Raw genomic sequence first — 57,671 nt, forward strand, 5'->3', positions numbered from 1 at the left:
AAGAACGACGGATCGTCATGTGCGTGGTTGCGCAAAACGAATTCACGAAATTGACACAACTCGTAAAAAGGATTGATCCTCATGCGTTTGTCGTGGCCATGAATGCCACCGAAGTGCTTGGCGAGGGTTTTAAAACCCACTAGTTTGCTTATAATAGTAGATGACAACGTAGTAAATGGGGGAATAAATCTTGAAAAGAATTTTGTTTCTCTTTCTGCTCGCGGCAGCCTTCGTCATGAACGGATGTGGCGCGGGTGATCAAGCAGAGGAAGGTGGACAATCTCCGTCGGAAGATAAGCAAACGGAAGAAAACTCAGGTGACTCAGCAGGAACCGTCGATACTGCGGCAGCGGAAGAAGAGTACAAGAAAAGCTGTCAGTCGTGTCACGGTGCTGACTTGAGTGGAAACATCGGACCGGACCTCCGGGAAATAGGCAGCAAATATTCTCAAGAAGAAATACTGGAGATCATTGAAAAAGGCAAAGGTGGCATGCCGCCCGGACAAGCGACAGGAAAGGATGCAGAATTAATTTCCGCCTGGCTTGCTGAAAAAAAGTAAATTAACCGGTGACAGAAAAAAGATGTCCTCAAGCAGAGGGCATCTTTTTTTGTGGCTGGGTTCAACCTCTTGTTGACGAAAAAAAACTCCGGGTCATGGAAGCACTTTTGTCTTTTGGTTAAACAAAACAAGAAAGATGCCGATAAAAGGGAGGAAGTTGAATTTTTCTGGCAATCTTCATAGTCTATTCTTATAAACTGTCATTATTCCTGGCGGTTTACTATGTTATTGGCGTAATTTGTTGTGATATTGCTAACTTTGAAATATAAATGTAATAATTTTAGGGCTAAAAAAATCAATAAGAGATGTTATAATGTAAAAGAATTGCTGATTCGACAATATAATCAGCGTTGGCTAGCTAGAAAATTCAACAAGATATAACATATTGAGATAAAGGTGATAAATTTATGATAGATATGCAGGGAGTTTACAAGACTTACCCGAACGGCGTCACTGCCCTGAATGGTATTGATGTCCGCATTGAACAAGGTGAGTTTGTATATGTTGTCGGTCCGAGCGGCGCGGGAAAGTCTACATTCATCAAAATGATCTTCAGAGAAGAAAAACCAACAAAAGGGACTGTCATCGTGAATGACTACAAGCTTCATGATTTGAAGTGGAAAAAGGTTCCCTACTTAAGAAGAAACATTGGCGTAGTTTACCAGGATTTCAAATTACTCCCCAAAATGACAATCTTCGAAAATGTGGCTTTCGCACTGGAAGTAATCGAAGAAGGCCCGAAAGTGATTCGTAAGCGAGTAATGGAAGTGTTAGACCAAGTGGGTTTAAAAAACAAAGCTCGCTTCATCCCCGACGAACTATCCGGGGGAGAACAACAACGGGTGGCTATCGCCAGGGCGATTGTCAATCATCCTCAATTAGTTATCGCTGATGAACCGACCGGAAACCTGGATCCGGAAACATCATGGGAAATCATGAAAATCCTTGAAGAAATAAATGCATCAGGAACTACTATTCTAATGGCCACTCACAGCAAAGAGATTGTGAACACTATCAAGAAACGCGTAATTGCTATCGAAGACGGCATAGTGGTACGTGACGAACATCGGGGTGAATACGGCTATGAAATTTAATACATTCAGAAGACACCTTAGTGAAGGCGCCAAAAACATCCGCCGGAACGGCTGGATGACCGTAGCTTCAGTGGGGGCTGTGACCACCACTTTGATCCTGGTCGGAGCATTTCTGGCATTGATGCTTAACTTGAACCAGGTTGCCGGCAATATCGAAGAAGATGTCGAAATCAAGGCACTGGTCGAAGTTACTGCAGATGAAGCGCAAGTAGATGAGATCCGCCAAAAAATCGATGATATTCCGGAAGTTGCTAGTGTAGATTATTCCTCAAAAGAGGAAGAATTAAACGGCTTAATTGAAAGTATGGGAGAACAAGGGGAAACCTGGGAGATGTTTGAACAGGACAACCCATTGAATGACGCATTTGTCATTAAAACGGATGATCCACTAGATACATTTGATGTAGCGTCGGAAATCGAAGGATTTGAAAATATCCAGGAAGTCAATTATGGAGAAGATGTTGTCCAGAATTTATTCCGTTTCAATAAATATGCAAGAAACATAGGATTAGCTTTGATCATCGGTTTGGTATTCACAGCAATCTTCCTTATCTCCAATACCATTAAAATCACCATTATGGCCCGCAGTAAGGAAATTGGCATCATGAAGCTCGTGGGAGCAACGAATGCATTTATCCGCTGGCCGTTTTTTATCGAAGGTTTGCTGCTCGGCATACTAGGAAGTGTGATTCCGATAGCAGTGATTATCTCAGGTTATTACTACCTTGACGCAAATGTAAGCCAATTGATAACATTTGATTTTGTCTCATTGATGCCTTTCAACCCGTTTGCCTGGCAGCTTTCCCTGATTATACTGGGAATCGGCGCCGTCATCGGAGTTTGGGGCAGTGTCATGAGCGTACGGAAGTTCTTGAAGGTGTAGGCAGAGGATTTAGTCAACAATGAATAGACCAATCGCTAAATAGTGTTAACAGGGGGAACTATGAAAATGAATAAGAAAAAACCGGCTTATTTATTCATGATAACTGCATTATCATTAAGCACTGTGTTACCGGGTGTCAGCCAGGTGAAGGCAGATGAACTTGGCAATGTAAAAGATGAAATCAATTCATTGAAAGAAAAACAAGATGATGTCAACAGCGAAAAAAGCGAAGTGAGCGGCAAAAAGTCCAATACAGAAGAAAAGATTGAAGAAAACAAAGAGAATCAGAACCAAGTAACAAATGAAATAGAGAAAATCGATCAGGAACTGTCCGATGCTCAAGATAAAATCGCGAGTAAGGAAGCAGAAATTAATACCACCAATCAGGAAATCGAGCAAACGACTGCTGAAATCGAAAAGACAAAGCAGGAGATTGAACAGCTGAAAGCAGATATCGAGGACTTGAAAGAACGGATTGCCAAGCGTGAGGATTTGTTGAAAAATCGTTTGCGCGCTATTCAAAAAAACGGTGGAGACATCAGCTATTTGGAAGTGTTGATGGGAGCCCAAAATTTCGGGGACTTCATCAATCGGGCAACTGCTGTAAATAAAATCATGGATCAGGATAAAGACATCATGGAAACCCATCGGGCAGAAAAGGCCGAATTGGAAGAGAAACAGGAAGAAGTAGTTTCCAAGAAAGAGCAGTTGGAAACCAAACAAGCCGAGCTTGAAGACAAGAAAAGCAGTTTGCAGCAGCAAAAACAGGAGCTTGAATCGCTGAAAGCCGACTTGAACCAAAAAATGGAGCAAAAGGAATCTTATATGTCCGAGTTGGAAAACGAACAGCAAGAACTCGAAGAATATAAGATGTCCTTAGAGGAAGAACAACAGTTGCTTGCAAGCCAGCAAAGCGCTATTCAAAAAGCAATTCAACAGGCGCAGTCTGAGCAGCAAAAACTGGAACAGATGGCAGCGGAGAAAAAACGTAAAGAAGAAGAAGCACGCAAAAAATCGGAAGCGTCCAATTCAAGCGGAAGCAGCAGTAGCAGCAAAGCTTCTTCCTCCCAACAATCGAGCGGTAATGGTGATTTCATCATACCGGCCAAAGGGAGACATACTTCTGGCTTAGGGCAGCGCTGGGGAACTTTCCATGCCGGAATCGATATTGCAAACGGAATCGGCACAACTGTCAAAGCAGCAGCAAATGGTGTAGTCATCCGGGCGTATCGTTCATCAAGTTACGGTAACTGTGTGTTTATCAGCCATTATATCAATGGACAAGTTTACACAACTGTATATGCTCATTTAAACAGTTACAACGTTTCAACCGGCCAATCTGTAACCCAGGGGCAACCAATCGGTCAAATGGGTAATACCGGTGATTCGACCGGCCCGCATTTGCATTTCGAACTGCACAAGGGTTCTTGGAATCTTTCGAAAAGTAACGCCGTAAATCCTTATAGTTACTTCTAAGTTTTCTACAGGCATGTTTGGGACAAGTCCCGCATATAACTGAATTAAGAAAAGGCATCGCACAGTCACGGTGTGATGCCTTTTTCTTACATCTTCATCCTTTTTGTCCAAAATTTCTCGACCAGCGATTGTTTCGTGTTAAAGTAGTAAGGAGAGACTTTGGCAGAAATAGAATCAAATCCATTGGAGTGAATACCATGAATCTCAAAAAACGCTACATAGCGGCGATTATGGCGGCTGCCCTCCTGCTTGGCGGTGTCGGGGCTTACTTTGGTGTCCAGCTTGCCCAGTCACAGGATTCCACTGCACAACAAGGCGGAGATGGTGGAACGTTCGCCGATTTAAGCGAAGAACAGCAGCAGGAGTTGATCGGGAACTCGCAAGGCAGCGAGGAACTCGCAAAAGTAAACAAGGCATTTAACCTGATCAAGGATAGCTATCTGGAAGATGTAGATGACAGCAAGCTGATCGAGGGTGCGATTCAGGGAATGATGGACAGCCTGGAAGATCCGTACAGTGTGTATATGGATCAGGAAACAGTCGAGGAGTTCAATCATTCGATTGAGTCATCTTTCGAAGGAATCGGGGCCGAAGTCAGCATGGTGGAAGGCAAGGTCACCGTCATCGCTCCAATCAAAGATTCGCCGGCAGAAGAAGCAGGATTAAAGCCGAATGACCAAATCTTGAAAGTCGATGGGGAAAGCGTAGAAGGGTTGGATCTTTATGATGCGGTTTCCAAAATCAGAGGAGAACAGGGTTCGAAAGTTTCCTTGGAAATCAATCGCCCAGGTGTTTCCGATCCTTTGAACATTGAACTGACAAGAGACGATATTCCATTGGAAACTGTTTATTCCGACACGAAAGAAGTAAATGGAAAAACAGCAGGAATCATTGAAATTACTTCCTTCTCAGAAGGGACCGCGAAACGATTCGATGAAGAGCTCGCTAAGTTGGAAGACAAGGGTATCGACGGATTGGTTATCGATGTCCGTGGAAATCCGGGGGGCTTGTTCACAGCTGTAGAGGATATCTTGAAAAACTTCATCCCGAAAGATACACCTTATGTGCAAATAGAAGACCGCAATGGAGAAAAGTCCCGTTACTTCTCAGAGATTGATGAAAAGAAAGGTTATCCAATTAATGTCCTGATTGACGAGGGAAGTGCTTCCGCTTCGGAAATACTGGCAGGTGCGATGCAAGAAGCTGGCGATGCCGAACTAGTCGGTACAACCAGTTTTGGTAAAGGAACAGTTCAGCAGGCGATTCCGATGGGGGACGGCAGTACAATCAAAATGACATTGTTCAAATGGCTGACTCCGGAAGGGAACTGGATACACGAAAAAGGGATAGAACCTACCATTGAAGTCAAACAGCCAGATTACTTTTATACGAATCCGCTGCAAGTCGAGGAACCCCTCCAATTGAATCAAAACAATGATCAAGTGAAGAATGCTCAAATCATGTTGAGCGGACTCGGTTACGAGCCTGGAAACAAGGACGGGCTTTACGACCAGGAAACGGCAAATGCGGTCCAAAGCTATCAATCCGACAACAGTCTTGAAAGCACAGGGAAAATCGACGAACAGACAGCAAACAAACTACAGGCAGATATCATAGAAAAAATCAGAGAAGGCAGTAACGATAAACAAAAGGAAGAAGCTTTGCAAACACTGTTTCAATAGATAGATTTCACCCGTGGGCGATATCACCTACGGGTGTTTTTTTGGATAAGCACCCGCTGGGGTCAGTCCCCTGCCGGTTTAGATTGGTAAAGCGCTAATAAGGTGGGGGACTGACCCCAGCATAAGAAACTTTCTTATAGATCTGTTTCTGGATTGATAGTTTATAGGAGATGTTTCTTAATATTGCTGTCTAATGGGCATTTTCCTATGCTATAATATACATACTATATTTGACCGGTACGTCGTGGTTAGAGCGGGGAGGGGAATAGATTGGCAATGGATGCATGGTTGATAGAATTGGCAAAAGGGATCGGCAAGCTGTTTTTGAATCCGCTGCTGTATTGGTCGGTAATTTTGTTATTGCTGGCTTCGACACGTAGAATCAAGCAAGAACGAAGTCAATTTGGTTTGAAAATTTTCGATGCATTTTCTGAAGCTAAGCATACATGGCCTGTCAGCTTGATTGGCGGAATACTGCTTTCGATAGCTTTTGTCGGTGGCGGTGTAGTCCTCAGCTATCCTGTCATCATGTTATTGTCGGCGATGATGGTGCTGCTTTCTATTTCAGGACGATTCACCTTGCTATCGGCTGCTTATACTTTTGGATTTAGTTACTTGATTTTGTTGATCGCTCCCCCTATGATAGCGGAATACACAGATTTTCCCTTGACGACCGATTTGCAGTCACTGAATTTCCCCGGACTTGTCCTGCTGCTCGCAGCCTTTTTACTAATGGAAGCCCTGTTATTGTTGCGAAGTACAAGCAGGGAGACTTATCCGGAACTGGTCAAAGGAAATCGTGGTAAGTGGGTGGGCCGTCATCGGTTGAAAAAACTGACTGTCATTCCGTTCTTCACCTTGGTCCCATCAGGCATGATCGAGCCGTTTGCGGACTGGTGGCCGTTTTTACATATCCAGGGTGAAAGTTTTGGCTTGGTTCTCCTGCCGCTCATGACAGGGTTCGAGCAAGTGGTGAAAGGAACAAACCCCGTGTATGCTGCCAAAAGAATCGGCAGATCAGTACTTATTTTGGCACTTTTCACCTTTGGTCTTGCCATCGGCAGTTACTTTTTACCGCTTCTCTCACTTGCTGCATTCGGAGTGGCTTTGGTGGGAAGGGAATGGATTTCTTTTCGTTTTCGAGAAAAGGATAAGCAGGAGCAGCCTTTCTTTCATCCTTCTGAAAAGGGTCTGCTGATCCTTGGCATCATTCCAGGTACACCGGCAGATCGACTCGGCATGCTTGTCGGTGAAAGAATCGAGCGGGTAAATGGACAGCAAATCAGCAATGAACAAGAGTTTTACAGTGCATTACAGCGAAATAGTGCTTTCTGTAAATTAGAGGTACGGGATGAACGGGGAGAAATTCGCTTTTTACAACGAGCAATGTATCAGGGTGACCCGCATGAGCTCGGAATCTTGTTCGCTAAAGAAGAATACCGCTTGCGCAAACAGGAAAAATCCGGTTGAAATTCGTGTCGTGAAAAAAGGACCCGCTCAGGGTTCCTTTTTTAATATCGGAAGCAAACACTTTGCTGCCTTTATATTTCAGTTGTTGATGCAAACTAGTGAAAATTCTCTTTTTATAAGGCTCTCACTCGTTCTATAGAAGATGAGCGTAAGTCCAGCATTGCGAAAAACACTCCCTTTCCAGCCTGTAGACTCCTAGAAAATACAAACCGATTTTCTTCGTGCGATGTCTTGTTGTCGCAGCTTCCCTTGGACTGCGATTACTCTTCCCACCGAAAGACACCTTTCCTGCGGGAAGAGAGGCTTCGCTGAGATCCCGTACATATGGCGCTAGCTCGAGGAAACTCGCCAGCCGCCCGTTAAAAGCGTAAGGTATTTCCGTAACGAGGGCTACTGCTCTAACTAGCCAAGGACAAAAGAAAGTCATAAGGAAAATAGGTTCTCGATTCATTATCAATAGTGAAAAAATATAAAAATCCCCAGGCCTAAACCAGCCTGGGGAATCGTTATACTTTCATCTGCAACAGCTCGCGCAGTTCCTGTTCCGACAGCTTCGATAGCATCGTCTCGCCAGGCTGGATGATTTGATCAACGAGTTCGCGCTTTTTCTGTTGTAGCTCGAATATTTTTTCTTCAATCGTACCTTCTGTTATCAATCGGACGACCTGGACTACTTTTTTCTGGCCGATCCGGTGGGCACGGCCGGCTGCCTGCTCTTCGACCGCCGGGTTCCACCACAAGTCATACAAGATGACGGTGTCTGCGCCGGTAAGATTCAAACCGGTTCCGCCTGCTTTCAGAGAAATCAGGAACACGGTCTTTTCTCCGTTATTGAACCGATCCACCATTTCCATCCGTTTTAAAGGCGGGGTGGAACCATCGAGGCAAAAGACGTCGATTCCTTGTTCTGTCAACTTTTTTTCTATGATGCCGAGCATCGATGAGAACTGGGAAAATACCAGCGCGCGTTTGCCGCTTTGCTGCAACTCCTGTACCGTTTCCAGCAGCTGTTCCAGCTTGCCTGATTTTCCATCATAGTTATCGAGGAACAGGGCGGGGTGACAACAGATCTGACGCAGTCTTGTCAGACCGGCCAAGATTTCCAGCTTCCCTTTGTCAAATCCTTTTTCCTCGATTGTTTCGGCCACCTGCTGTTGCATTTTTTCAAGATAAACCAAATACACCTGTTTTTGCTGCTTGGTAAGATCCGAGTATTGCACCGTTTCAATCTTGTCGGGAAGCTCCTCGAGAACATCGGTTTTTAGCCGTCGTAAAATGAACGGCCGGGTAATGCGGGCGATGTAGTCGTGTTCCAGGTTAAGGAACGCTTTTTTATTGACAAACAGTCCGGGCGAAATCGTATGGAAAATCGCCCACAACTCCTCTAAAGAATTCTCGATCGGTGTACCACTGAGGGCAAAACGTTTTCCAGCTTGAATCATCCTTGTGGCTTTCGCAGTTTGCGTCAAATGGTTTTTGATCGCCTGTGCTTCGTCCAATATAAAGTGATCAAAGACTGTATCCTCATAGAATCCAGTATCTTTACGCAACAGTGGATAAGAGGTCACATAAACATCGGCAGCGCTGTTTGAATTGATTATTTCCCGTCGTTGCTGTTTGGTGCCGGCAATAACCGCTACTTGAAGAGAAGGGGCGAATTTTTCAAACTCCTTCTGCCAGTTATATAGCAGGGAGGCGGGAGCCACTACGATACTTTTCATTGTTCCGTTGGTTTCTTTTTCCGACAACAAATAGGTGATTGTCTGGATGGTTTTCCCCAATCCCATATCGTCTGCCAATATACCGCCTAGATGATAGTGACTTAACGTTTTAAACCATCGATAACCAGTCAGCTGATAATCGCGCAATTCTGCTTCCAATTTTGCCGGCAGGGGAAAATCAAGTTCGCCGGGATTTTTCAGCTGGGCGAGCAACTGTTGAAAAGTTTCGCCATATTCGGCATGGTCATCATCCAAAGCTTCCTCAACTTGAAAACTGCGTGCCATGGGCACTTGGATTTTACCGTCCTCCACCTGGCTTTTTTGAAGCTGAAGCTTGTCGGCCAGCTGGCGGAAAGACTCGAATGATTCATCTTCGAGCGAGACCAATGCTCCTTCCGGAATTCGGTAATAACGCCGTTTTTCAATTAACGCCTGCATCAATTGCTGGACTTCCTCGGCTGAAATTCCTTCGACATCAAACTGGATATCAAGCATTCCGTCAAGACGGTTGACTTCAACAGAACTGGACATAACCGGCTCGCCTGTATTGATCAAAGACTTCACCCTGGAAGAAACATATACATCAGCCATTTCTCGTAATTGGGGAAGTGTTTCCTGCAGGAAGTGATAAATCGCATCGGTTTTAAACAATTGGTACATATCGTTTAAATAGACAAATTCCGCCTTTTCCAACAAGTTGATCAATGCCAATTCTTTGTCGGCTTCCCGTTTGATTACCTTTTCTGCCAGTCGATCTTCCTGATAAGGGTAAACGATGTCTTCCCCATAATGGAATTCCAGTTTTAATTGAAGCGAATCGGAAACTTCTTCAAGATAAACTTTCGGACGCAGCGGACTGGTGGTGATAGCCTTCTTTGTTTTTTCTGCATAATGCACCCGGCCGATTTTTTCCAGTTTGGGAACGACATTACTGACGAAGGAACTCATCTCTTTGCCGGCGATCTGTTGCTGTTTATCCGTCCTGTATGGAAGCAGGGCATACAGCTGGTCCATGATTTTATGTTGTTCCTTATCGAGCAGGTAAAAGGTTGCGTCAGAAAAAAGGCAGCCATAGTGTTGGAAGTACATATAATTCGCCAAATCGGAAATATCGATTTGAAAGGCTTCCTCGGCCTGTTTGTCTAGTTGGAAGCGGACAGGCTGAACGTTTTGCTCCACTTCGATCGGCATTTTCTCTTCTCTTACCTGATAATAACTGTCTGCCTCAGCCAGCAGCATGAGCATTTCCCCAGCAGAAGCCGGCGGCAGTATAATCGATCGTTTATCAGCCATAGGATTGGAAAAAGAATTTTCGTATAAAGCCTCATTGTCATAGGCGTCGATCAACTGGTCGATAATTGGTTGATCTTGCTCCCGGAAGACGTGGCTGCCGGGCTGATAGGTGAATGAAGGCGTTACTTTATAAGGAATCCCTCTTTTGATATGGGACAACAATTCCCGGATGTCTTTGATGACATACGTTCTGGATGTGCCCAGTCTCACTTCTGTTTCAAGGAAAAACGTAGAATTATGAGGATTCACTCTGCTTTGCAGGATGTATTCTACCTGCAACAGTTGCTTTTGTTTCGGCGTTTTTTCGGTGAATGCATCGATCATCCTCACAGAAAAGTCATAATCTGCTTGTTCAGCCGTGAAATCCTCCTGTCCGGACTCGGTACGGATTTTACTCCATGACTCCTGGCTGATTGCCAGCAAAACGGCGGCTATGTGCTTGCAGGTATAATGCGTCGCATAGGCCGGACAGTCACAGCTCCCTTCCAGATCATCATCATCGAAAAAGAAAATACGGACACTGTACGTTTCCGTTCCGCGGACTTGGCCGCGCCAGGCATTGATCGTAGGATTGTAGGTGATTCCATGCACCCGGCCCTTCTGATAATAATCCCGGCCCCTTTTATAAAAACGTTCGCCGGTGATTTTCACGATGTCTTGTTTGTCTAAAAAAAACGTTCGCAACTCTATCTCATCCCTTGTTGAAAAACATAGTCATCTCTCTATTATAACAGAGGCAGCAAGCTGTGGGATGAAGGAATGCAGAGAAAAATCCGTCAAATTCGTGGAAGGCATCCTTTCAGATTTGTGTTAGGATTAGAAAAAACGATACAGCAGCATAGGGGGAGAGGGCATGAAATTCATTCTGTTATACGGTCCGCAAGCTGTCGGGAAAATGACCGTCGGGCAGGAACTCGAAAAATTGACTGGATTGAAGTTGTTCCATAATCATATGACTATCGATTTGGTCCATCATTTTTTTGATTTTGACTCGGAGTCGTTCCAGCGTCTTGTCAATCTGTTTCGTCATGAAATCTTCGAAGAGGTAGCGAAAAGTGATTTGCCCGGGATGATTTTCACCTACGTGTGGGCATTCGACGAGCAGGAGGACTGGGATTTCGTCGAAAAAATCTGTGAGACGTTCAAATCCGAGGGAGCAGAAATAATGTTTGTGGAACTGGAAGCGCCATTGTCAACTAGGTTGGAACGCAATGTATCCACGCACCGCCTCGCACAAAAACCGACGAAACGGGATTTGAAACAGTCAGAAAGCAATTTGCGCCTGACGCACGAACAGCATCGTTTGAACTCTGAGCCAGGCGAAATGACACGGAAACCTTACCTGCGAATCGATAATTCGGAACAGACAGCAGCACAAACAGCATTGTTGATCAAGGATGCGTTCGGTTTATAATTTGCGGCTTTCGATAGGTTAGTGAATGAATTGCAATTTTCTGGTTGATAAACAGCAGTCAAATTAGCTATGATAGTAAAGGATTAAAAATTTTTCTCCCGAAGGGGAGTCGTTCGCTCGAAGCAGAGATTTTGACGCACCTGTCAATGGCAGGTGCATTTTAGATAAAGGAGAATCATCCAATGTAAACATAAATCCCTTGCTGTACAGAAACTTAATACCAATCAATCTATATGAAAGGGATTTTTATATGTCTATTAAAGAAGAAGTGAACAAGCGGAAAACCTTTGCGATTATTTCCCACCCCGATGCCGGTAAAACAACCTTGACCGAGAAGCTTTTGTTATTCGGGAACCTGATTCGGTCGGCGGGTACAGTCAAAGGGAAAAAGTCCGGGAAATTTGCTACATCGGACTGGATGGAAATCGAGAAACAGCGGGGGATTTCCGTCACCTCCAGTGTCATGAATTTTCCTTACAAAGGGCATCAAGTGAATATTTTGGATACCCCTGGTCACGAGGACTTCAGTGAAGATACGTACCGGACGTTGACTGCGGTCGACAGTGTGGTGATGATCATAGATGCCACGAAAGGGATCGAGGCGCAGACAATCAAGCTTTTCAAAGTTTGCCGGATGCGTGGCATTCCGATTTTTACCTTCATCAACAAGCTGGACCGGGAAGGCCGTGAACCACTTGAATTGATGGAAGAGATCGAGGAAGTACTCGATATCGAAACCTATCCGATGAACTGGCCGGTAGGAATGGGGAAACGATTCTTGGGGATTTTCGACCGGCACGGCGAGCAATTCGTCCGGTTTAACGGCAATGAAGAGGAAAGCTATATACCATATGCCGATCTCGACAAGGCGGAATATGCTGATTTGGTAAATGATGCAACTTATAAAGAAACGGAAGATGAGCTTGCACTGCTGGATGAAGCAGGTGATCAATTTTCGCTTGACGCCGTGTTGAGAGGCGAGCAGACTCCGATCTTTTTCGGTAGTGCACTTGCCCCGTTCGGCGTACAGACTTTTTTTGATACTTTCATTTCCATGGCACCGGCTCCGACAGCACGAAAGTCGACCGAAGGATTAATCAGCCCGGATAACCCTGATTTTTCCGGTTTTGTTTTCAAAATCCAGGCAAACATGAATCCGGCGCACCGTGACCGGGTTGCCTTTCTGCGCGTATGCTCCGGAAAGTTCGAACGGGGAATGAGCGTCAAGCTGGCAAGGACCGATAAGCCGATCAAACTGGCTCAGTCCCAACAATTCGTCGCCTCTTCGCGAGATACGGTGGAAGAAGCGTATGCCGGGGATATTATCGGCATTTATGATCCGAACGCTTACCGGATCGGCGATACGTTGATAGAAGGCAAAGAGTCGTTTGAATATGATGAGTTGCCACAGTTCCCTCCAGAACTGTTTAAAAAAGTCTCCGCCAAAAACGTCATGAAGGCGAAGCAGTTCAAAAAAGGCATTGAGCAGTTGGTTCAAGAAGGCGCCATCCAGTTGTTCCGAGGCGTCAATGATGAATCTTATATCATCGGAGCCGTCGGTGAACTGCAGTACGAAGTGTTCGATTACCGGATGAAAAACGAGTACAATGTCGAGGTTATGCTGGAATCGATCGGAGAGCGGATTCCGCGCTGGCTCAAGGAAGAACAAGTCGACCGTTCGATGTTCGATGAGCGCAACCTGCTTGTGAAAGATCGTGAGGGAGAGTATCTCGCTTTGTTCAAGAACGATTTTTCACTGCGCTGGTTCCAGGATAAACACCAGGATATCGAACTCATTGATTTGTTTGAAGTGAACCAATACGATCAGAGTTATCAATAAACTGCAACATAAAACAAAGGTGCCTTTTCCAAAAAAAAACCGAACGATTCGTTCGGTTTTTTTTGATGAGCAGAAAGCAAACCGTTCTACCCTTCTCCTATGAAAAGTGCAACTTTCCACTCCGGCAAGGTGATCTGGTGTGATTTCAGTTTTGCCCCTTACCATTACTGGTAGGAAGATAAGCCAATGTAAACCAGGATTATTTCTTAGTCCTTTTTTGTTGTTGGTTCGAACCCTTCAATTTCAGAGGAAAAAGCCCCCCTATTTTACGTCTTCGCCACTACTTAGTACTTATCAGTTAATAGAAGAATACGGTTCTTCTATTCATCTTATCTTTATCCGGTTGGAACCAAACCGCGAAAACATAGCGAAGGCAAGATAAGGAGATTCCAACGGGAACAGCACGAGCTGAAAATCCCGCAAAGAAGAGGAATTAATTGGCATTTTGTGTTAGGATAACTTTCATAGAATCCATTATCATATTGTCTACCCTATTCTATTTATGTAGAGTAGAAGCGTTTCAGAAGAAGGAGAGGAGATGGTTAGAATGGCAGAGTTCAAAATCAAAAAACTGAATACGATCGTAGTCCCTGTAAAGGACTTAGATAGGTCCAGGACATTTTACAAAGATGTTTTACATCTTCCGGAAGACTTTGTCGAGAATGGAATGGCTTTTTATTCCGTTGGAACGGGGGACGGAAAAGTCACGGTGTTATTACATCTCATCGATGAACCGGAACCAGTGGAAAAAGGTATCGTGATCGAGTTTGAGGTAGATGACGTGAACAAAACGGTTATTTCCATAAAAGAAGCAGGTGGACAAATTATCCAGGAACCGATAGACCGTGAATGGGGAGTGAAGGAGGCAGTCATCGCCGATCCCGACGGCTATAACATTTGGATAGTAGAGCCTTTGGTATAGGTGAATTTATTCGAGGACAACTTGGTTTGGTCTTGTAGTTGGTCGTGATATTCAGGGAAGCTTCTATGAAATCACGTCATCCTATCGACAAGTAAGAGAGGAGCCGAATCATCAAAAGAAAAGGCTCCTCTATCTTATGGACGTTGCCACGATATTTTTATTCTTCCACCCCTAGTGTGGTCTCTTCATGTGTATGCAACTCTTCTTTTTTTACGTGGATGGTGATGTCATGCTCACCACTGTGTGCAAAGGTGACTTTGCCGGCATACATACCGTTGTCCCCTTCTGTCAAATTGACCCATTGAGGATCCTCTTCCGGATCATGATAGATTTCCAGTGTGACATTGGCGCCAGTCAACGGCTCGTCCTCCTGGTTGATGCTTACCGTCACTTCGCTTTCCTCATGAACGGTCAGGGAATCCGGAGCATGGAGTTCGACAGCTAAATCCTCCTGGTGATGATGGTTGCTGTCATCTTCTCCTGCAGTTTCATCGTCCCCGTGGCTATGTCCTTCTTCTGCATCTTCGTCTTTTGCATCACCAATAACAATCGATTTTTTCGGCATGATATGCATTTGCCGAGCAGTGACATGGGACTGAACGATAAAGGTACCGTCCGCGTCAAATTTCTTTTCTATTCCATAGACACCGTCTTCCTGGTATTCCGCTTCTATCATTTCACTGTCGTCTTTTGCGCCTTCCTGCCATATTTCAAATTCTACTTCATCGGCATCGCCGACATTTTCTCCACCTTGTGTTACTTTTGCGGTCATGCTGACGGCTTCACCGCTGTCTGCATGTTCTGGGACTTGCAAATCTACTTCGAGGGGTTGTGGTTTGCTGTTTTCATCGCCAGAACCCTTGTTATCGGATTGTCCGCAGGCAGCAAGACCAAAAAGCATGATGACAAGGAAAAATAAAATTCGTTTCATTCTCAAACTTCATCCTTTCTCGCTAATAAGCGCTCCTATCTCAGATTATAGGCAATTGCCAGTAATACTACAATGCTTGTAGATGACTACTTTGTGAACACTGCCATGTGTCAATCATTTTTCTATAAACCTTGAAAAGAACGTGTTAAACTGTCTTCGTGCCGGCAACCGGCATTCATTAGAAGAAAAAAGCTGCATAAGTCGAATGTTTGTTCGGTTTTGTGTTAATATAGTAATACAATGTGATAAAATAGTTCAGGAATAGAAAGAACGGAGGTTGGTTCGATCGTGGAAAATAAATTCGACCTTGTTGCCCAGTATCAGCCTGAGGGAGATCAGCCGAGAGCAATAGATGAACTGGTGGACGGTCTGAAAAAAGGGAAGAAGCATCAGACGCTTCTTGGAGCTACGGGGACAGGCAAAACGTTCACGATGTCGAATGTCATTAAAGAAATTAATCGCCCGACGCTGGTGATTGCGCACAATAAAACACTGGCAGGTCAGCTGTACAGTGAATTCAAAGAATTTTTTCCGGATAATGCCGTAGAGTATTTCGTAAGTTATTATGATTACTATCAACCGGAAGCATACGTTCCGTCGACGGACACGTTTATCGAAAAAGACGCGAGCATCAACGATGAAATCGATAAATTGCGCCACTCGGCAACATCTGCATTGTTTGAACGCAATGATGTCCTGATTGTCGCCAGCGTATCATGCATCTATGGGTTGGGTTCTCCGGAAGAATACCGCAGCCAGGTGCTCTCGCTCCGGACCGGAATGGAAAAAGACCGGGATCAGCTTTTGCGTGACTTGGTCGATATCCAGTATGCCCGCAATGATATTGATTTCCAACGCGGCACGTTCCGCGTCCGCGGTGACTCGGTGGAAATCATTCCAGCTTCCCGGGAGGAGCATTGCCTGCGCATCGAATTTTTCGGGGACGAAATCGACCGGATCCGGGAAGTCGATGCTTTGACCGGCGAGATTATCGGCGATCGGGAGCATATTGCGATTTTCCCGGCTTCCCACTTCGTCACCCGTGAAGAAAATTTAAAAAAAGCGATAAAAAATATCGAACAGGAGCTTAATGAACGGGTAAAAGAGTTGAAGGACCAAAACAAGCTGCTGGAAGCACAGCGCATCGAACAACGGACCAATTATGATTTGGAAATGATGAATGAAATGGGCTTTTGTTCGGGAATCGAAAACTATTCCCGTCATTTGACTTTCCGCGAACCAGGATCGACACCATATACGCTGATCGATTATTTCCCGGATGATTTTCTTATCGTGGTGGATGAGTCCCACGTCACCCTGCCGCAAATTCGCGGAATGTACAATGGTGACCAGGCGAGAAAACAAGTGTTGGTTGACCATGGTTTCCGGTTGCCATCCGCTATGGACAACCGTCCGCTGACATTCAGTGAATTCGAAAAGAAAATCAACCAGATGGTTTATGTATCGGCGACTCCTGGCCCTTATGAGTTGGAGCATACACCAAAAATGACCGAGCAAATCATCCGTCCGACCGGCTTGTTGGATCCGGAAGTCGAAGTCCGTCCGATTGAAGGGCAGATCGACGATTTAATCGGAGAAATCAACAAACGGATCGAGCGAAATGAGCGTGTATTGGTAACCACGCTGACTAAAAAAATGTCAGAGGACTTAACCGATTACCTGAAGGAAATCGGCATCAAAGTAGCTTATTTGCATTCTGAAATCAAAACGCTGGAAAGAATCGAGATTATCCGGGACCTGCGGGTGGGTAAATATGATGTATTAGTAGGAATCAACCTGCTTCGTGAAGGACTCGATATTCCTGAAGTTTCCCTCGTGACGATATTGGATGCGGATAAAGAAGGCTTCCTGCGTTCCGAGCGCTCGCTGATTCAGACAATGGGAAGAGCGGCACGTAACGAAAACGGCCGTGTCATCATGTATGCCGATAAAGTTACTGATTCGATGGAAAAGGCAATCGATGAAACAAACCGTCGTCGTGTAAAACAACAGGCTTATAATGAAGAACACGGCATTACACCGAAGACCATCAAAAAGGATGTCCGCGATGTGATCCGCGCAACTGTGGCAGCCGAAGAAACAGAAGAGTATAAATCTGAACAACCAAAGCTGTCGGAGATGACCAAGAAGGAACGGGAGAAAGTGATCGAGGATATGGAAAAAGAAATGAAACAGGCGGCAAGGGACCTGAACTTCGAACGGGCCGCCGAGCTGCGTGACTTGGTTTTGGAACTTAAAGCGGAAGGATGACCTAGGAATGGCAAAAAAATCGATAACGATTAAAGGGGCACGCGCCCATAATTTAAAAAACGTGGATGTGGACATACCGAAAGATCAGTTGGTCGTGTTGACCGGCCTGTCGGGATCCGGTAAATCATCTCTGGCATTCGATACGATTTATGCAGAAGGCCAGCGCCGTTATGTCGAGTCGCTTTCGGCCTATGCCCGCCAGTTTCTCGGCCAGATGGACAAACCGGATGTCGATGCGATAGAAGGACTTTCGCCGGCAATCTCGATCGACCAGAAAACAACAAGCAAGAACCCGCGGTCCACTGTCGGAACTGTCACGGAGATTTATGATTATCTCCGCTTGTTGTTTGCCCGTGTCGGCCATCCGACTTGTCCGATTCATGGGATAGAAATAACATCGCAAACGGTGCAGCAAATGGTGGATCGGATTCTCGAATATCCGGAAAGAACCAAACTGCAAATCCTGGCACCGGTCGTTTCCGGCCGTAAAGGGGAACACGTGAAGGTGCTGGAGGACTTGAAAAAAGAAGGCTATATCCGGGTCAGGGTAGACGGTGACATGTATGAGATTACCGATGAAATCAAACTGGAAAAAAACAAAAAGCATTCCATCGAAGTGGTTGTCGACCGGATCGTTGTCAAAGAAGGTGTCTCCGGGCGTTTGTCTGACTCGTTGGAAACGGCGCTTGGACTTGGTGACGGAAATGTGATTGTCGACGTTATCGGAGAAGAAGAGTTACTGTTCAGTGAGCATCATGCATGCCCGATCTGCGGATTTTCCATCGGAGAATTGGAGCCGCGGCTGTTTTCCTTCAATAGTCCGTTCGGCGCTTGTGAACGCTGTGATGGATTGGGCACGCAGCTGGAGGTCGATGTTGATTTGGTGATGCCCGACCGAAGTCTGTCCTTGAGAGAAGGAGCGATTGCTGCTTGGGAACCGACGAGTTCACAATACTATCCGAAGCTGTTGGAAAGTGTCTGCAACCATTTCGGAATTGATATGGATGTTCCGGTCAAACAGCTTCCAAAACCGCAGCTGGACAAAATTTTGCACGGTAGCGGCAAGGAAAAAATCCATTTCCGCTATGAAAACGATTTTGGACGGGTTAGGGAAAATGATATTTACTTTGAAGGCGTTTTGAAAAATATCGCTCGTCGTTACCGGGAAACGACTTCCGATTTCATTCGCGAACAAATGGAAAAATACATGACCCAGAAGCCTTGCCCGAAGTGTGACGGTTATCGTCTCAAAGACGAAGCGCTGGCTGTTTTGGTCAATGGGCTTCATGTAGGCAAGGTGACGGAAATGTCGGTGAGCGAAGCTTTTCAATTTTTTGAGTCAGTCGAATTGTCTGAGAAGGAAGAGCAGATTGCCCGGATGATTTTAAAGGAAATTTGCGACAGACTGACATTCCTGAACAATGTCGGACTCGATTATTTGACACTGGCCCGTTCTGCCGGCACGTTGTCTGGAGGGGAAGCCCAGCGGATTCGGCTGGCGACACAAATCGGTTCTGCCCTGACAGGTGTGTTGTATGTATTGGATGAGCCATCGATTGGTCTGCATCAGCGTGACAACGATCGTTTGATCGGAACCTTGAAACGGATGCGCGACCTTGGCAATACGCTGATCGTGGTCGAGCATGATGAAGATACCATGTATGCTGCAGACTGGTTGATCGATATCGGGCCTGGAGCCGGAGAGCACGGCGGGCAAATCGTATCTAGTGGTACGCCGAAGCAGGTAATGAAGGACAAAAACTCTTTGACCGGTCAATATTTGTCCGGCAAGAAGTTCATTCCGCTTCCGCAAGAACGCCGAAAGCCGGATAATCGGGCAATTGAGGTACTCGGGGCAGAGGAAAACAACCTGAAAAAAGTGGATGCAAAAATTCCGCTCGGGTTGTTTACTGCAGTCACTGGTGTTTCGGGATCCGGCAAAAGTACGCTGATCAATGAAATACTGCATAAATCCCTTTCGATGCAGCTGCACCGGGGTAAACAAAAACCTGGCAAACATAAAACAATCAAAGGAATCGAACATTTGGATAAAGTGATCGATATCGACCAGTCTCCGATAGGTAGGACCCCGCGTTCCAATCCGGCGACTTATACTGGTGTTTTCGACGATATCCGTGATGTTTTTGCCCAGACGAACGAAGCAAAAATCCGCGGTTACAAAAAAGGTAGGTTCAGCTTCAATGTGAAAGGCGGTCGCTGTGAAGCCTGCCGTGGCGATGGGATCATCAAAATCGAAATGCACTTTTTGCCGGATGTGTACGTTCCTTGCGAAGTATGTCATGGGAAACGGTATAATCGCGAGACGTTGGAAGTGAAGTACAAAGGAAAAAATATCGCCGACGTATTGGACATGACCATTGAGGAGTCACTTGATTTCTTCGCCAACATCCCGAAAATCCAGCGCAAGCTGCAGACCATATTCGATGTCGGTCTTGGCTATGTCCGGCTTGGACAGCCTGCGACCACCTTATCAGGCGGCGAGGCACAGCGTGTCAAACTGGCCAGCGAACTTCACCGTCGCTCGAATGGCAAGTCCTTTTACATTTTGGACGAGCCGACAACCGGTTTGCATGTAGATGATATATCGCGGCTGTTGGAAGTGCTGCAACGGTTGGTCAACAACGGAGATACCGTGCTGATCATTGAGCATAACCTGGATGTCATCAAGGCGGCAGACAACATTATTGATCTTGGACCGGAAGGCGGCGACCGTGGCGGTCAGATCATTGCAACGGGTACGCCGGAACAAGTGGCAGACTCACCGCAGTCATATACCGGAAAATACCTGAAACCGGTTTTGGAAAGAGATCGTCAACGCATGGCCGATAAAGTCAAGCAACAGGAAAAAGTAGGTTCCAAGTAACAGGAAAACAAAACCGTCTTGGTTGAAAGACGGTTTTGTGCTTGTGTAGAAAATGATAAATTTAACTGTATGTGGACAATGATTGACTGAGACAGCCACGTCCAGCTCCAGCGCCTCCCCCCTCGAGGTCTTAAGCCCACCCTCTGTGTGGCAAAAAACGCCACGCCGAGGCTGTTCTTAAGCTTGTCGGAGGTCCACACGATGTGTGTCAGGCGTTGCCACAGGACGTGGCGGCTTTAGAAGCTTAAAAGGAACATAAAACTAAAAACCGAGCGATTCTACTAGAACTTGTAGAATTCGCTCGGTTTTTTTGCTTTGGTGTCGATGCTTTTGTACCGGCAGCCTTTTGTTATGTTGGATGTGCACGCTATGAGCAAATCATAACATTTTTACATCTGTAAGCTTTATACCGCTTTTAGGAATGCTTGGCATTGAAACCATACTGAAGCTTAAATCTTGCACTGGGGCATGATAATCCAATCTATTAACCATATAATCAAGCACTACCTTCATTACTTGGATCGTTACCCATTCCCCAGCGCAGCGGTGACCGAGATAATGGTCCCCTCCACCTTGAGGAATAAAGTCGAAAGGACTTCCTTGCCATTCAGTAAAACGCTCCGGATAGAACGTATCGGGATTATCCCATAAGTGAACATCATGGTTTGTCCCGTATAAGTCAAGCAGCGTCAACGTCCCCTTTTTAAAGTGGTAGCCATTCCATGTGAAATCCTCTTTTACACGTGCTCCGGCAAACGGAAAAAACGGGTAGTAACGTCTTACTTCCTGTACAAATTGCCGGTAGTAATCCTGGCCGGTTTCTTTCAGTTTGCTTGCTTGACCAGGAAACTGATGTAAGGCAAGGGTTGTAAAACTTATATAGATGGCAATCGCCACAATCGGTCTGAGGATGTTAAGTAACTCTACTGCTGCTACGCGAGGTTCCAATAAATTTCCTTGTAAGTCCCGATGCCAAGCCATGGTGTATAATGCCGTATCTTCCTTTGGCATTCTTTCTTGCCTTCTGACTTGCTCGATCAAATCCATCATCCAACTTTCCGACCGTTTTCGAGCATTTTTCCCTTTTTGATAGCGGACACCCATCGAAACGGAGGATTCGATGATGGTACTTAGATCCTCTGCCCGTTTTTCCACTTCTGAAGCCCAAAGCGGAACGCCAGCCCATTCACAGGCCACCCGGGTCATCAGTTTTTTTGCTTCTTGGTACACACGGATCGAGTTTCTTTTTTCCCAATCCGCCGCCATTAAGTCGAGGTGTTTGTAGGTGATTTCATGAAGCAGTTCCAATCGTTCCTTCGACATCAGCGACATGAACATTTGTTTCCGGTGCCGGTGTTCTTCCCCGTCCAATGTTTGGACGCCGTTTTCTCCAAACAGCGTTTTTTGAACCCTTTTCGGTGCTGCACCGCTCCTTATGAATTTCGTATGGTCATAAAAAACTCCCGCTGCATCTTTACCACCCATACAAATCGCTCTTTGTCCGAGTAAACGAGTCTCGAACAGGTTACGCTGTAAGCTGTGTCGTCTGTTCGGGATGTACATGTATCCTTCCCGCAGCAAATCCAAGCTATGGTCGATACCCGTTTCTTTAGGGAATTCCTGTTGAACTACCATGGTTACACTCCTTCCAACATGTTTACCGCTAGTTTTAAAGCTTCACTTACATTTCTAGCCTTTTCAGCTTGTTTTAAACATATATTTCCTTCTGATCGGCATCACTTGGAGTATTGGAATGCTGCTTCCTTGTAAGGTATTACGAATATATTTAGAGATTAGGAAGGTCCAATCAGCTAAATGCTTTGACGCTTCAGCCGATTTTGGGTAAGGTAAAAATAGTATTCGGTGAAGGAAGGGAAAGTGGGAAATGGAACCTATTCATATAGAAGAAGTACAAAAGCAACTGGACCGTCTGGCCAATAAGGAAGTATATGTTCATTTGGAAACGACCAACGGTGCCTATGCCAGCCATTTTAATGAAAATGCCTATAATGTCGGTGCATTTATCCGAAATGCGAAAGTGAATTATCTGCACGGGAAAATCGTCGGTGACAATGGTACATACCGTGTCGGCTTGAAATTGGATAACGGATGGGTTTATGCAGAAGGAGTCAATCAATGGGAGCTTGATGAACAAGATAGATTATTGATGGCGGGCCATGATCGGGAAGGACGCCTGATGGTCGCTTTGGAAATCAGTGAGCAGCCGTTTAAAAATTAGTTAGGGAGAGATGATCGCTTTGGAAAAACATGTAGTAGTCATATATCCGCACCCGGATGACGAAGCATTCGGTGCCTCTGGTACAATCACCCAATTCAGGCAAGAAGGGGTTCCGGTTACGTATTTATGCGGTACCCTGGGAGAAATGGGGCGCAACATGGGAAATCCGACATTTGCCAATCGGGAAACCTTGTCAGATTTCCGCAGAAAAGAACTGATCGATGCCTGCAACGTAATGGATGTCGAATTGCGCATGCTCGGTTATCGGGATAAGACCCTGGAATTTGAGTCCCGGGATGAAATAGCGAAACACTTGAAAAACATACTGGAAGAAATCGAACCAAGTCTGGTGATTACGCACTATCCGGGCCATGCCGTCCACCCGGACCACAATGCAATGGGAGCTGCAGCGATTGAGGCGGTAAAGCAGATGGATCCGGACAAGCGTCCGAAAGTATGGGCACAAGCAATAAGCCATGATCATGTGAAACTTTTCGGAGAGCCGGACGTAATAAATAATGTAAAACCCGTTTTTGATCAAAAAATGAAAACAATCATGGCGCACCGCTCGCAGGCGCAAGGAGTGTTAGGCAGCATGAATGGCAGTGCCGAAGCGGCAGCTGATCTGGAGGAAGTTGCCAAGGAACGGCTGGGCTACGAAAGTTTTTACACGTGGAATTTTGATTGAGGATTGGAAAAAAGCCGCTGAACTAAACTGTACCTGCAAGCGAGGTTTTACGTTTTAGTTGTAGCGGCTTTTTTTAGCAACTAACAAGGCAGGTGGAAAAAAGTGAAGGAAGAACGTAAAAAAATCTTGAAAATGGTAGAAGATGGACTGGTCAGTTCCGAAGAAGCAGAAGAGTTGCTCGATGCGCTCGAAGAGGCCGAACAAGCGGAACAACAACAAAACGCTGTTTCCACGAAAGTGAACTGGGAAGAGGGAAACCGTCAACAGCAATATAAAACAAAAGCAAGTAAGAAAACCAGTTTTTTCGGTTTTGTCGAAGAAGCATTTCAAAAAATCAAAAATGTCGATCTTGATTTTAACTTTGGGAAGTATTACGAGGTATCCCACATTTTTCACCATCACTCCGCTGTTTTCCAAGACATCGATATCGATGTCGCCAACGGAAATGTTACGATTCAGCCATGGAATGAAACCGATGTCCGGATTGAGTGCAATGCGAAAGTCTATCAGGTGGATAATCAGGAACAAGCCCGGGAAAAGTTTTATAAGGAAGCGGTTTTTCAGTTGGATGAGGAGCGTGTGCAGTTTTATTTGCCAAGTCAACAGGTAAAAACGGAAATCACCGTCAAAGTTCCAGAAAGGCACTACCGGAAAACAGTAGTCAAATTGTTTAATGGAAGCATTTATGGTGAAAAATTAAGCGTGGATCGGTTACACATCAAATCGACCAACGGCTCGATCAATTTGTCTGAAGGAAAGGGTGCCGTACTGGAAGCAGAAACTGCCAACGGTACAATCAATATCAGCGATTGCCGGTGGGAAGTGGCGGATATGGAGAGCATCAACGGAAAAATAAATGTCGAGGGCACCTTCGAGAAAATCGACGCACAGCTCGTCAATGGCAGTATTAGTTGCCTTTGGCAGGACGGCTTTCAACCGAAATCAGGGTTCTTCAAAACGACAACCGGCAGTGTCCGTCTGGTTTTACCGGACCGACTCCGCATCGACGGCAAAGCCGAAACCAAAATAGGAAACATTCATTGCGATTTGAATAATTATCAAGTAATCGAAGAAAAGAAAGAAATGATCAATCGTTCGCTGCATTTTGAAGTCAAGCACGAACAAGATATGGAGCCGTTTTACGTGGAAGCAGAAACGAAAACAGGGTCCGTGTGGATGTTACCGACCAAGTAGGAGGGATATTATATGTCCAGAAAGTTATACCGTTCCCGTACCGATCGGAAAATTTCCGGTGTGTTAGGAGGGCTGGCAGAATATGTGGATATCGACGCCACGCTGTTGCGGTTATTGTTCGTATTGATTTTTATATTTACAGGATTTTTCCCGCTCGGAATCCTCTATATCCTGGCAATATTCATCATGCCTAAGGAGCCGTTCGTCTGATGGTGAAGCGATGGCTGCTTTCCATTTTGCTGAATGCGGTGGCATTGATTGTCGTCGATCAGTTGTTTGCTGACTTTTACCTGGAGGGATTCGGAACAGCACTGTTGGCAAGTCTGATCTTGTCTATTTTGAATGTGATCGTCAAACCGATTTTAATTGTTTTTACGTTGCCGATTACGTTTTTGACGCTCGGGTTGTTTTTATTCGTCATCAATGCAATTACTTTGATGATTACCCAGGGGTTGATAGGCAGCTCGTTTGTAATTGATGGATTTGGGTTGGCGATTCTTGCAGCAATCATCCTGTCACTATTGAACTTGCTGCTCAACCGATTGATCAGGGACACAGTTGATTTGAATCGTTAAACAAATAAGCGGGCTGACGGGATCGTATCGTCAGCCCGCTTTCTTTTAAGCAAAAACGAGGAGATACGGCTGAGGCCATGCCCGCGGCAAGCATCCACCGACAAGCGATTCGCGGAGTCGGCAACAATCGAGGCCACTTTAGGATTTTTTCAGTGGCCTCGATTGTTAAAGGATCCATTTTCGCGTTTTCTCCATATTACGTATCCATAGTGCCTGGAAATGTGGCGATAGACATCCTTTCCTGATGCATTCCTTTCCTTGTCAACTTGCCAGCCTTTCCACCGCGTTCCAATCCTTTCCGTCTGAAAATCTACACACTAATGCCTCCGAATAAAAAAAGTGCTACAATAGGATACAGTGATTAGGAAGGTACGATGGAGGGATACATATGGCAAAAGTACGTACCCAGGATTTACTGAACCAGTTCAACCTGGAACTTGTTGCAGGCCGCAATGGCGTGCACAGGGAGATTTTCATGAGTGATATTTCCCGGCCTGGTCTGGAAATGGCCGGTTATTTTAAATATTATCCGAAAAATCGGTTGCAGTTGCTTGGCAAAACGGAAATGTCTTTTTTTAACGAGCTGAGCACGGAAGAACAGCGGGACCGTGTAGAAAACCTTTGCACAGACATAACCCCGGGGATCGTCATAACCAGAGGGATGGACATCCCGGAAGTGCTGATTGAAGCGGCAGACAATTCTGGTGTGCCGCTGATGCGTTCTCCGCATAAAACGACCAGGGTGACCAGCAGGCTGACGAATTATTTGGAGACCAGGTTTGCCCCGTTTACTGCCATCCATGGCGTTTTAGTCGATATTTATGGTATAGGCGTCCTGATAACCGGGCAGAGTGGTGTTGGTAAAAGTGAGACCGCGCTAGAGCTGGTAAAACGGGGACACCGGCTGGTCGCTGATGACAGCGTTGAAATCCGGCAGGAAGATTACGATAGTCTAATCGGCAATTCTCCGCCTTTGATCGAGCATTTATTGGAAATCCGCGGCTTGGGAATCATCAACGTCATGACGTTGTTCGGAGCAGGGTCGGTCCGTTCGCACAAAAAAATATCCATGATCATCAACCTTGAGCTGTGGGATCAGAAGAAGCAATACGACCGTCTCGGATTGGAAGAAGAAACCATGAAAATCATGGACGTAGAAATACCGAAGGCTGTCATTCCTGTCCGGCCGGGTAGAAACTTGTCTGTCATCATCGAAGTGGCGGCAATGAACTTCCGTTTGAAAAGGATGGGGGTAAACGCTGCGGAAGAGTTTTCAGAACGGTTGACCAACATGATTCAACAGGAAAAAAACGAGGATATACAGGATTAGGAGGCGGACGACTTGACGTGTAGTGCACCCGCGCTAGATCGCGCATTATTGGAATTAGGACCACTGACGGTTTATTGGTATGGAGTGATTATCGCGGCTGGAGCTTTTCTCGGCCTGTGGTTGGCAACAAGGGAAGCAGACCGCCTCGGTTTGAATAAAGATTTGTTTGTCGATTTGATCGTGTTTGCGATTCCAATTGCCATCATTTCGGCACGGATTTATTATGTCATCTTTGAATGGGATCGCTATGACGGCGGGACTTGGTGGGATGTATTCGCTATTTGGGAAGGCGGCATCGCCATCCACGGAGCATTGATCGGTTCTGTTGTCACCGCGATCATATTTGCCAGGGTACGCAAGGTTTCTTTTTGGCAGCTGGCCGATATTGCAGCGCCTAGCATCATTCTCGGGCAGGCAATCGGCCGCTGGGGAAATTTTATGAATCAGGAAGCCCATGGCGGTCCGGTTTCGCAAGCTGCTTACGATAATTTCTTGCAGTATCTTCCTGACTTTATCAATAATCAAATGTGCATCGGCGGTGTGATGTACCACCCGACTTTTCTGTATGAGTCCGTCTGGAATTTGATAGGGTTAGTGCTGCTGTTATTGTTGCGCCGATTCAACCCAAGGCGCGGTGAAGTTTTCTTAAGCTATGTCATCTGGTATTCGATCGGACGTTACTTTATAGAAGGCATGCGGACCGACAGTTTGTATATTGTCGGACAGCTCCGGACAGCCCAGGTCATTTCGATTGTATTAGTTGTACTAAGCATCGCTCTGATTATCTATCGCCGGTACTCGGGGAAGGCAGATAGGCTATACAACGGAAGAAAAGTCTGAAGAAAGAGGGAAAGCATATATGACTGGTATTTTACAACGTGGATTCAAGGCAGGATTGTCGCTGTCCTGGACTTTGGGAAAAGTCATCTTTCCTGTCACCCTGATTGTGACCATTTTGCGTTTCACTCCGGTTTTGGGGTGGTTGATGGATTTGCTCAGTCCACTGATGAAGTGGATCGGCTTGTCCGGCGAGGCAGCGGTCCCGCTCGTGCTCGGGAATTTGCTGAACTTGTATGCAGGTATTGGAGCGATTGTTTCCTTTGATTTTTCGGTCAAACAAGTGTTCATCATGGCTGTGATGATGTCGTTTTCGCATAACTTGTTGATTGAATCGACAGTGGCGTCCAAGGTGGGCGTCAGCTGGTGGATTGTCGTCGGTGTCCGGGTTTCACTTGCTTTGGCTGCGGCATTGCTGATCAACCTGTTTTGGAAGGGCGGCGGAGAACTCGCCCAATATGGCTTGATATCAAAATCCGAACATATACCGGATACATGGACGGGAATTTTTGCACAGGGATTGCAGACAGCTGCCATGGGCGTATTACAGCTGGCTTTGATTGTGATCCCATTGATGGTATTCATGCAATTTTTCCGCGAGCTTGGCTGGATGGATAAACTTTCTGACTGGTTCGCGCCGTTCACCAGGTTTTTGGGCATGGAAAAAAATGCATCGATGACGCTGGTTGCCGGGCTGACACTCGGTCTTGCCTATGGAGCCGGCTTGATGATTCAGGCCGTCAAGGAAGACGGTGTGTCGAAGAAAGATATGTACTTGTCGCTGATTTTTCTTGTATCCTGTCATGCGGTGGTGGAGGATACGTTGGTTTTTGTGCCGCTGGGCATACCAGTATGGCCGCTTTTGGCAATCAGATTGGCGACTGCGATTTTGTTGACAGCTGGAATCGCTTATTTTTGGAACAGGGCAGAATCGAGACAGAGAAAGGAGCCCGCACATGAACATTCGTACGATACTCTTTGATTTAGATGGAACGTTGATTGATACCAATGAGCTGATTATCGCTTCATTCACTCATACACTGGGCAAGTATGCAAAACAGCCTTATGCCCGCGAAGAAATTTTGGAGTTCATCGGCCCGCCGTTGAAAGACAGCTTCATGAAAATCGATCCGGCAAAGGTGGAAGAGATGATTGCCACCTATCGTAAGCATAATTTAGAAAATCACGACAGTTACGTCACGGCCTATCCGACCGTTGTCGAAACGTTGACACATCTGCATGAGGCAGGTTATCAGCTCGGAATCGTCACTACCAAAGTCAAATCGACTGCGATGAAAGGAATGAAATGGACCGGCATGGATCATTTGTTTGAAACCGTGATAGGTTTAGAGGACGTGACCCACGCCAAACCGCATCCGGAACCGATTTTGAAAGCTTTGCAGGAACTGGATGCCAAAGCATCCGAGACCTTGATGGTAGGGGATAATTATCATGATATCGAGGCGGGCCATAATGCCGGCACCCGTACTGCCGGTGTTGCCTGGACGATAAAAGGCCGGGAATTCCTGCAATCATACAACCCTGATTACATGCTGGAAAAAATGAGCGATTTGAGGGATATACTGGGAGTGTGATGAGTGTGCGTAAAACCGAGCGATATCGGGTGGATACGGCCAACTCACTATGGCATATCTACAAAACTGTCCCGTTTTTCAAAGTGGTGAAAAATTTTGCGGTAATCCAGATTGCCCGTTATACACCGTTTTTGTCCGTGAAGAATTGGCTGTACCGGACTTTTCTGCGGATGAAGGTCGGCGACCAGACGGCTTTCGCTTTAATGGTTATGCTGGACATTATGTTCCCGGAAAAAATTTCGGTCGGTAAAAATACGGTGATCGGCTATAATACGACCATCTTGGCACATGAATACCTGATCCGTGAATATCGACTCGGGGAAGTCAAAATCGGAAAAAATGTGATGATCGGAGCCAACACGACGATTTTGCCAGGAGTCACCATCGGAGACGGCGCAATTGTTTCAGCGGGAACGCTCGTACATAAGGATGTGGAGGAAGGGACCTTTGTCGGTGGAAATCCGATGCGAGTCATCTATTCCAGGGAAGAACTAGAAAAACGACAGATAGAGGATACGTTTTTTTCAGAATGATGGCCGATATGGATGCAAGAAGCCGCGACAAAAGCATAGCGAGCAAAACAAAAGCCGAACAATATTCGAAGTGCTGAGCATTCGGATTCGTTCGGTTTTTCTGATTACTTGTCGATGCTTCTTCGGCATTGCACAGAAAGATATTTCCTTACCTAGATAGCTGAAGCTGTGCTGTAGAATACAAGGTACCTTGCCACATTCATCTTCAATGGAATCAATGGCTATTTCATCATTCTGATTCTTTCAGTTTTTACAGGTCAATTTATATGATCTCCCCCTCGCTCCCGCGTACACGTACTTACGAACCAAAGGAAGACGATCATAGCACCCTGCCGAGAATTTCACCGGGCAATCCGTCTATTTCACATACTTTTTCCGATACAAACTGTTGTCTAAGCAAAATTTTCCTGGAGGCATGGTTTTCTGGATCGATGATGGCTTTCAACTTTCGTATTTCTGCTTGTTGGGCCAAATCAACCAACAGTCTCGCTATTTCTGTCCCATAACCTTTCCCCCAATATTCCGGCAAAATCATATAGCCAATTTCTGCTACTTCTTTCGCCTCTTGATACCGAGTGACATGCCCCTGCCCGATGAATCCGCCGCTACGTGCATCAGTAATTTTATAGGAACCTGTTTCATCATCCTTGTTATTGCGCTTTACGATTGTTTCAAAGTTTGTCCGGGCTTCCTCCAAAGGGATTGATCTTTCCGTTATCTGAGCCATTACTTTTTCATCCGAAACAAGACGATAATAGTAAGGAAAGTCTTGCATTTTAAATTTCTCGAGGTGAATTTTGGCCATTACGGGGTTCTCCTTTTTCTATGGTTTAATTATAGTTACGTTTGTCCCTTCCTTTTTGTTTCCCTTCCCTACCCTATCTTGGTCTATGGATTCGATTTTCTGAATTCGCCATCCATTGCTTATACAAGTAGCTGTTGTTTTCTGCAAGATGGAGGTTGTACCTTATCCGTCAAGATAAAAGGAGCTAAAAGAATGTTCAATTCGTAGTGTCTAGTTCTCATTGAAACACGTTTCAAAAGGAAAAAACAGTTTTTTGTAGAATCCATAAGTAAAAAGAAATGGGAGGGTTGGCATGATCGTAGTAAGAAGGGGATTGCCCGAGCATGTGAAGGGCATCGCCAGGGTTTGCATAGAGGGAAGACAGGCTGCAATCGGACATCTGAAGAGTCCAGAGAATCTAAAAAGAAATAACCAGGTGTTTTACAATGATGATCGCATCCGGAAGGAATTAAACGAAACGCAAGGGTGGGATGGCTATTTTGTCGCCCTCGATGGCGACAACGTTGTAGGAGCCATTGGCGGTGGGATGACAGGAGAAAACACAAGTGAAGTCTACGTATTATATTTGGATCCCGAACGCCGAAGGGAAGGAATAGGGACTAAATTGTTACATCACTTAACAGAAATCCAGCGCCATAAGGGGGCCAAAGAGCAGTGGGTTTCCGTGCTGAAAGGAAACCAAAAAGGAATCCCTTTTTAGGCAAAAGGGTTTCGGTTTGTTCGTGAGAAAGAGGCGTATGGCAACATTGAGGGAGAGAATTATGTCTCTTTAAGGTATCGGCGTCCCATAGAAAATTCAGGAACATCGCCATGAAATCTTTTTCATCAGGTAGATGAAGGACAAAAACAGGCAGAGTAATGTCGGAAACGCCGATCTTTGAAATGGATGACCAAGTGGATTTTATGATCCGATTTTCTAGTTGCTGTCCACTGCTCAAATTTTAAATTTGCGCACGCCGTTTACTCTTCCGAATTTTTCGGTTTGAAAGTCATGGCTCGGCAGAAAACAAGTTGTTATGAATAGATGGAGTAGAAGGAGGGAGTTCATAATGGTAAAAAGCCCGGTGAAAAACAAAATCAATTTGGTGTTCATCCCTGTATCGGATGTGGAAAAAGCAAAACAGTGGTATGCAAAGATACTAGGTATCCAAGATGGAGAGGTTCATTTCGGACATTTATTTGCTGCGGGAATGGACGAAGGATCAGGGATGATACTTGATACGATGCCGATGTGGAGAGATGAAAATGGAAAACTGCCGACACTCAATGTCCCTGCCATTCAATTCGGGACAGAGGATGTCCGTGCATCCTATCAATTTATGAAAGAAAACGGGGTAGAGCTTGTAACGGAAATCCAACATGGTCAATTTTTTGTTTTCAAGGATCCCGATGGCAACATGTTGATGGTTTGTGAGGACTAGTATATAAATATTAACGGAAATGGGTGGAGCAATGAAGTATCAAGTGGTCACCTTGCCTGCTTACCGGGCAATAGGATTAAAATGGGAAGGCACGTTCGATGAGATTGTGCCAGATTTAAAAAATATAATTGAACAAATGAAGGGACGTGCAAGTGAGCTAAAGGAAAAGCTGAATCCGGCTGTACAGTTAGGCTTGTCTTATCATGTAGTGGAAAATGGCTTTGCACATTATGCCGTGTATGAAGTGGGAGAGAAACAGGAAATCCCGGAGGGGATGGTGGAAATACGGGTGCCTGCATGGACCTATGTGAAGACGTCCCACCCCAAAGGAGAGGATGTTACCAAGACGTATTCGGACTTGCATCAATGGTTATTCAGTAGTGACTATCATGTGCTTAGAGAAGATGGAATAAAATACTATGACCCTTATATGCCGATTAAACATGAATATTATCCTGTGGATCAAGACCCGGAGGACCCGCATTTTGACATTTATATACCGCTTGTGAAAAAATAATGATAGGACGTTGATTCAAATGAATCAACGTCCTTTTTCATGGAAACCCCGTCTTCGAATGGAGGATTTCATGCTTCTATGAAGAAAAGGGTTAGTAGGACCATAGAATGGGGAAATATATCAAAACAAACGTTTACATTCACTAATATGGGAGGAATGTGCTATGGAAAAGTACATAATGGCACTCGATCAGGGTACGACAAGCTCAAGAGCCATTTTATTCAATCACCAGGGTGAAATCGTCGAAACTGCCCAGCGGGAATTTCAACAGTTTTTTCCGAAATCTGGTTGGGTCGAACATGATGCCAACGAAATCTGGACATCGATTACATCCTGCATTGCAGAGGTCTTGCGCAAATCGGATGCGGAACCGGAAAATATCGCCGCCATCGGGATTACCAATCAACGGGAAACAACGGTAGTGTGGGACAGAAACACGGCCAAACCGATTTACAAGGCAATCGTTTGGCAGTCCAGACAGACTGCCCCGATTTGCCGCGAGTTGAAGGAACAAGGTTACAATGACTTGTTCCGTGAAAAAACGGGGCTCTTGATTGATCCGTATTTTGCCGGGACAAAGGTGAAATGGATTCTCGACAACGTGGAAGGCGCCAGGGAAAAAGCGGATAACGGCGATTTGATGTTCGGGACCATCGACTCCTGGCTGATTTACAAATTGTCGGGAGGAAAAGCGCATGTCACCGATTATTCCAACGCTTCCCGTACCCTGATGTTCAATATCCATGAACTGAAGTGGGACGAGGAATTGCTGGATATACTTGGGGTTCCGAAAAGCATGCTTCCAGAAGTGAAGGATTCCTCGGAAGTTTATGCAGAAACCGTTGAATACCACTTTTTCGGACACAATATTCCGATAGCCGGAGCGGCGGGCGACCAGCATGCCGCTTTGTTTGGACAGGCTTGCTTCGACGACGGAATGGCGAAAAACACGTATGGCACCGGCTGTTTTGTCCTGATGAATACCGGTGATAAAGCTGTCAAATCTGACCATGGTTTGTTGACCACCTTGGCCTGGGGGTTGGATGGAAAAGTCGAATATGCGATGGAAGGCAGTATTTTTGTGGCTGGCTCGGCTATTCAGTGGCTGCGGGACGGATTGAAAATCCTTGAAAACGCACCACAAAGTGAAGAGTATGCACAGCGTGTCACCGATTCGTCGGGGGTGTACATGGTACCGGCGTTTGTCGGCCTGGGGACACCCTACTGGGATAGTGACGCCCGCGGAGCAATGTTCGGCCTTACCCGGGGAACGGAGAGAGAACATATCGTCCGGGCGACATTGGAAGCCCTGGCATACCAGACGAAAGATGTAGTAGACGCAATGGTCGAAGATGCCAACATGGATTTGAAATCGCTGCGCGTCGATGGCGGGGCAGTCAAAAATGACTTCCTAATGCAATTTCAAAGCGATATGCTCGGTGTTTCGGTAGAAAGGCCGGCTGTCACGGAGACAACAGCTCTGGGGGCCGCTTACCTGGCAGGTTTGGCGGTAGGCTATTGGGAAAGCAAGGAAGAATTGAAGCAGCATTGGAAAATGGAAAAGAACTTTGATCCGGAAATGGATGAAAAGGAAAAAGAAGCGCTTTACCGCGGATGGAAAAAAGCGATCGAAGCGACCCAAGTATTCAAGTAAAATACTTTGCAAGGACATCCGCTCGTGCTATAATGAAATCAAGTTAATAAGAAACGGCCGGAGAAGTGGAGAGACCGCACAATTCTATGGGGATACCTATAGAAGCTGTTGCGGTCTCTTTTTTTATTTTCACATTGCCTTGGAAAAATGGATGATTTCCAATTATGGTACATGAACCTGGCTTGTTTCGGGTAAAGAATAGATAAGATAATTTCTCTCAGCCGTGAAGAATAAAGGAGTGTCGGAAAATGGCTAGATTTTCTAACTTGCGAAGACAAGAAATTTTCGAGGAATTGACGAAAGAACCGCTTGATCTATTTATTATCGGCGGCGGCATCACTGGAGCAGGTATTGCTTTGGATGCTGTTACAAGAGGACTGAAAACGGGATTGGTGGAAATGCAGGACTTCGCTGCGGGAACATCAAGCCGTTCCACAAAGTTGGTACACGGCGGTCTCCGTTATTTAAAACAATTTGAAGTGAAAATGGTGGCAGAAGTCGGAAAAGAACGGGCGATCGTGTACGAGAACGGTCCACATGTAACGACACCGGAGTGGATGATGCTTCCATTTCACAAAGGCGGAACGTTCGGTCCGTTTACATCGAACATTGGCTTGCGGGTGTACGATTTCCTTGCCGGAGTCAAAAAAAGTGAAAGAAGAACGATGCTTTCTGCTTCAGAAGCAATGGAGCGTGAACCGTTAATCAAAAAAGATGACTTACGTGGAGCAGGCTATTATGTCGAGTATAAAACGGACGATGCCCGGCTGACACTGGAAGTGATGAAAAAAGCTGCCGAGCAGGGTGCTCATGCCATCAACTATACCAAGGTTACCGAGTTCATTTACGATAAAGACGGCAAGGTTACCGGGGCAGTGGTCGAGGATTTGACTACAGGCGAACAACAAGAAATCTACGCGAAAAAAATCATCAATGCCGCGGGCCCTTGGGTCGATACACTTCGGGAAAAAGACGGATCGAAAAAAGGGAAAACACTTCAACTGACAAAGGGAGTCCATCTCGTCTTTGACGGAGAAACCTTCCCGCTTACTCAGGCGATTTACTTTGACACCCCCGACGGCCGGATGGTATTTGCCATTCCGCGTGAAGGGAAAACCTATGTCGGCACGACCGATACAGCTTATGAAGGAGACATCGCTCATCCGGTGATGACAGTGGAGGATCGCGACTACATTATCGAAGCAATCAATTATATGTTCCCGGAAGTAGGAATCACAGCGGATGATGTGGAATCAAGCTGGGCCGGGCTACGTCCATTGATCGGAGAAGAAGGAAAAGATCCGGGAGAGATTTCACGTAAGGATGAAATTTTTGTATCGGATTCCGGCTTGATTTCCATGGCAGGCGGCAAGCTTACTGGCTACCGGAAAATGGCAATCAGTGCAGTGGACTTGGTTGTAAAGCAATTGAAGGAGGAGGAAGGGGTTCTTTATTCTTCTTCTGAAACGCTTCATTTGCCAATTTCGGGCGGAGACGTCGGCGGCTCGAAGGGCTTTGAAAAATTCAAACATCAAAAAATCGATGAAGGAACTGCACTTGGTTTGACGGAAGATGCCGCAGCATCGCTTGTCGATACCTATGGTTCCAATGTAGAGCGGGTTTTTGCCATGTATGCTGACCTGCAAAACGAAGCAGCCGAAGCTGGTATCGAACCGCTTGTATTTGCACAGCTCCGTTATGCGATAGACGAGGAACTGGTCTATAAGCCGGTCGACTTCTTTGTCCGCCGCACTGGCGCCTTGTTCTTCCATATCAATTGGGTTCGGGAGCATAAGGATAACGTAATCGATTATCTGGCGAAGGTATTCCACTATACCAATGAGCAAAAAACTGAATATACAGAAGAACTGGAACAGCTGTTGAACGAAGCAGTCCATCCGGTTGCCTAAGCAAACGAAAAATCGAGCCGTCAATTTGAACGGCTCGATTTTTTTGGCTTGCACGCCGGATCGAGATTGCCAAGATTCCTCATACCAGCGATGATTCTTCAAGAAGAAGTTCGGCAATCCTGAATGCGGACACTTCCCCTCAATCCATCATCAAGTTAGCTTACTCGATGAGTCCTTTCCACAGTTTTTTGACATGCTTTACTTTGCCGATTTGCCGAGTTAAGTAAATTTTTTTCGGCTTTAAAAAGCCATCGCGGAAATAATATTGTTTATGTTCACGATCCATCAGGCGGAGAATTTCTGTATCCAGTTGCTGCAGCATGTACTTACGGAAGGGGAAGTTTTGATACTTTTTCGGCTGGTATATTTCTTGGGAATACAAATCCGGATATTGGTATAGTCCCCCTTGATATACTAACTCCAGCTCGTCATGATGGCGAAAATCCTCCGGGGTGATCAGGGAACTTCGCTTGGTGAATAACCGATGCCCCGCCCTGCTCAACACTTCAGCGACAAATTGCGAGCAAAAATAGGAAGCGGGCATTTCAATCGGATAGTTTATCGGAATGCCGACAAGGCCTGCGTAATTATATAAGTAACGTTTTGGCTTTTTTTCAAAAACAGCGATGATCCGCTCGAGTTTTCGATATTCCCTGGAAGTCAGCATGAGCCGGTACACTGCGCAAGTGGAATCGGGATACCAGCTAAACGTTCCTGTGACGAAGTCTTCTCTGACAAAACCGCCCCAGAAAGGATTGAGCGGTTCCCGTCTGGCAAAGCTGTATATGCGACGGAAATCTTTATCCAACGCTAACGATGCATGATTGTAAGGAGCTGAAGTAACCGATTTTAACGCCCAGTTGATAAGGGATCCCGTATTAGTCAGCACGATATAGACCGCTTGCATAAAGCCACCTCATGTCAGATATTTAGTACCTGGTGTCAATATACTATGTTTTCCATTTCTTGTATAGCCAGTTTTCGAAAAACGGGCGGAACTTCTGCGGAAATACATCTTGAGACTTAGGATGCTATCCAGAAGATGAGGAAAACTTATTTGGACGGTTTCCGATGGCAGAAAACCTTCGAAAAAGCACTTCATCTACTATTCAATTATCAGGCAAACGGCTTGATGAGTCCATAAATGGTACGAATAGTCGGTAGTTCTATTTGCGCATTGGCTGCCAGTCGCAGGGCGCCACCGTGTAAATGCTCGACCTCCAGGCTGATGCCTTTCCGCCGGTCTTGATGCATCGAGGAGGTAGCTGCGTCGTCCAGTCCGTTCAATTGTCGGATTGCCTGCTCGACATGATCATCGGTCAAGCTTACTTGCTTTTTATTGGCAAGCTGCTTCATTTCCGCCAGCATGGCCTTGGCGACGGCGAATGTTTCCGGGTGGTTTCTGATGGTTCCGATCGGAAGGTCTGCAGCTGTGGTGATACCGGAAAACGCCGTGATGAACATATACTTTTTCCACATGTCTGTATCGATGTCCTCGCTCCACCTGGCAGTAAAATTCGCTTTTTCGGAGGCAGCGGCGATCTGACGGCAGATTTCTTCCTGTTCGGGTGTCAATGCCCCGTAAACGAGCTCGTGGAATGGACTGGTATGTTCGACACCGCCCTGCCCATCCAATGTGGAAATGATAAAGGACAAGCCGCCTAGCACTGCGTCTTTGCCGAGTTTTTCCTGGAGAATCGGAATATGCTCGATTCCGTTCAGGACAGGGAGTACCTTGGCTCCTTTGTCTACCAAGACTTGCAATTGCTCCAGTGTGCCGTCGAGATGGTAACCTTTCACGGCCAATACTACAAGGTCTGCTTCTTGAATTTCCCCGGGATTTTCCACAATTGCCGGTTTGTCTAGCTGATAATCCCCTTCTATGCTCTTTATCCGTAGTCCATTTTTTCTTAATTGGTCTGCTCTTTTTTGGCGGACAAGGAATGTAACGTCTTGCCCAGCTTCCTGCCATCTTGCCCCAAAATAAGCACCGAGGGCACCTGCACCCACAACGACGATTTTCATCAAATCCCTCCCAAAGAATAGCTGTTTGTTCTTTGTCCATTTTAGCACAGTCCAGGTTGGGTATCAGAAAAAAGCGCTTGATTTTTCTGACAACTGAAACCAAAATGAAAGATAATCGTATGTCTTTTCAAGGGGAGGGAAAAAGATGACGAACGTGTCCGAACTATTAACAAGAGATGGGAAACATCAATTATATACCGGTATCATTCTGTTATTTGGCAGTATATGCATGATCATGTTGTTTTTGTTTTTCGCCCATCAATGGGAAACGGGTCTTTTATCGATCGTGTTGGCAACAGTCGGTGGGACGGTTCTTTCCAGAGGAAGACGCGACATGCAGTTGGGAAAACAATCTGAATTGACTATGCAGAAAGAGAAATGGATTCCTGTCAGCAGGCAACTTGATCGGGTCATGGCAATCGAGGGAAACTTTTCGACGAAGACATCGATCATGAGCCTGGACGACGAGCAGCTTTGTGTTTTGAAGGAAACAGGTTTTCAAAGTAACTGGTTCCTCCACATTGTTCGGTTTTTTTCCAGTTCAGGTATTTTTATGCCGAAGAATTTTCAACTGCTGGATGATCAAAACAATATCCTGTTCTATATGCAAAAACGAGGCGGGCTTTCCTGGCGTTCTTATGTATTTAATGAAGACGGAGATTGTATCGGCTACATTTGTCCTGCAAAAGGGGAGAAAGGAGCCTTGCTCGATTTCATTGATCAGACTGGCAACAGGTGGCGTGCCGTCAAGGATTATCGGGATTTTATCTCGGTTACAGATCAAGAAGGAAAAAAGCTGCTGCTCATGAAACCTGGAGCAATTCCTTTAGAACATGCTGAACGTTTTTCCCGCGGTGATTCCGTGGTCTTGGAATGGACTGAAACCGAAAATATCAGTTATTCGCTTTTATTGTTCATTCTCGCTGTTCTGAAAAGCCGGTCAGCTGATTAAAAAGGGATTGAAGTTTACGTTAACGTAAGTGCTATGCTTGATGTATCACCAAGAAAAAATGACCGTGCCTGACAAATAGTCGCTGCGGCTATTTTTTTACCTTTCATTGGTGAAATCCTGTCTGCGCATCGGCAGAGGCTTCAGAAAAGATTCAAGACAAGGGTGATGGTATGGGCGATAGAACATACACGATTTCTGAACTTGCCGCTGAATTTAACGTCAACCCGAGGACGATACGCTATTATGAAGAGATTGGTTTACTTCAACCTCGACGGACAGAAAGCGGCAGGAGATTATTTTCCGGGAGGGAAAAAACCAGGCTTCGCCTCGTGTTCCGAGGCAAGAAGTATGGTTTTCAACTGGAAGAAATAAAGGAAATGATTCAGTTGTTCGACAAGGATCCAAGCGGCAAACAACAACTCTTGAAGACAATTGAGTATGGCAATAACAAAATCGAGGAGGTATCAAAACGGATAGCCGAATTGGAAACTGTCAAGCGGGAAATGGAAGCGCTTGTAGAAGAATTCCGGCGAAAGCTTGCTGAATAACAAAAAACCAAAGATAGGAGTGTACCCTCCCATGAGCATACCGGATTTATTAGCAATCCAGTCTCGAAAGTATCCAGAACATGAGGCGATCGTCACACCAGACGAACGATTGACTTATCGTCAATGGAATAGGACTGTCAATCAGCTTTGTTCCAGTCTGCTTGAATTAGGAGTGGTGAAGGGCGACAAGGTTGTGCTTCATATGCCGAATACGAAAGAATTCTTGATTTGTTACTTTGCAGTCCAGCGGTTGGGCGGCATCATTGTTCCAATCAATCCCAAGCTGGTCGAACAGGAAGCTGCGTATATCATGGAACATAGCGATGCCAGAATGTTCCTCACCCATGAAGCTGTATTTCCGGCGGTGAGCAATCTGCCCGACAAAGTGGAGGGGATGTTCGCGAAAACGGGGCGGCACTCCGACCAATGGTTGTCGATTGACGAGTTGATACTGGAAGGGGCGTCTGGTGAGATATCGTGCCAGCTGACGGAAGAAGATGAAGCGGCTTTGCTATATACCTCGGGTACCACCGGTGCGCCAAAAGGGGTATTGTACACATACCGGAACATTTTATCGGTGGCAGTGATGATTTGTATTGAAATGACGATGAAACCGGAAAGCCGGATCCTTCATATGATGCCGCTCAGCCATTCAGCTCCTCTGCACTTATTTATGGTGGCGGGCACGTATGTCGGAGGTGTCCATGTACTTGTTCCTAACTTCAGTCCCGAATTACTGCTCGAAACAGTATCCAGGGAAAAAACCACCCACTTTTTCGGTGCACCGATTGCATACTTGGCTTCTGCCAAGCATCCGGGGATAGAAGAGTATGATTTATCCTCGATGGAATATTGGGTGTACGGCGGGGCTCCGCTCTCGGGCCCTGAGGTGACCTTTATTCAGGAAAAGTTTTCGACGAAAAAGCTCATGTGTGTATACGGTCTGACAGAAGCCGGCCCAAATGGCACGTTGCTAGGGTTTGACGACCATCCGCACAAGGCCGGCAGTATTGGTCATCGTGCCGCTTTGAACTGTGAGATTAAGCTTGTGGATGAACACGGACGGGAAGTCGAACAGGGTCAAGTAGGAGAAATTATCCTTAAGGGAGAAGGAAACATGAAAGGGTATTATAAAGATTTGGAAAAAACAGCAGAAACGTTGAAGGATGGATGGCTTTACACCGGAGATATGGCAAAAAGGGATGAAGACGGTTACTACTGGGTGGTCGATCGTAAAAAAGATATCATTATTTCCGGCGGGGTGAATATTTTTCCGAAAGAAGTTGAGCAGATGCTGCTCAGCCATCCGGCGGTTGCCGATGTCGCGGTTGTTGGAGTTCCGCATCCCGACTGGGGAGAAACCGTCAAAGCGTATGTGGTGGTGGCGCGGGAAGTGGAGGACTTAACAGCCGAGTGCAGACAATTTCTTGACGGGAAACTAGCGGATTATAAAATCCCCCGTTTATACGAAGAATTGAAAGCGCTTCCTAGGAATGCGACAGGTAAACTTTTGAAAGGACAGCTGCGCAGCCAGCCGCAGCACTAAGGAGGGTTGACATGGTTAACTTTTACCAGGAGGATGCGCATCTTACTTCGTTGTTGGAAAAATATTTGCCCGTTCCATTCTACCATTGGGCTGACAGGCAGCTTCACGTTTTTGGCGAAAGTTGTGCAGGAGAAATCGATGAACGGGCTGTCCATACAGACCGGGAGGGGCAGCCGCGTCTCGTGAAATACGACAAAATGGGGGAGGAAGTCTCCAAAGTTTGGGTGAATGAGGGGTACAAGCGCACCGTAGAAGAAACCTATAATACAGGGATTGTGGGATATATCCACAAGGAAATTCCTGATCTAGGTAGAAAAGGCAACTATGTTTATTCATTTGCACAGGGATACCTGCTTTCCCATGCAGAACCAGGATTTTATTGTCCGGTTACATTGACGATGGCGACCGCTTATTTGATTGATCATTATGCTGATGAACAGTTGAAAGAAAGGTTCTTGCCGCATGTTCTGGCAACTGGCGAAACGGAATTATATGAAGGGGCGACGTTTCTGACCGAACGGCAAGGTGGCTCGGATGTAGGAGCAAACGTGGTTCGTGCGGTCGAAACAGAGGACGGTTACCGGATTTACGGCGAAAAGTACTTTGCCAGCAACGCCGGGCAATGCGGTGTGGCCATGGTGCTGGCAAGAATGGAAGGAGCTGGAGATGGAACGAAGGGACTCAGTTTGTTTTTGGTGCCTTGGGAAGAAAACCGCCAGGATCAAAAGCTGTATATCCGCCGCTTGAAGGATAAGCTTGGTGTTCGCGCCGTCCCATCGGCCGAGGTCGAATTCGATGGGGCCAAGGCATACCTTGTCGGCCAAGCTGAACAAGGGTTTGCCTACATGGCGGAAGCATTGAATCTATCACGGATTTGCAATGCAGTAGCTTCGCTCGGAATCATGAAACGCGCTTTTTTGGAAGCACGGGATTATGCAGGAAAACGGACAGCCTTCGGGAGTAAACTCAAGGACCTTCCAATGATCCAGGATACATTGACCACACTTGCTGTGAAGCAGCAAGTAGAGATGAGCGCGGTGTTTGATATGATTCACCGTTTTGATCAGCTGTGTGCTGATACAGCCCCATCTACCGAAGAGCAAATCTTGATTCGCTTGTACATTGCTATATTGAAAAAAGAGACGGCCGAACAGGCGATCCATTTTGCTCATGAGTCACTGGAGATGCATGGCGGAAACGAATATATCGAAGATTTTGTCACTCCAAGGTTGTTGCGGGATGCCCAAGTGCTAACTGTTTGGGAAGGAACCGGCAATATTTTGGGATTGGAAGTACTGCGGCTGATAGAAAAATATCAAGCAGATCAACTGTTTTTCCACGAAGTACATCGCAGGCTCGCTGCCCTCCCGGAGAATCTCCAGGTATTACGTGAGCAGCTGGAGCTAGAAATAAAACATATCACAGATTGGCTGGAAGATGTGAAAAGGGCAGATAGGGAAATACGGACGTTGCATTGCAAGGAGATTGCCGAAAAATTCGCTGCCGTTTTTGAAAGTATCATTGCATTGGAAGATGCTGCTGAAGGGGATGGACGGAACAAGGATGTGGCTGAAGTCTACATGCAATCTACTTGGAATCCCGGTGGCTATCAGGATGATCCTTTGACAATCCGCCATTTTCAGCGGATTGTCGAAACAAATCAACACGCAGCAATTACTGATTGACAGAGGAAAGAGAATCGGTGTTCCATCTGCCGACATAACGAATATATGGAGTAGCGGACCGAATCGAAATAAAGATTTGGTCTTGTTTTTTTGTTCTACTGAAAAAATTGGATAGAAATATTCGTTATTTTTTAAAAGAGGGTGCTGGCACTGTGCTGCGGAAATATCTGGCGCTTTCCGCGGGTGGCGGTTGAGCCTCCTCGAGATAGTGCTCTCCGGGATCTCACCGAAGCCTTTCCACCCGCAGGAATCCCCAAAAAGTCCCTTTTTTCACTTGTTAGTATGTTTTTATGGCAGTTCCTATATATTACCTTTCCCAAATGTGGTATACTTCAAGCGGTATCAGTCTGTAATTATCAGCTGCCATGGAGCGTCAGCTTTCATGGCGGTTTATTATATACGGTTACGGTTGAATTAAGTCATACAGGGGGAGACGAATGCATACTTCGCAAAAGATGAAACTACCGCTTAATGTTGATAAAGTCATCCCTTTTATCCCTGAGGGCGATTTTTATTTTACGAAAGGTGTCGAAGCCTTTCAAAAACGGAAATTCGATATTGCGGTCAAATGGATGAAAAAGGCAGTCGAAGCCTCACCGGAGGAACCGCTGTTCCGCTGTCAGCTTTCGATTATTTATACAGAAGCGGGCGCCTATCATATGGCCAACCAAGTGCTGACGGAAGTGTTGGATGCACATGGTGACGAATATGTGGATTGCTATTATTTGATTGCCAACAATTATGCGCATTTGGGATTGATGAATGATGCCATGAAAAATGCCAAGCAGTACTTGGAACAAGCACCTGAAGGAGAATTCAGGGAAGAGGCCGAAGAATTGCTGCAATTTTTGGATATAGAAGAAGAGGACGAGGACTGGGACGGTATAGACGATGAACTGTTGATCTTCCAGGAAACCGCCTTTTATCATCTGGAACGTCAGGAGTGGGATTATGCGCTGCCACTGCTTAAGGAAATGATGGGATTGTTTCCGGAGCATGTTACTGCAAAGCACGAATACAGTTTTGCTTTATTCTTTTCCGGAGAGGAAACAGAAGCGATTGCTTTAGAGGAAAAATGGCTTGAAGAGGAACCGCAGTCTCTGTTTTGCCACACAAATTTAGCCGTGTTTTATTTCCATACCGGAAACTCCGACAAAACCGCTGCGCATGTCGAAGCGCTGTTCAATGTATATCCACTGCACAGCCAGCAAAAACTGCGTGTGGCTGTCACGCTGGCAAGAACAGGCTATTATCGGGAAGCGGTACAACGGTTCAAAACCTTGTCTAAATCCAATTTGCAAGGCCATGCTTCGTATTACAAATGGTACAGCATAGCCGCCTTTCATACTGGAATTCCATCGAAAGCGTTGGCCCTCTGGGAAGAAGGCTGCAAACGCCATCCTTTTCTCAGCAAGGATGAAGGCCCTTGGATACACAATAACCATTAAATCCATACTATAAATAAAGACCTGTTTGCAATGAGCAGAATAGTAGACCTGGACATTGATTCATACGATAATGGGCTTGAGAAGACAAAGATGCAGAAGAAAAGGGGCTGATCGAGAATGGCCGATGAAAAAATTTATGACGTTATTATCGCCGGGGCAGGACCTGCCGGCATGACTGCCGCTGTGTACACTTCCCGGGCCGATTTAGATACATTGATGTTGGAACGCGGGATTCCGGGCGGGCAAATGGCGAACACCGAGGATGTGGAAAATTATCCAGGGTATGACCATATTTTAGGACCGGATCTTTCCACCAAGATGTTCGACCATGCGAAAAAATTCGGTGCCGAATACGCGTATGGCGATGTAAAAGAAGTTATCGACGGGAAAGAATATAAAACTGTTGTCGCCGGAAACAAGGAGTACAAAACGAGGGCGTTGATCATCACTACTGGTGCTCAATACAAGAAAATCGGCGTACCGGGCGAAGAAGAGCTTGGCGGACGAGGCGTTTCTTATTGTGCTGTATGTGACGGTGCCTTCTTTAAAAACAAAGAATTGATTGTTGTCGGCGGTGGGGACTCTGCGGTGGAAGAGGGGGTTTATTTGACCCGTTTTGCCAGCAAGGTGACCATTGTCCATCGCCGTGATGAGCTGCGTGCGCAAAAAATCTTGCAACAGCGGGCCTTTGACAATGAGAAAATCGACTTTATTTGGGACACAGTCGTAAAAACAATCAACGGCAAAGATGGAAAAGTGGGCAGTGTTACACTTCACAATCAAAAGTCGGATGAAGAGTATGAGCATTCCACGGATGGCGTGTTTATTTATATCGGAATGGTGCCGTTGAGCAAACCGTTCAGTTCGCTTGGTATCACCAACGAGCAAGGGTATATTCCGACCAATGGAAAAATGGAAACAAGTGTACCGGGAATCTTTGCTGCTGGTGACATTCGCGAAAAAGAATTACGTCAAATCGTGACAGCAACCGGGGATGGAAGTATTGCTGCTCAGTCTGCCCAGGCTTACATTGAAAACCTGGTAGAAGAATTGAAAGCCGTCAATTAAAAGGGATGCGGCAGAGATGGTAATCGTAAATACTTTTTAACTCTGCTGTAACACGGACGAAACAATTATCGGGTACAATAGAATTAACTAATTGACCCCCTTTTAATAAATATATTCTTTGTGCACAGGTGGAGTTTCCGCCTGTGTCTTTTTTTGCCCATCTTCAGACGGCTTCCGGTAAGTTTTGCCTAGGAACCAAACATTGTAGGATTGCTTTTAAACATAGTATAATAAAAAAAGATGTCTTCTTTCAGGTAGTATGAACACCAAGAAAAACAGCAGGACCTGGAAGCAGGGAAGAGGTGATGATATGCGTCGAGTCACAACGAGTATCCTGCGGGATGAGGATGAACTGTTAATGCTGCAAAAGCCGAGACGGGGCTGGTATGCCATGCCCGGCGGCAAAATGGAGCAAGGGGAAACAATCAAAGAAGCAGCAGTTAGAGAATATAAAGAAGAAACAGGTTTGACATTGTACAACCCGCGCTTAGGCGGAGTGTTCACCTTCGTTATCAAAGAAGATGACAAGGTAGTCGATGAATGGATGATGTTTACGTTTTTCAGCAGGGAATATGCTGGAGAGATGACAGAAGACTGTCGGGAAGGAAAGCTGGAATGGGTTCCTGTCGATGAAGCGATTCAGAAGCCGATGGCAGATGGAGATCGTTTTATCATCAATCACCTTCTCACCAGCAGTGAGATACTTTTTGGCACATTTACTTATACAAGCGACTATGCTTTGATCGATTATCGATTGGATCCGCCGGGTCCTTGATCGATTTACGGCTTCTGGAACAAGCGGCGAAAAGGGGAGATTGAGCTTGGCAGAAAAAAACAAAGAAACACAACTTGTAATCATCACAGGGATGTCGGGAGCAGGGAAAACGGTTGCTATGCAAAGCTTTGAAGATTTGGGCTTTTACTGTGTCGATAATCTGCCTCCGGCATTGCTGCCCAAATTTCTTGAATTGATGAAAGACGCAACGAACAACATACGAAAAGTAGCGGTAGTGATGGATCTCCGGGGACGGGAGTTTTTTGATACCCTGTTCGATGCCCTGGATGCTTTGGCAAAGGAGGACGCATGGCTGGAGGAGCACATTCTGTTTCTGGATGCCAAAGACCAGGCGCTTGTTTCTCGCTACAAGGAAACACGCCGCTACCATCCGCTGGCCCCGGAAGGTCTGCCGTTGGAAGGAATCGAACAAGAACGCTCTATTCTCGATGAACTGCGCGGTCGCGCACATAACATCATCGATACGTCGGCATTGAAGCCGAAGGATTTACGGGAAAAAATCGTCGATACGTACGCCGAAAAAGAGCAGCAGGTTTTTTCGGTCCACACCGTTTCGTTCGGTTTTAAATATGGGCTTCCGATCGATGCCGATTTAGTCTTTGATGTCCGCTTTCTTCCAAACCCTCATTATGTTGCTCATATGCGGCCGTTGACGGGTCTCAATTCGGAAGTTTCTTCCTATGTGTTCAAGTGGACGGATACACAAAAATTCCTGGATAAAGTGACGGACCTTTTGGAATTTATGCTGCCGCAATACAAAAAAGAGGGCAAGAGCCAGCTGGTGATCGCCATCGGCTGCACAGGCGGCCAGCATCGTTCCGTAGCGATTGCAGAGCATTTGGCGAAAAAATTCTCCGGCGACTATGTCACCCATGTCAGCCATCGGGATATCGATAAGAGAAAGGGTCATTAAGCTATGAATAAACAGAAACAGCCACACGTAGTCGTCGTAGGGGGAGGAACCGGGATGCCTGTCCTTTTGCGGGGACTGAAAGATTATCCCATTGATTTGTCTGCAATTGTCACGGTCGCAGATGATGGAGGGAGCTCAGGCCGGCTGCGATCGGAAATGGCCATCCCCGCACCAGGCGATATTCGGAATGTGATTGCGGCACTGTCGGATGCCGAGCCGATGCTGCTTGATTTATTTCAGCATCGGTTCGCCAATGGCAATGGATTGTCCGGGCATGCGATGGGCAACTTATTATTGGCTGCGATGACATCACTGACGGGCGATTTTTACAATGGGATCAAAGAAATATCGCGCGTGTTGAACGTCAAAGGAAGGATCTATCCAATCGCCAACCAAAATATGTTCCTTCATGCTGAAATGGAAGATGGTGAGATCGTTTCCGGTGAATCGAACATTCCTCTCGCCAATAAAAAAATCAAGCGCGTTTTTTTGAGTCCTGAGCCGGTACTGCCTTTGCCCGAAGCAGTGGAGGCAATCAAGCAGGCCGATCTGGTGGTGGTCGCACCGGGAAGTTTATATACCAGTACGCTGCCGAATATGATCGTACCTCAAATCGGGGATGCCTTGCGTCATACGAAAGGGAAGGTCACTTATGTGTGCAATGTCATGAGCCAGTATGGCGAGACTTCCGGCTATACAGCGGCCGATCACGTACAAGCGATTACCGATCATATTGGCGAAGGCTGCATTCATTCGATCATCGTCCATAACCAGCCGATAGAAGGAGATGTCCGCGAGTTGTATGCCGAAGAAAATGCTGCACCGGTTGTGTATGATACCGATCGTCTGCTTGATATGGGCTTGGAAATCATTGAAGGCGACATTATCGACCATTCTAAAAAAATGCTGCGCCATGATACGGCCAAAGTATCTGAATTGTTATATTCCTTGATTTAACGATTCACAAAACAGGGGAGGTGAGGGAATGTCTTTTGCATCAGAGATAAAGAAAGAGTTGACAAAAATTTCGACGGACACTTGTTGTGCTCAATCGGAGCTGGCAGCCCTTGTACGTATGAACGGGGCGATTTCCCTGGCGCGTCAAGAGTACCTGCTCGATGTCCAAACAGAAAACGCTGCAATAGCTCGAAGGATCTATACATTGATAAAATCCCTCTATGGTTATCCAGTTGAACTACTTGTCCGGAAAAAAATGAAGTTGAAAAAGAACAATGTCTATATTGTCCGGATGAAGGAAGGGGTTCGCACTTTCCTTGATGATTTGGAGATTCTAAAAGAACCATTTTCTTTTAATCATTCCATCTCGGAAAAATTCACGAGCAAGGATTGCTGCCGCAGGTCTTATTTACGTGGCGCTTTTTTGGCGGGAGGATCGGTAAACAATCCGGAAACCTCCTCGTACCATTTGGAAATTTATAATTTTCATAAAGAACACAATGATGCATTATGTGAGTTGATGAATTCGTTCGACTTGCATGCCCGTAAACTGGAACGCAAAAAAGGTTATATTACCTACATGAAAGAAGCGGAAAAAATCACCGAGCTGCTTACCTATATGGGAGCCCACCAGGCGCTTTTCAAGTTCGAGGACGTGCGGATCGTCCGGGACATGCGGAACTCGGTCAACCGTCTGGTGAACTGTGAAACTGCCAATTTGAATAAAACGATCGGCGCAGCATTTCGACAGGTGGAGAATATCAAATTCATTGATCGGACGGTGGGAATCGATGCGCTTCCAGAAAAACTCAGGGAAATCGCTACATTGCGGGTACAGCATCAAGATGTTTCCTTGAAAGAGTTAGGAGAGCTGGTTTCGACCGGAAAGATCAGTAAATCCGGTATCAATCACAGGTTGCGCAAAATCGATGAATATGCCGAAAAACTAAAAAAAGGTGAACCGCTTGGAAATTAGCTATGTTCGGGACGGGTCGGTATATGGTATAATATTTTAAAGTTGCGGCGAAGCTTGCAGCTGCTCTCTTTACAAAAGAGAGTATTTTTTTAAATATAAATGAAAGCGTTTTCTTTAAGGAGGGAACCGAGTGAAACAAAAAGAGATGGTGGTGGAGTTGGAAGCAGGTTTACAAGCGCGGCCGGCAGCACAATTCGTTCAAAAGGCAAGTGGCTTTTCTTCAGCATTGTTTATTGAGAAAGATGGCAAGCGGGTCAATGCCAAAAGTATTATGGGACTTATGAGTCTGGCGATAGCAACGGGAGAGGAAATCATCCTCATTGCCGAGGGAAGTGATGAAACCGCAGCAATCGATCAGCTTTCGGCATTCATCAATCCCGGCCAAGCGGAACCGACTGTATAAACAATACCAGGCCTTTATAGAGAGGCTTGGTTATTTTTTTGCCCATTTATGATAATCTGCCGTCCCTATTCATAAAGAATAATTTTAATCGATTGAGCAAAATATGGAACGTAACAAAGCTACCATACGTATTACGATAATGGTACCGATACAAGGTTTAAGAAAGGTGGGAATACAGATGAAAGGACAAAAGACATGTCCTTGGGCTGAATCAGGTTCATTGATGAAACAGTACCATGATCAGGAATGGGGAATACCGAGCAAGGATGACACTTATTTATTTGAAATGCTCAATTTAGAAGGCGCGCAAGCCGGTTTATCCTGGAGCACAATCCTGAACAAACGGGAGGGTTACCGTCAGGCTTTTCATCACTTTGATATCAATCGGTGTGCAGCTATGTCAGATGATGACTTGGAAAAAATTCTATCAACGGGAGAGGTGGTCCGGCATCGGCTGAAAATTAACGCAGTCCGCAAAAATGCCATGGCAGCACAGCGGGCGGCAAAGGAATTCGGGAGTTTTTCCGCCTATGTTTGGCAGTTCAGTGATCAAAAACAAATAGTGAATCACTGGGATGAAGCCGGACAAGTTCCTGCCCAAAATGATATGTCGGTTGTCATCAGCAAAGACATGAAAAAACGGGGCTTTACTTTCGTCGGGCCTGTCATTATTTATTCTTTTTTACAGGCTATAGGAGTTTATGATGATCACCTCACTACCTGTCCTTGTCATACCGATAACCGCCAACCTGTTTCAGGAAAGGAGTAATCGGCTGCCACTAGATAATCGGCGGCACATACGATACTATTTTAAAGGGATAACAGAAACAAGCCGACAGAGGAGGATTTAATGATGAATGGAAAACGCTGGCTGGCGCTGCTCATAGCGGCAGGTTTATTTTTAATTTCGATTGGAGTACAGTTCGCAACCAGTCTGGCATCCACCAATTTCGAGGATGTATTCACGCAGCAGGATGAATTGTTTAATGAAACGGTTATCGAGAGTGGGACAAGCGGAAGTAAGATCGCCGTACTCCACTTGGAAGGAGTAATTCAAGATACCGGGTCTGGCTCATTACTGAATAACTCAGGCTACAACCACCAAAACTTTTTGCGAATGCTTGAAAAGGCGGGAGAGGACAAAAGCATCGATGGGATAATTCTCCGTGTGAACACTCCTGGCGGCGGGGTAGTCGAAAGTGCCGAGATCCATGACAAAATTGTAGAAATCCAGGAAAGTACAGATAAACCTGTCTATGTATCCATGGGCAATACGGCTGCTTCTGGTGGCTACTACGTGTCTGCCCCTGCCGATAAAATTGTGGCCAATGCGGCAACGTTGACAGGATCGATTGGTGTGATTATGGAAAGCATCAACTATGCTGAATTGGCAGAAGAATACGGAATAGATTTCAATACAATCAAAAGCGGAGAATACAAAGACATCATGTCTGGTTCACGCCCGATGACGGAAGACGAAGAAGCCATTCTTCAGACGATGGTCGATGAGCTGTATGATGAATTTGTCCAAGTCATTGTCGATGGCCGCGGGATGGAAGAAGCAACGGTCCGTGAGCTGGGAGATGGCCGAGTGTACACTGGCAAGCAAGCCCTGGATAACAAGTTGATTGATGGGCTTGGCACGCTGGATGACACGATAGCGATGATGGAAGAGGAGAATGAATTGGGAGAAGCGCAAGTTATTCAGTATAAAACCGGCTTCCATTTTGACCAGCTACTTGGAATGACTGCGCAAAACTTCTTCGGTCCGGACATGAAATTGGCTGGCCTTCAGGAATTGATCAGGGAGTCAGATGCTCCGCGGGCCATGTATCTGTATTCAAGGTAGGGGGTGCTGTAGATGAGCAATCATGATCAAGAAAACTGGCAAACGGTTGAACATTCAACAAATGACTTGAGGAAAAGACGTTATGCTGGATTTTGGATGAGGTTTTGGGCGTACATAACGGACTTGCTCGTGGTATTTAGTGTCAATGGTATCCTGCTTAGTCCGTTTCATTTTATCAATGACGGCCAGCAACTTGATATTGGTTTTTGGACGGTGACAGGGATACTGGGCTCGATTGTTTTTTATGTGTATTTTTTGTTGATGACCAAATTCTTTGGCCAGACGCTTGGAAAGATGCTGTTTGGTCTTCGGGTGGTCCGGGAAGATGATAGTTCGTTGACCTGGAGTGATTTGTTGTTTCGTGAGGTGGTGGGAAGATTTATCCATAGAGTCTTGTTTTTCACTCCTGTGCTCTATGCGGTTGTGGCCTTCACGGATCAAAAGCAAGGAGTGCACGACCTGTTCGCGAGCACCCGTGTCATCCATACGGAATAACTTTCGGCAGGCTGTCTCGGTTATAAGGCAGCCTGCCAATTTTAATGAATCGTCTCGAACTATCGCCTTGGTGGAAAGGGAAGAAGAAACTTCAAAAACGGCATGCTATGTTAACGAAGTGAAAGCATGGTGAAGGTGTGGAGTTAAAACTCAACTTGTTAAGAAGGCAGTATTATCATTGATAAATATATTTGCAAAAAAAATTTAAAGATTCCTATCGCAGCTGTGTTGCTTTTCAAGCTTTACAGATTGAGGGAACTGCGAATTAATTCTTTCATTCTGAAATAGATAAGGATAAAATGTCGCTGCAGCAGAACACTTCGTTTCATGGTAACGGCCACAGTCAGGGTTCTACTGGAATATCCTTCTTTGCACCCTTGGGTCGAGGAAGTTCACCAGCCGCCCGCGGAAAGCGTAAGATATTTCCTTAGCGCTGGACAACATCCCTTTCATTCAAGGCACCAAGTATTTCAATAAAGATTATTACGTAGATTGTATTTTTTTATGAAAGAACTACGAAAAATAACCGATTAAAAAGAAAAAACCGGACGATAATCCTCAAGATTTCGGATTATCGTCCGGTTTTCGTTTTGGGCACTATGTTTTTGTCCCAGTCTTTTGATTTCCCTGTTTATTAGTCAGGCTTTTTTTCCATTACTTTGTCGATCAGACCGTATTCAACAGCCTTGGAAGCTTCCATGAAGTTATCACGGTCTGTATCGCGCTCGATCACTTCCAACGGTTGACCAGTACGCTCAGAAAGAATGTGGTTCAGCTTACTGCGCATTTCAATAATTCTTCTTGCATGAATTTCGATATCCGCTGCCTGACCTTGCGTACCGCCAAGCGGCTGGTGGATCATGACTTCACTGTTAGGAAGCGCATAACGCTTGCCTGGTTCACCTGCTGCAAGAAGGAAGGCGCCCATAGAAGCTGCCATCCCGATGCAAATGGTGGAAACGTTCGGTTTGATGAACTGCATGGTATCATAAATTGCCATGCCGGCCGTGATCGAACCACCTGGCGAATTGATGTAGAGCGAAATATCTTTATCCGGATCTTCAGCAGCAAGGAAAAGCAGCTGTGCGACGATTGTATTGGAAACATTGTCATCGATTCCGCTTCCCAGCATGATAATGCGGTCTTTTAACAGACGGGAATAAATATCATATGCACGTTCTCCGCGGTTTGTTTGTTCAATAACTGTAGGAATTAAATTCATTGGATAGTTCCTCCTTTTTTAGTTCTTTCATCCTTATGATGAATGACTAATTTCATCTTACTCCAATAGGTCAATAAAGGTCAAACAAAAAACACTTTGCATATGTAAGAAGTGTTCGACCTTTTTTGCCGGTCGGAAAAACCGGATTATCGCCGTTCACAGTAAGAATTTAATCTATAACCATCGTTCCCTGATTTCTGATAAATAAACTTAACAAGTCGGCTGTTTACGTTATTTTATATTTGTTTTTCGGCCTTCCCTTGCTGCCATATTGGGACAAGACCGTGATTTCCCCTCGTTCGGCCAGATAATTCAGGTAACGGTGTACCGTTTGATAGGCAACAGGCAAACTTGCTTGTATTTCAGATATCGTCAACGGCCGTTCTTGCTGGTAAAGAAAATGTTTTATTGTCCGCAATGTTTCTGCTTTGATGCCTTTTTCTACAAAAACATCTTTTTGTCCCGCTGTCAATTTGCCGACTTTCATGTTGAGGCGTATCCTCGATAGGAGGTCAGGGGCTTTTATGGGCTTTAAAGCAAAATCCGTTGCACCTGCCTGCAGAAATTGCTCGGCAATTTCATGGCGTTCGTCGACCGTCAAGATGATGATCGGGACCGAAGCATTCATTCCACGGATGGTTTTGGTCGTTTTCAGTCCGTCCCAGTCCGGCATATGGTAATCAATCAGAACCACGGAAGGGGACACTTTTCGAAACAATTCCACACCCGCTTTTCCCGTAGACGCTTCACATGCCTCCCAATCAGCAAACGAACAGATTTCTTTGATGGTAAAACGAATATCTTCATTATCATCGATGATCAATATCATAAAAGGCGCCTCCTTGACCGGAAGACACCGGCAGGTAAATATCCATTTGTGTATGACTGCCGGGGGTACTTGAAACGAAGATGGTACCCTGGTGATTCTCGACAACACGTTTCACGAAGGACAAGCCGAGACCGGACGAGTCTTTCGTGCTAAAACCTTCCTTCCATATTTCCTGCATAAGTTCCTCCTTTATTCCTGGACCATTGTCTCTTATTTGAAACCGTACCGTATCATTCACTTTTTTGACATCGATCTGGATAAATCCTGCTTTTCCTTCAAAAGAAATAATCGCATTTTCCAGCAGATTGGCAATGGCTCTGGCAAAACGGATTTTATTGACATGGATATAGGGTAGGTTTTCCTGCACTTCCATTTCGAGACGGATTTTTTGATCGTCCAGCACTAAATGGCTGATCACATAACGTAGAAATTCGTCTACATCAATCTCTTTTTTCGTGTTCTCATAGAGGATTTCCGAAATCATTTCATTCATTTTATCAATGGAATGATCGACCCGGGTTAGATAGTCCTGCAGTTTCTTGTCTTCTGTTTTTTCATATTTCATCGCAATCAGGGAGATCAGTCCCCGCACTGTCACTAATGGTGTTTTCAAGTCATGGACCAGTGAATGGATTTCCTCGTAGACCTTTGATTCTGTTAGCGCAAACCGGGTTTCCTTGAGTTCCTTCTCTTGTACTTGGAACCTTTTCAGGGTGGTGATTTGGATGTTGAATAAATGGACCAGCAGGGCAAAGATAACGGCAATGAGAAAAAAAATGGCGAACAGAACAAAGTAAAGCGCTGTAAATAATTGATCCTCGGTGATGAAGCTATCGGCTGTTTTCAAACTGATCGCTAAATCATCTGCTCCGAAGCTCCATTGCGAAAGCAGCGGAATCAAATTTAAACATTGCATGGCAGTGATCAAAAAAAACAAAATGACTGCAAACGTTAAATAATAATATCTTTGTTTGGTGATATAGGAATTCAAAGCCAACAGCAGACCCAATGAGAAAAAGTGCGGTGCATAGGAGGACGATTCTCCATAAAACTCATTGATCAAAAAGACGGCTGTTAAGGTGGCACTGATAAAAAGGAATGAAAATGCAATGCTGTCTGTATTTTTGGTTAAGGCACTGACAATTAGCAACGTACTGAAATAAATCAAAAAATAAAGAAGTGCATTTCTGGATATGTAGGCGAACGATGCTATCAGCAATTGTCCACTATCCATGATTTCCATGCTTTCCTGCAGTCTGTCGATGATGAAGGAAACCCATTCAGCCGACAGACTAGGGAAAAACAGCCCATAGGTTAATAAAAAAAACCCAATCAGCCCTGGAATGGTATTATTCTTGTAATCTGCCATGTTTCCCCCTTCCCTCTCCGCTAGCGGAATGCCGAATTCAACGGGGTATGAAGGTCTTCCAAATCCTGTACGAGAGTAACAGGGACATTGGCGGCATCCATTGATTCGATGATTTTTGTCGAACTGCTGATTGACTTCAGACCTAGAAAATAATCAGCATACGGAGCGGTGGTTTCTATCAACTCTACGGTTTGATTATCCTGTCGTTTGGTTCCCGCGACATGCAGGATGATTACCGGCACTTCTCTTAATTCTGCTTCATTAAGCAACTGCTTGATCCTGTCCGATTCCTCTGTAAATGTCTTGTTTCGGTATTGCAGCCCATAGGGACTATTACCGACAATGATGACTAGCGTCCGGTAATCATAAAGGTCAGATGCCAAGGCACGTGGCCGGTAATCTCCTTCTAAGTGTAAATCCTCAGCCATTTTGGCTAGCAGAAGATTTTCGGGTGCTTGCCCGGCAGAAGTGAATAAAATGGTTTCTTCTCCGATCGGTGCTGGCAAATTCGGATATGAGTTGATGGAAGCTGCGGAATCCGGGCGTGCGAACGGTGAGGCTGCCAGCAAAAGGCCCGCGAGAAAGCAACCGATGACAGCGCTTGATTTTTTCATGTCTGTACCTCCAATTTTCATCCAAACAAGGTAAAGCCACTCCAGGCTTTACCTTTAGTTTACACGATTTTCTGATTTGATGGGCAGCGAACTTGCGGGACCTCGTCCTGCAGTTTATGGCCGCAACCGTACCATTCTTATTGTTTAAGCCGTGGATCCAATGCATCACGCAAACCGTCGCCGAATAAGTTGAAGCCTAAAACGACCAGGAAAATGGCCAATCCAGGGAATGCGACAACCCATGGAGCGGTCTGCAATGCAGCCCTCCCGTCACTCAACATGGCGCCCCATTCTGGGGAAGGAGGCTGTGCACCAAGTCCAAGAAAACTAAGCCCGGCAGCATCCAGAATGGCCGTCCCGATGCTGAGCGTGGCTTGGACGATGATCGGTGCGAGACAGTTCGGCAAAACATGCTGGAACAGGATCCGGTTGTTTTTAGCCCCAATCGCTCTCGCTGCTTCAATGTATTCCGTTTCTTTCACGGATAAAACGGTGGAACGGACAATCCTGGCAAATTGGGGAACACCTACAATTCCGATGGCAATCATCGCATTTGTCAAGCTTGCCCCCAGGACTGCGACCAATGCAATGGCCAGCAGGATACTCGGAAACGCCATCAGGATGTCGATCACGCGCATGATGACCTGGTCCACCCATCGGCCGAAATATCCGGCAATGCCGCCGAGCAGAATCCCGATAACCGCGGATATTCCGACGGCAATCAAACCGATTTGGATGGAAATCCGCGTGCCATATACAATCCGACTGTAAATATCTCTTCCCAGCTCATCCGTTCCGAGCCAGTGATCGCCGGAAGGAGCGAGGTAGCGGTCAAGCAATTGTTGATCTGTCGGATCGTGGGTAGCCACAACGGGGGCCATTGCTGCCACGACGAGTAAAAGCAAAATGATAAGCAGGCCGATAAAGGAAGTCTTGCTTCTTATCAATCTGCTAAAAGCATCGAGCCACAGACTTGAAGACTTGGCTGTTGCCGCTTTTTCCCGCTCTGGCACTCCCGGTGGGGTCGGTGTGGTTTGTGGTATTGCTGCCATTCTATCATTCACATCCTTTCTTAATCGTAACTGATCCGAGGATCAAAGTATTTGTACAACACATCGGTAATCAGATTAACCAGCACAAAAATAACAGCGATAATGAGTATGGAGCTTTGCACAACAGGATAGTCCCTTCCCATGACTGCCAGATAGACATAGCGTCCGATTCCTGGCCAGGAAAAAATGGTCTCGGTCAGTACTGCTCCGCCGAGAAGGAGGCCGAATTGCAGCCCGATGACGGTAAGTACCGGAAGAAACGCATTTTTCAGCGCATGCTGGAAAACGATCAGGTGACGGGCGAGGCCCTTGGCGCTTGCCGTTCGTATGTAATCCTGTTTCATGACTTCCAGCATACTGGACCGTGTCATCCTTGCGATGATTGCCATCGGTATGGTTCCAAGTGCGATTCCCGGCATCAGCAAATGGGAAAACACATCTTTAAATGCTGCCCAGTTGCCGGTAAGCAAACTATCCAGCAAATAGAAATTGGTGATGGTATGAAGTTCGATGTCGTTCGAAATCCTGCCCGAGGCAGGCAATATATTCAGTTTGACGGAGAACAGCCAAATCATCATCAACCCAAGCCAGAAAATCGGGAGAGACACACCGAACAACGCTCCGCTCATACTAAGATTGTCGAACCAGGAGTACTGTTTGACTGCGGCGATCACCCCTGCCAATATCCCGACGACCATCGCCAATATCATGGCAAAAACCGTTAATTCTACTGTGGCAGGAAGTCTGCTCGCAATTTCGATGCTTATTTCTTCTTGGGACTTTACCGATTCACCTAAATCCCCTTGAAGGATTTTTCCTACAAAACGGCCATATTGGACGACATAAGGATCATTCAATCCCAGTTCCTCCCTGAGCTGTTCCAGCTGGGATTCTGTCGATTTCTCACCAAGCATGCTCCTTGCCGGATCGCCTGGTATCAAATGGATCAGCGAGAAGGTCAGAATCGAAACCCCGAGAAGTACCGGGATCAGCATGACCAGTCTTCGCAAAATATATTTAAGCATCACGTTTCCTCCTTTCCATGATAGGGGTAAAGATGAGAGAAGTTACCTTGGCGGCAGCCAAAGTAACTTCTGGATAAGCTTCATATAAGACGGATTAGCGACTGATATCCAGGAAGTTGAACGGTTCGCTTCCAGTCGGGTGTGGAAGGTAGTCGACTACA

General features: G+C 45.8%; 54 protein-coding genes (2 of these 54 running past the window's edge). 41 read left to right on the forward strand and 13 right to left on the reverse strand.

Going from position 1 to position 57,671, the window contains the following annotated elements; genetic code table 11:
* The 7 genes from F6X55_RS10955 to F6X55_RS10985 form a co-directional block, all read left to right on the forward strand.
* Positions 1 to 143, forward strand: the end of a protein-coding gene (locus F6X55_RS10955) for a YitT family protein (RefSeq protein ID WP_419866467.1). It extends 697 nt beyond the left edge of the window; only the last 143 of its 840 coding nucleotides appear in the window; its start codon lies beyond the left edge, outside the window; its stop codon occupies positions 141 to 143.
* 47 nt (positions 144 to 190) lie between these two features.
* Positions 191 to 559, forward strand: coding sequence for a c-type cytochrome (locus tag F6X55_RS10960; RefSeq protein WP_237648642.1), 369 nt, complete (start codon positions 191 to 193; stop codon positions 557 to 559).
* 407 nt (positions 560 to 966) lie between these two features.
* Positions 967 to 1,653 carry a cell division ATP-binding protein FtsE gene (ftsE, locus tag F6X55_RS10965; RefSeq protein WP_026570955.1) on the forward strand — a complete coding sequence of 229 codons (687 nt, stop codon included), beginning with the start codon at positions 967 to 969 and terminating at the stop codon, positions 1,651 to 1,653.
* Complete coding sequence (ftsX, locus tag F6X55_RS10970) at positions 1,643 to 2,536, forward strand: permease-like cell division protein FtsX (protein ID WP_026570954.1); 894 nt, start codon at positions 1,643 to 1,645, stop codon at positions 2,534 to 2,536. Before ftsE ends, ftsX begins: the two co-directional genes overlap by 11 nt.
* Positions 2,537 to 2,602: 66 nt before the next feature.
* Positions 2,603 to 4,012, forward strand: coding sequence for a murein hydrolase activator EnvC family protein (locus F6X55_RS10975; protein ID WP_026570953.1), 1,410 nt, complete (start codon positions 2,603 to 2,605; stop codon positions 4,010 to 4,012).
* Between the two features lie 197 nt (positions 4,013 to 4,209).
* Positions 4,210 to 5,694 (forward strand): S41 family peptidase, encoded by a 1,485-nt coding sequence (locus tag F6X55_RS10980; RefSeq protein ID WP_026570952.1) that lies wholly within the window; start codon positions 4,210 to 4,212, stop codon positions 5,692 to 5,694.
* Positions 5,695 to 5,970: 276 nt separating this feature from the next.
* Positions 5,971 to 7,164 carry a PDZ domain-containing protein gene (locus tag F6X55_RS10985; RefSeq protein WP_237648650.1) on the forward strand — a complete coding sequence of 398 codons (1,194 nt, stop codon included), beginning with the start codon at positions 5,971 to 5,973 and terminating at the stop codon, positions 7,162 to 7,164.
* A 506-nt stretch (positions 7,165 to 7,670) separates the two neighbouring features.
* On the opposite strand, the gene F6X55_RS10990 is transcribed toward F6X55_RS10985, so the two are convergent.
* On the reverse strand, positions 7,671 to 10,862 hold the full coding sequence (locus F6X55_RS10990) for a DEAD/DEAH box helicase (protein ID WP_153463225.1): 3,192 nt from the start codon (positions 10,860 to 10,862) through the stop codon (positions 7,671 to 7,673).
* Positions 10,863 to 11,031: 169 nt separating this feature from the next.
* Here F6X55_RS10990 and F6X55_RS10995 point away from each other — a divergent pair, with 169 nt between their 5' ends.
* From F6X55_RS10995 to F6X55_RS11005, 3 genes are all read left to right on the forward strand, one after another.
* Positions 11,032 to 11,592, forward strand: coding sequence for an AAA family ATPase (locus F6X55_RS10995; RefSeq protein ID WP_153463227.1), 561 nt, complete (start codon positions 11,032 to 11,034; stop codon positions 11,590 to 11,592).
* A 250-nt stretch (positions 11,593 to 11,842) separates the two neighbouring features.
* Entirely contained in the window at positions 11,843 to 13,432 is a 1,590-nt protein-coding gene (locus F6X55_RS11000; RefSeq protein ID WP_153463229.1) for a peptide chain release factor 3, read from the forward strand.
* A gap of 547 nt (positions 13,433 to 13,979) precedes the next feature.
* The gene (locus F6X55_RS11005; protein ID WP_161993074.1) at positions 13,980 to 14,354 is read left to right on the forward strand and encodes a VOC family protein; all 375 of its coding nucleotides are present in this window, start codon (positions 13,980 to 13,982) and stop codon (positions 14,352 to 14,354) included.
* 157 nt (positions 14,355 to 14,511) lie between these two features.
* On the opposite strand, the gene F6X55_RS11010 is transcribed toward F6X55_RS11005, so the two are convergent.
* Entirely contained in the window at positions 14,512 to 15,285 is a 774-nt protein-coding gene (locus tag F6X55_RS11010; protein ID WP_026570946.1) for a FixH family protein, read from the reverse strand.
* A gap of 288 nt (positions 15,286 to 15,573) precedes the next feature.
* On the opposite strand from F6X55_RS11010, the gene uvrB reads away from it, so the two are divergent.
* Positions 15,574 to 17,556, forward strand: coding sequence for an excinuclease ABC subunit UvrB (gene uvrB / locus F6X55_RS11015; RefSeq protein WP_026772277.1), 1,983 nt, complete (start codon positions 15,574 to 15,576; stop codon positions 17,554 to 17,556).
* Positions 17,557 to 17,563: 7 nt separating this feature from the next.
* Positions 17,564 to 20,440: an excinuclease ABC subunit UvrA gene (gene uvrA, locus F6X55_RS11020; RefSeq protein ID WP_153463233.1), complete on the forward strand. Its 2,877-nt coding sequence runs from the start codon at positions 17,564 to 17,566 to the stop codon at positions 20,438 to 20,440.
* A 378-nt stretch (positions 20,441 to 20,818) separates the two neighbouring features.
* Here the strand turns inward: uvrA and F6X55_RS11025 are convergent, their stop codons facing one another.
* Complete coding sequence (locus F6X55_RS11025) at positions 20,819 to 22,075, reverse strand: CYP152 family fatty-acid peroxygenase CypC (RefSeq protein ID WP_153463235.1); 1,257 nt, start codon at positions 22,073 to 22,075, stop codon at positions 20,819 to 20,821.
* Between the two features lie 250 nt (positions 22,076 to 22,325).
* Between F6X55_RS11025 and F6X55_RS11030 the strand changes: the two genes are divergently transcribed.
* From F6X55_RS11030 to F6X55_RS11075, 10 genes are all read left to right on the forward strand, one after another.
* Positions 22,326 to 22,679: a YojF family protein gene (locus F6X55_RS11030; RefSeq protein WP_153463237.1), complete on the forward strand. Its 354-nt coding sequence runs from the start codon at positions 22,326 to 22,328 to the stop codon at positions 22,677 to 22,679.
* Positions 22,680 to 22,698: 19 nt separating this feature from the next.
* Positions 22,699 to 23,367, forward strand: coding sequence for a bacillithiol biosynthesis deacetylase BshB2 (gene bshB2 / locus F6X55_RS11035; protein ID WP_035427055.1), 669 nt, complete (start codon positions 22,699 to 22,701; stop codon positions 23,365 to 23,367).
* A 102-nt stretch (positions 23,368 to 23,469) separates the two neighbouring features.
* Positions 23,470 to 24,561 carry a DUF4097 family beta strand repeat-containing protein gene (locus F6X55_RS11040; protein WP_153463239.1) on the forward strand — a complete coding sequence of 364 codons (1,092 nt, stop codon included), beginning with the start codon at positions 23,470 to 23,472 and terminating at the stop codon, positions 24,559 to 24,561.
* 12 nt (positions 24,562 to 24,573) lie between these two features.
* Entirely contained in the window at positions 24,574 to 24,771 is a 198-nt protein-coding gene (locus tag F6X55_RS11045) for a PspC domain-containing protein (RefSeq protein WP_026570940.1), read from the forward strand.
* A complete protein-coding gene (locus F6X55_RS11050) occupies positions 24,771 to 25,136 on the forward strand; it encodes a phage holin family protein (RefSeq protein WP_026570939.1) in 366 nt (121 codons plus the stop codon). The genes F6X55_RS11045 and F6X55_RS11050 overlap by 1 nt, the downstream gene beginning before the upstream one ends.
* A gap of 388 nt (positions 25,137 to 25,524) precedes the next feature.
* Complete coding sequence (hprK, locus tag F6X55_RS11055; protein WP_026570938.1) at positions 25,525 to 26,466, forward strand: HPr(Ser) kinase/phosphatase; 942 nt, start codon at positions 25,525 to 25,527, stop codon at positions 26,464 to 26,466.
* A gap of 12 nt (positions 26,467 to 26,478) precedes the next feature.
* The gene (gene lgt, locus F6X55_RS11060) at positions 26,479 to 27,306 is read left to right on the forward strand and encodes a prolipoprotein diacylglyceryl transferase (RefSeq protein WP_026772282.1); all 828 of its coding nucleotides are present in this window, start codon (positions 26,479 to 26,481) and stop codon (positions 27,304 to 27,306) included.
* Positions 27,307 to 27,325: 19 nt separating this feature from the next.
* Positions 27,326 to 28,285: a nucleoside recognition domain-containing protein gene (locus F6X55_RS11065; protein ID WP_153463241.1), complete on the forward strand. Its 960-nt coding sequence runs from the start codon at positions 27,326 to 27,328 to the stop codon at positions 28,283 to 28,285.
* The gene (gene ppaX / locus F6X55_RS11070; RefSeq protein ID WP_153463243.1) at positions 28,260 to 28,898 is read left to right on the forward strand and encodes a pyrophosphatase PpaX; all 639 of its coding nucleotides are present in this window, start codon (positions 28,260 to 28,262) and stop codon (positions 28,896 to 28,898) included. Before F6X55_RS11065 ends, ppaX begins: the two co-directional genes overlap by 26 nt.
* 5 nt (positions 28,899 to 28,903) lie before the next feature.
* Positions 28,904 to 29,431 (forward strand): acyltransferase, encoded by a 528-nt coding sequence (locus F6X55_RS11075; RefSeq protein ID WP_026570934.1) that lies wholly within the window; start codon positions 28,904 to 28,906, stop codon positions 29,429 to 29,431.
* Between the two features lie 319 nt (positions 29,432 to 29,750).
* Here the strand turns inward: F6X55_RS11075 and F6X55_RS11080 are convergent, their stop codons facing one another.
* A complete protein-coding gene (locus tag F6X55_RS11080; RefSeq protein WP_153463245.1) occupies positions 29,751 to 30,236 on the reverse strand; it encodes a GNAT family N-acetyltransferase in 486 nt (161 codons plus the stop codon).
* A gap of 292 nt (positions 30,237 to 30,528) precedes the next feature.
* Here F6X55_RS11080 and F6X55_RS11085 point away from each other — a divergent pair, with 292 nt between their 5' ends.
* The 5 genes from F6X55_RS11085 to F6X55_RS11105 all read left to right on the forward strand — a co-directional run bounded on the left by F6X55_RS11085 (position 30,529) and on the right by F6X55_RS11105 (position 35,738).
* Positions 30,529 to 30,936, forward strand: coding sequence for a GNAT family N-acetyltransferase (locus F6X55_RS11085; RefSeq protein WP_237648643.1), 408 nt, complete (start codon positions 30,529 to 30,531; stop codon positions 30,934 to 30,936).
* A 349-nt stretch (positions 30,937 to 31,285) separates the two neighbouring features.
* Entirely contained in the window at positions 31,286 to 31,657 is a 372-nt protein-coding gene (locus tag F6X55_RS11090) for a VOC family protein (protein WP_153463247.1), read from the forward strand.
* A 31-nt stretch (positions 31,658 to 31,688) separates the two neighbouring features.
* Positions 31,689 to 32,174: a GyrI-like domain-containing protein gene (locus F6X55_RS11095; RefSeq protein ID WP_026772287.1), complete on the forward strand. Its 486-nt coding sequence runs from the start codon at positions 31,689 to 31,691 to the stop codon at positions 32,172 to 32,174.
* A gap of 163 nt (positions 32,175 to 32,337) precedes the next feature.
* A complete protein-coding gene (glpK, locus tag F6X55_RS11100) occupies positions 32,338 to 33,828 on the forward strand; it encodes a glycerol kinase GlpK (protein WP_026570929.1) in 1,491 nt (496 codons plus the stop codon).
* Between the two features lie 248 nt (positions 33,829 to 34,076).
* On the forward strand, positions 34,077 to 35,738 hold the full coding sequence (locus tag F6X55_RS11105; protein ID WP_153463249.1) for a glycerol-3-phosphate dehydrogenase/oxidase: 1,662 nt from the start codon (positions 34,077 to 34,079) through the stop codon (positions 35,736 to 35,738).
* A gap of 160 nt (positions 35,739 to 35,898) precedes the next feature.
* Here the strand turns inward: F6X55_RS11105 and F6X55_RS11110 are convergent, their stop codons facing one another.
* Together F6X55_RS11110 and F6X55_RS11115 are read right to left on the reverse strand one after the other, a co-directional pair.
* Positions 35,899 to 36,645, reverse strand: coding sequence for a C40 family peptidase (locus F6X55_RS11110; RefSeq protein ID WP_200865451.1), 747 nt, complete (start codon positions 36,643 to 36,645; stop codon positions 35,899 to 35,901).
* Positions 36,646 to 36,854: 209 nt separating this feature from the next.
* Positions 36,855 to 37,763, reverse strand: coding sequence for a ketopantoate reductase family protein (locus tag F6X55_RS11115; RefSeq protein ID WP_153463251.1), 909 nt, complete (start codon positions 37,761 to 37,763; stop codon positions 36,855 to 36,857).
* A gap of 145 nt (positions 37,764 to 37,908) precedes the next feature.
* Between F6X55_RS11115 and F6X55_RS11120 the strand changes: the two genes are divergently transcribed.
* The 14 genes from F6X55_RS11120 (at position 37,909) to F6X55_RS11185 (ending at position 51,399) form a co-directional block, all read left to right on the forward strand.
* A complete protein-coding gene (locus F6X55_RS11120; RefSeq protein WP_153463253.1) occupies positions 37,909 to 38,715 on the forward strand; it encodes a hypothetical protein in 807 nt (268 codons plus the stop codon).
* A gap of 170 nt (positions 38,716 to 38,885) precedes the next feature.
* Positions 38,886 to 39,263, forward strand: coding sequence for a MerR family transcriptional regulator (locus tag F6X55_RS11125; RefSeq protein WP_153463255.1), 378 nt, complete (start codon positions 38,886 to 38,888; stop codon positions 39,261 to 39,263).
* A 31-nt stretch (positions 39,264 to 39,294) separates the two neighbouring features.
* A complete protein-coding gene (locus tag F6X55_RS11130; RefSeq protein ID WP_153463257.1) occupies positions 39,295 to 40,809 on the forward strand; it encodes a class I adenylate-forming enzyme family protein in 1,515 nt (504 codons plus the stop codon).
* A gap of 11 nt (positions 40,810 to 40,820) precedes the next feature.
* A complete protein-coding gene (locus F6X55_RS11135) occupies positions 40,821 to 42,494 on the forward strand; it encodes an acyl-CoA dehydrogenase family protein (RefSeq protein ID WP_153463259.1) in 1,674 nt (557 codons plus the stop codon).
* A gap of 437 nt (positions 42,495 to 42,931) precedes the next feature.
* Positions 42,932 to 43,942: a tetratricopeptide repeat protein gene (locus F6X55_RS11140; protein WP_237648644.1), complete on the forward strand. Its 1,011-nt coding sequence runs from the start codon at positions 42,932 to 42,934 to the stop codon at positions 43,940 to 43,942.
* A 117-nt stretch (positions 43,943 to 44,059) separates the two neighbouring features.
* Positions 44,060 to 45,010, forward strand: a complete 951-nt coding sequence (trxB, locus tag F6X55_RS11145) for a thioredoxin-disulfide reductase (RefSeq protein ID WP_153463261.1) — start codon at positions 44,060 to 44,062, stop codon at positions 45,008 to 45,010.
* Between the two features lie 310 nt (positions 45,011 to 45,320).
* A complete protein-coding gene (locus F6X55_RS11150) occupies positions 45,321 to 45,785 on the forward strand; it encodes an 8-oxo-dGTP diphosphatase (RefSeq protein ID WP_026570920.1) in 465 nt (154 codons plus the stop codon).
* Positions 45,786 to 45,831: 46 nt separating this feature from the next.
* Positions 45,832 to 46,719, forward strand: a complete 888-nt coding sequence (gene rapZ / locus F6X55_RS11155; RefSeq protein ID WP_026570919.1) for an RNase adapter RapZ — start codon at positions 45,832 to 45,834, stop codon at positions 46,717 to 46,719.
* A gap of 3 nt (positions 46,720 to 46,722) precedes the next feature.
* The gene (locus F6X55_RS11160) at positions 46,723 to 47,676 is read left to right on the forward strand and encodes a gluconeogenesis factor YvcK family protein (RefSeq protein ID WP_026570918.1); all 954 of its coding nucleotides are present in this window, start codon (positions 46,723 to 46,725) and stop codon (positions 47,674 to 47,676) included.
* Positions 47,677 to 47,704: 28 nt separating this feature from the next.
* On the forward strand, positions 47,705 to 48,652 hold the full coding sequence (whiA, locus tag F6X55_RS11165) for a DNA-binding protein WhiA (RefSeq protein WP_153463263.1): 948 nt from the start codon (positions 47,705 to 47,707) through the stop codon (positions 48,650 to 48,652).
* A gap of 145 nt (positions 48,653 to 48,797) precedes the next feature.
* Positions 48,798 to 49,055, forward strand: a complete 258-nt coding sequence (locus F6X55_RS11170) for an HPr family phosphocarrier protein (protein ID WP_371069415.1) — start codon at positions 48,798 to 48,800, stop codon at positions 49,053 to 49,055.
* A gap of 178 nt (positions 49,056 to 49,233) precedes the next feature.
* On the forward strand, positions 49,234 to 49,824 hold the full coding sequence (locus F6X55_RS11175; protein ID WP_153463265.1) for a DNA-3-methyladenine glycosylase I: 591 nt from the start codon (positions 49,234 to 49,236) through the stop codon (positions 49,822 to 49,824).
* Positions 49,825 to 49,908: 84 nt separating this feature from the next.
* The gene (gene sppA, locus F6X55_RS11180) at positions 49,909 to 50,904 is read left to right on the forward strand and encodes a signal peptide peptidase SppA (protein ID WP_026570914.1); all 996 of its coding nucleotides are present in this window, start codon (positions 49,909 to 49,911) and stop codon (positions 50,902 to 50,904) included.
* A 12-nt stretch (positions 50,905 to 50,916) separates the two neighbouring features.
* Complete coding sequence (locus F6X55_RS11185) at positions 50,917 to 51,399, forward strand: RDD family protein (protein ID WP_153463267.1); 483 nt, start codon at positions 50,917 to 50,919, stop codon at positions 51,397 to 51,399.
* 634 nt (positions 51,400 to 52,033) lie between these two features.
* Here the strand turns inward: F6X55_RS11185 and clpP are convergent.
* From clpP to F6X55_RS11220, 7 genes are all read right to left on the reverse strand, one after another.
* Positions 52,034 to 52,621, reverse strand: a complete 588-nt coding sequence (gene clpP, locus F6X55_RS11190) for an ATP-dependent Clp endopeptidase proteolytic subunit ClpP (RefSeq protein ID WP_026772301.1) — start codon at positions 52,619 to 52,621, stop codon at positions 52,034 to 52,036.
* A gap of 226 nt (positions 52,622 to 52,847) precedes the next feature.
* Positions 52,848 to 53,450, reverse strand: coding sequence for a response regulator (locus F6X55_RS11195; RefSeq protein WP_026570911.1), 603 nt, complete (start codon positions 53,448 to 53,450; stop codon positions 52,848 to 52,850).
* Positions 53,431 to 54,819, reverse strand: a complete 1,389-nt coding sequence (locus F6X55_RS11200; protein WP_153463269.1) for a sensor histidine kinase — start codon at positions 54,817 to 54,819, stop codon at positions 53,431 to 53,433. The genes F6X55_RS11195 and F6X55_RS11200 overlap by 20 nt, the downstream gene beginning before the upstream one ends.
* Before the next feature lie 20 nt (positions 54,820 to 54,839).
* Positions 54,840 to 55,433, reverse strand: coding sequence for a DUF6305 family protein (locus F6X55_RS11205; protein WP_026570909.1), 594 nt, complete (start codon positions 55,431 to 55,433; stop codon positions 54,840 to 54,842).
* Positions 55,434 to 55,570: 137 nt separating this feature from the next.
* Positions 55,571 to 56,485, reverse strand: coding sequence for a nickel transporter permease (nikC, locus tag F6X55_RS11210; RefSeq protein WP_153463271.1), 915 nt, complete (start codon positions 56,483 to 56,485; stop codon positions 55,571 to 55,573).
* A 20-nt stretch (positions 56,486 to 56,505) separates the two neighbouring features.
* Positions 56,506 to 57,510 carry an ABC transporter permease gene (locus F6X55_RS11215; RefSeq protein WP_026772303.1) on the reverse strand — a complete coding sequence of 335 codons (1,005 nt, stop codon included), beginning with the start codon at positions 57,508 to 57,510 and terminating at the stop codon, positions 56,506 to 56,508.
* Positions 57,511 to 57,604: 94 nt separating this feature from the next.
* Positions 57,605 to 57,671, reverse strand: partial view of an ABC transporter substrate-binding protein gene (locus F6X55_RS11220; RefSeq protein ID WP_153463273.1) — the final stretch only. 1,574 nt of this gene lie beyond the right edge of the window; only the last 67 of its 1,641 coding nucleotides appear in the window; its start codon lies beyond the right edge, outside the window; the stop codon is at positions 57,605 to 57,607.

This window comes from Sediminibacillus terrae, from assembly GCF_009602435.1.
GTDB classification, from domain to species: domain Bacteria; phylum Bacillota; class Bacilli; order Bacillales; family Amphibacillaceae; genus Sediminibacillus; species Sediminibacillus terrae.

Coding starts and splice junctions, on each gene's coding strand:
- ftsE (WP_026570955.1), top strand. CDS start 967: ATGATAGATATGCAGGGAGTTTACAAGACTTACCCGAACGGCGTCACT.
- ftsX (WP_026570954.1), top strand. CDS start 1,643: ATGAAATTTAATACATTCAGAAGACACCTTAGTGAAGGCGCCAAAAAC.
- F6X55_RS10975 (WP_026570953.1), top strand. CDS start 2,603: ATGAATAAGAAAAAACCGGCTTATTTATTCATGATAACTGCATTATCA.
- F6X55_RS10980 (WP_026570952.1), top strand. CDS start 4,210: ATGAATCTCAAAAAACGCTACATAGCGGCGATTATGGCGGCTGCCCTC.
- F6X55_RS10985 (WP_237648650.1), top strand. CDS start 5,971: ATGGATGCATGGTTGATAGAATTGGCAAAAGGGATCGGCAAGCTGTTT.
- F6X55_RS10995 (WP_153463227.1), top strand. CDS start 11,032: ATGAAATTCATTCTGTTATACGGTCCGCAAGCTGTCGGGAAAATGACC.
- F6X55_RS11000 (WP_153463229.1), top strand. CDS start 11,843: ATGTCTATTAAAGAAGAAGTGAACAAGCGGAAAACCTTTGCGATTATT.
- F6X55_RS11005 (WP_161993074.1), top strand. CDS start 13,980: ATGGCAGAGTTCAAAATCAAAAAACTGAATACGATCGTAGTCCCTGTA.
- F6X55_RS11010 (WP_026570946.1), bottom strand. CDS start 15,285: ATGAAACGAATTTTATTTTTCCTTGTCATCATGCTTTTTGGTCTTGCT.
- uvrA (WP_153463233.1), top strand. CDS start 17,564: ATGGCAAAAAAATCGATAACGATTAAAGGGGCACGCGCCCATAATTTA.
- F6X55_RS11025 (WP_153463235.1), bottom strand. CDS start 22,075: ATGGTAGTTCAACAGGAATTCCCTAAAGAAACGGGTATCGACCATAGC.
- F6X55_RS11030 (WP_153463237.1), top strand. CDS start 22,326: ATGGAACCTATTCATATAGAAGAAGTACAAAAGCAACTGGACCGTCTG.
- F6X55_RS11045 (WP_026570940.1), top strand. CDS start 24,574: ATGTCCAGAAAGTTATACCGTTCCCGTACCGATCGGAAAATTTCCGGT.
- F6X55_RS11050 (WP_026570939.1), top strand. CDS start 24,771: ATGGTGAAGCGATGGCTGCTTTCCATTTTGCTGAATGCGGTGGCATTG.
- hprK (WP_026570938.1), top strand. CDS start 25,525: ATGGCAAAAGTACGTACCCAGGATTTACTGAACCAGTTCAACCTGGAA.
- F6X55_RS11065 (WP_153463241.1), top strand. CDS start 27,326: ATGACTGGTATTTTACAACGTGGATTCAAGGCAGGATTGTCGCTGTCC.
- ppaX (WP_153463243.1), top strand. CDS start 28,260: ATGAACATTCGTACGATACTCTTTGATTTAGATGGAACGTTGATTGAT.
- F6X55_RS11080 (WP_153463245.1), bottom strand. CDS start 30,236: ATGGCCAAAATTCACCTCGAGAAATTTAAAATGCAAGACTTTCCTTAC.
- F6X55_RS11085 (WP_237648643.1), top strand. CDS start 30,529: ATGATCGTAGTAAGAAGGGGATTGCCCGAGCATGTGAAGGGCATCGCC.
- F6X55_RS11090 (WP_153463247.1), top strand. CDS start 31,286: ATGGTAAAAAGCCCGGTGAAAAACAAAATCAATTTGGTGTTCATCCCT.
- F6X55_RS11095 (WP_026772287.1), top strand. CDS start 31,689: ATGAAGTATCAAGTGGTCACCTTGCCTGCTTACCGGGCAATAGGATTA.
- glpK (WP_026570929.1), top strand. CDS start 32,338: ATGGAAAAGTACATAATGGCACTCGATCAGGGTACGACAAGCTCAAGA.
- F6X55_RS11105 (WP_153463249.1), top strand. CDS start 34,077: ATGGCTAGATTTTCTAACTTGCGAAGACAAGAAATTTTCGAGGAATTG.
- F6X55_RS11110 (WP_200865451.1), bottom strand. CDS start 36,645: ATGCAAGCGGTCTATATCGTGCTGACTAATACGGGATCCCTTATCAAC.
- F6X55_RS11115 (WP_153463251.1), bottom strand. CDS start 37,763: ATGAAAATCGTCGTTGTGGGTGCAGGTGCCCTCGGTGCTTATTTTGGG.
- F6X55_RS11120 (WP_153463253.1), top strand. CDS start 37,909: ATGACGAACGTGTCCGAACTATTAACAAGAGATGGGAAACATCAATTA.
- F6X55_RS11125 (WP_153463255.1), top strand. CDS start 38,886: ATGGGCGATAGAACATACACGATTTCTGAACTTGCCGCTGAATTTAAC.
- F6X55_RS11130 (WP_153463257.1), top strand. CDS start 39,295: ATGAGCATACCGGATTTATTAGCAATCCAGTCTCGAAAGTATCCAGAA.
- F6X55_RS11135 (WP_153463259.1), top strand. CDS start 40,821: ATGGTTAACTTTTACCAGGAGGATGCGCATCTTACTTCGTTGTTGGAA.
- F6X55_RS11140 (WP_237648644.1), top strand. CDS start 42,932: ATGCATACTTCGCAAAAGATGAAACTACCGCTTAATGTTGATAAAGTC.
- trxB (WP_153463261.1), top strand. CDS start 44,060: ATGGCCGATGAAAAAATTTATGACGTTATTATCGCCGGGGCAGGACCT.
- F6X55_RS11150 (WP_026570920.1), top strand. CDS start 45,321: ATGCGTCGAGTCACAACGAGTATCCTGCGGGATGAGGATGAACTGTTA.
- F6X55_RS11160 (WP_026570918.1), top strand. CDS start 46,723: ATGAATAAACAGAAACAGCCACACGTAGTCGTCGTAGGGGGAGGAACC.
- whiA (WP_153463263.1), top strand. CDS start 47,705: ATGTCTTTTGCATCAGAGATAAAGAAAGAGTTGACAAAAATTTCGACG.
- F6X55_RS11170 (WP_371069415.1), top strand. CDS start 48,798: ATGGTGGTGGAGTTGGAAGCAGGTTTACAAGCGCGGCCGGCAGCACAA.
- F6X55_RS11175 (WP_153463265.1), top strand. CDS start 49,234: ATGAAAGGACAAAAGACATGTCCTTGGGCTGAATCAGGTTCATTGATG.
- sppA (WP_026570914.1), top strand. CDS start 49,909: ATGAATGGAAAACGCTGGCTGGCGCTGCTCATAGCGGCAGGTTTATTT.
- F6X55_RS11185 (WP_153463267.1), top strand. CDS start 50,917: ATGAGCAATCATGATCAAGAAAACTGGCAAACGGTTGAACATTCAACA.
- clpP (WP_026772301.1), bottom strand. CDS start 52,621: ATGAATTTAATTCCTACAGTTATTGAACAAACAAACCGCGGAGAACGT.
- F6X55_RS11195 (WP_026570911.1), bottom strand. CDS start 53,450: ATGATATTGATCATCGATGATAATGAAGATATTCGTTTTACCATCAAA.
- F6X55_RS11200 (WP_153463269.1), bottom strand. CDS start 54,819: ATGGCAGATTACAAGAATAATACCATTCCAGGGCTGATTGGGTTTTTT.
- F6X55_RS11205 (WP_026570909.1), bottom strand. CDS start 55,433: ATGAAAAAATCAAGCGCTGTCATCGGTTGCTTTCTCGCGGGCCTTTTG.
- nikC (WP_153463271.1), bottom strand. CDS start 56,485: ATGGCAGCAATACCACAAACCACACCGACCCCACCGGGAGTGCCAGAG.
- F6X55_RS11215 (WP_026772303.1), bottom strand. CDS start 57,510: ATGCTTAAATATATTTTGCGAAGACTGGTCATGCTGATCCCGGTACTT.